Below are 55,374 nucleotides of genomic sequence, written 5' to 3'. Positions count from 1 at the left end.
TCCGGCGATCCGGCGTTCGATCAAGCCGCGCTCGACATGATCAAGCGCTCCGACCCGGTCCCGGCCCCGCCGCCGCTGATCGCCGACGAAGGCCTGACCTTCAGCCTGCCGGTGATCTTCCGGACCAAGGGGAAGGGGTAGGGAGGCTGTCGACGGGCTGAGCCCTCTCGGCCAATCCGCGCCTGCCTGACAGCGTGACGCTTCGAGCCTGTTGTGACTTCCACATCATCCCTGCGCGGTCATTCCGGGGCGCGAGCGAAAGCTCGCGAACCCGGAATCCGACGCGGGCAATGACCAGCGACCGTTATCAACAACGACCGTCATCGCCCGCGCAGGCGGGCGAACCAGTATTGCAGAGCCTTGGTGGTTATGATCGACGCCCTGGGATACTGGATCCCCGCCTGCGCGGGGATGACGTGGGGAGAAGTTTTCGCCCACGAAGCAGGGCTTTCGCGCGGCACGCAGAACATCGCTGGATTCCGGGTTCGCGCTGCGCGCGCCCCGGAATGACGGCGTGGGGCGGGGGCGCGCCCATGGGGCCCATCAATACGTCGCGCGGCCGCCCGAAATGTCGAACACCGCGCCGGTCGAGAACGCGCAGTCCTCCGATGCCAGCCACGCCACCAGCGCGGCGACTTCTTCGACCAGCACGAAGCGGCCCTTCGGAATCTTCGACAGCATGAAGTCGATGTGCTGCTGCGTCATCTGGTCGAAGATCGCGGTGCGGGCGGCGGCCGGCGTCACCGCGTTGACGGCGATGTCGTAGGACGCCAGCTCCTTGCCGAGCGATTTGGTCAGCGCGATCACGCCGGCCTTGGAGGCCGAGTAGTGCGCGGCGTTGGGGTTGCCTTCCTTGCCGGCGATCGAGGCGATGTTGACGATGCGGCCGTATTTGTGCGCGATCATCAAGGGCACCACCGACTTGCAGCACAGGAACGGCCCGTCGAGATTGAGCCTCAGCACCCGCTGCCACTCGGCGTAGTCGGTCTCCCACACCGTCTTGTTGACGCCGGCGATCCCGGCATTATTGACCAGGATGTCGATCTTGCCGAATGCGGCGAGCGTTGCATCACGGGCGCGATCGACCGCGGCCAGATCGGTGACGTCGACCGCCACCGCGATCGTCACATCGTCGCCGATCTCCTTGGCGGTGCGCTCAGCCAGCGCGACGTCGTGGTCCCACAGCGCCACCTTGGCGCCGGACGCGACGAACCGCTCGGCGATTGCCCGCCCGATGCCCTGCGCCCCGCCGGTGACTACGGCACAGCGATGGTTGAGGTCGATGCTGTTCATGGCAGTATCATCCTTGCTACTCGATCCGGCTCCTCATGGTGAGGAGGCGCGAAGCGCCGTCTCGAACCATGAGGTGGCACGGCCTTGCCTCCCTTGGCTCATCCTTCGAGACGGCTGCTGCGCAGCCTCCTCAGGATCAGGCCGCGTAGTCGGCGTGGCGTATTCACAACGTCCAACCGCCATCGATGATGTGGGCGACGCCGGTGGTGAAGGCGCTCTCATCCGAGGCGAGGTACACCGCCAGCGCGGCGATCTCTTCGGCGTTGCCGAGGCGGCCCATCGGTTGGCGCGACACGAACATCTCGCGGCCCTGCGGCCCGAGCGCGGCGGCGCGGCCGAGCATCGACGGGGTTTCGATCGTGCCCGGGCAGATCGCGTTGCAGCGGATGCCGCGGGTGATGAAATCCGCCGCGACCGCGCGGGTCAGCGCAGCGACGGCCGCCTTGGTGGCACCATAGACGTAGCGGTTCGGCGCCGCCTTGAACACGCCGGCAGCCGACGAGATGTTGACGATCGAGCCGCGGCCGGCCTCCAGCATCGCCGGGAGGAAGCTGCGGATGGTGCGGTGCATCGACTTGACGTTGAGGTCGAACGAGAACTCCCAATCCGTATCCGAGCATTCGAGCACCGTGCCGTGATGCACGAAGCCGGCAGCGTTGAGCAGGATGTCCACGGTGCCGACCTCCCGGGCGATCGCCTCGACCGCGGCGGTGTCGCGGACGTCGAGCTTGGCGGTGCGCGCAATACCGTGCTCGGTGAGCGGCGCCAGCCCGGCGTCATCGATATCGGTCGCGAACACCTCGGCGCCTTCGCGTGCAAACGCGATCGCCGATGCTCGCCCGATCCCCGCCGCCGCCGCGGTGACGAACGCGCGTTTGCCTTTCAGGCGGTCGGTCATGTTTTCCCCTCGTTAGTTCGCGTAGCTCTCTTGGCTGTCATTCCGGGATGCGCCCGCAGGGCGCAGACCCGGAATCCAGCAGTTCAGAGCACATCGAGATTCCGGGTTCGCGCGCTTTGCGCGCGCCCCGGAATGACGTTGCCAAATGATTTGTCGCGCGTCGCCGCCATCAGTGATTGTGCCGCGCCACGCCGACCGTGCCGGCGATGTTCTGGTAGCGGGTGGCGAACTCCATGCAGGCGCCGGTGGCCTGCTGGCCGACCGTCGAGCGATACAGCTCCTGCCACGGCGTCTGGTGCTTCGGGTAGGCGAAGCCGCCGTGGGCGGCGAGGTCGGCGCGGCGCTGGGCCAGCTCCTCGTCCGAGATCAGGATGTCGGCGCTGCCCTTGTTGAGGTCGATGCGAACCTTGTCGCCGGTCTTCAGCAGCGCCAGCCCGCCATTCGCTGCGGCTTCCGGCGTCGCGTTGAGGATCGACGGCGAGCCCGAGGTGCCGGACTGGCGGCCGTCGCCGATGCACGGCAGCGAGTGGATGCCGCGTTTGATCAGCGCCGCCGGCGGCTGCATGTTGACCACTTCGGCGCCGCCCGGATAGCCGATCGGGCCGGTGCCGCGCACGAACAGGATGCAGTGCTCGTCGATATCGAGTGCCGGATCGTCGATGCGGTGATGATAGTCCTCCGGCCCTTCGAACACGATGGCGCGACCTTCGAACGCGTTCGGATCCTTCGGATTGGACAGATAGCGCTCGCGGAATTCGAGGCTGATCACGCTGGTCTTCATGATCGCGGAGTCGAACAGATTGCCGCGCAGCACCAGGAAGCCGGCGTCGTGCACCAGCGGCGTGTCGTAGCGATGGATCACGTCGCCGTCCGGGGCAGGGGCACTGGCGCAGTTCTCGCCCATGGTCCTGCCGTTCACCGTCAGCGCGTCCTGGTGGATCTTGCCGTGCCGCATCAATTCGCCGACCACCGTCGGCACGCCGCCGGCGCGGTGATACTCTTCGCCGAGATAGAGACCGGCGGGTTGCAGATTGACCAGCAGCGGAATGGCGTGGCCGACGCTCTGCCAGTCGTCGATCGACAATTCGACACCGACGTGGCGGGCGAGCGCGTTGAGATGGATCGGCGCGTTGGTCGAGCCGCCGATCGCCGAATTGACCACGATGGCGTTCTCGAACGCCTTGCGCGTCAAGATATCGGACGGCTTCAGATCCTCCCACACCATCTCGACCGCGCGCACGCCGGTCTCGTAGGCGATCTGGCCGCGCTCGCGATACGGCGCCGGGATCGCGGCGCAGCCGGGCAGCGACATGCCGAGCGCTTCGGCCAGCGAGTTCATCGTCGATGCGGTGCCCATGGTGTTGCAGTGCCCGACCGACGGCGCCGAGGAGGCCACGATCTCCATGAACTGTTCGTAGTCGATCTCGCCGGCGGCAAGCCGCTCGCGCGACTTCCACACCACCGTGCCGGAGCCGGTGCGTTCGCCATTGTGCCAGCCGTTGAGCATCGGCCCGCCCGACAGCACGATCGCCGGAATGTTCACCGTCGCCGCCGCCATCAGGCACGCGGGGGTCGTCTTGTCGCAGCCGGTGGTCAGCACTACGCCATCGAGCGGATAGCCGAACAGAACTTCGACCAGGCCGAGATAAGCGAGGTTGCGATCGAGCGCGGCGGTCGGCCGCTTGCCGGTCTCCTGGATCGGATGCACCGGGAATTCCATCGCGAGGCCGCCGGCGGCGCGGATGCCTTCGCGCACGCGGTGTGCCAGATCGAGATGGTGCCGGTTGCACGGCGACAGGTCGTTGCCGGTCTGGGCGATGCCGATGATCGGCTTGCCGGATTGCAGTTCCGCGCGGGTCAGTCCGTAGTTCAAATAGCGCTCGAGATACAGCGCGGTCATTCCCGGATTATGCGGATCGTTGAACCATTCGCTGGACCGGAGTTTGCGCCGGGCACCGCCGGCATCGTGCTTCGTCATCGTCTCTCCCGCACCGCACACATCCTTGCAGCGGATGTTTTGAGCGCCTTTGCTGAGTATGGAACGGCGCGCATGCTGGCATGTCGCACCGCGCTACGCAATCGGCGTAGTGTGATCACGCCGGACTAATTTGCGAGCGCGACAGCGGCGAAATATTCTGCTAAGAGTTGCGTCAACATAAGTCTCACGCCGGCGGCAACGACCGCAGCAAATGGCGGGACATCGGGAGGTGCTGGATGGCGTCGGTGCAGATTCACGACGTGCGTAAGTCTTTCGGCGGCTTCGAAGTGTTGCACGGCGTGACTGTTCCCATCGAGGATGGTGAGTTCGTCGTTCTGGTCGGCCCGTCCGGCTGCGGCAAATCCACTTTGCTGCGGATGCTCGCAGGGCTGGAGAAAATAACCGCTGGAACGATCTCGATCGGCGAGCGCGTCGTCAACGACGTGCAGCCGAAAGAGCGGGACATCGCCATGGTGTTCCAGAACTACGCACTTTACCCGCACATGACGGTGGCCCAGAACATGGGCTTTTCGCTGAAGCTGCGCGGCGCCGACCAAGAGACCATCGACAGCAAGGTGCGGCGCGCCGCCGACATCCTCGATCTCGGCAAGCTGCTCGACCGCTATCCGCGCCAGCTCTCCGGCGGTCAGCGCCAGCGCGTGGCGATGGGGCGGGCGATCGTGCGCGATCCGCAGGTGTTTTTGTTCGACGAGCCGCTGTCCAACCTCGACGCCAAGCTGCGGGTGGCGATGCGCACCGAGATCAAGGAGCTGCACCAGCGGCTGAAGACCACCACGGTCTACGTCACCCACGACCAGATCGAGGCGATGACGATGGCCGACAAGATCGTGGTGATGCAGGACGGCATCGTCGAGCAGATCGGCGCACCGCTCGATCTGTACGACCGGCCCGACAACAAGTTCGTCGCCGGCTTCATCGGCTCACCGGCGATGAATTTTCTCGACGGCACGCTGAAGGTGAACGGCGGCCAGCCTTATGTCGAGACCGCCAGCGGCGCAAAACTACCCGTCGCAGCGGCGCCGGCGAACGGCAATGGCCGCCCGGTGTCCTACGGCATCCGCCCCGAGCATCTCGACTTTGCCGACAGCGGCATTGCGGCCGAGGTCGCGGTGGTCGAACCGACCGGCTCCGAAACCCAGATCGTGGCCCGGGTCGGCGATCAGGAAGTGATCGCGGTGTTTCGCGAGCGGCATCCGGTCGGGCCCGGCGATCTGATCCATCTGCAGCCGCGCGCCGACGTCGCGCATCTGTTCGACAAGGAGAGTGGCCGGCGAATCTAGATCTTCCCACCACGGGGCCAGAATTGGTCGATCAACGAACCAATGCGCAAAGCGGAACATGCAAAGCGGAACATAGGGAGTGAACGACAGATGACTGACTTTACCCTCGATCGCCGCACGCTGCTGAAAGGCAGCGCGATGACTCTGGCCGCCGCGGCGACGATGTCCGCCGACCAACTGCTCGGCTACGCCAAGGCGTGGGCCGAGACCTCGCCGTGGAAGCCGGAAGCCGGCGCCAAGATCAATCTGCTGCGCTGGAAGCGGTTCGTCGAAGCCGAAGACACAGCCTTCATGAAGATCGTCGACGCGTTCCAGAAGGCCAACAACGTCACTATCAACGTCTCCAACGAGTCTTACGACGACATCCAGCCGAAGGCCTCGGTCGCCGCCAACACCGGGCAGGGGCTCGACATGGTGTGGGGGCTGTATTCGCTGCCGTTCCTGTTCCCCAACAAATGCACCGACGTCAGCGACGTCGCCGATTATCTCGCCAAGAAGTGCGGCGGCTGGAGCGAGTCCGGCAAAGCCTACGGCATGTACAACGGCAAGTGGATCGGCATTCCGGTGGCGGCGACCGGCGGCCTGGTCAACTACCGGATCAGCGCTGCCGAGAAGGCCGGCCACAAGGAGTTTCCGAAGGATCTCGCCGGCTTCTCCGACCTGATCAAGGGCATGAGCAAGAACGGCACGCCCGCCGGCATGGCGCTCGGCCACGCTTCGGGCGACGCCAACGGCTGGCTGCACTGGGCGCTGTGGGCACATGGCGGCGCGCTGATCGACAAGGACAGCAAGGTCGTCGTCAACTCGCCAGAGACCGCGAAAGCGCTCGACTACGTCAAGGGGCTGTACGAGAACTTCATCCCCGGCACCGCGTCGTGGAACGATGCGTCCAACAACAAGGCGTTCCTCGCCGGGCAGCTCTATCTCACCGTCAACGGCATCTCGATCTACGTGGCGGCGAAGAAGGACGCCAAGGAGATGGCGGCGGACATCAACCACGCGCATCTGCCCGCCGGCCTCAACGGCAAGACCCGCGAGCTGCATCTCGGCTTCCCGATCCTGATCTACAACTTCACCAAGTTCCCGCAGACCTGCAAGGCGTTCACCGCCTTCATGATGGAGCCGGCGCAGTTCAACCCGTGGGTCGAGGCGGCGCAGGGCTATCTGTCGCCGTTCCTGCTCGACTACGAGAAGAACCCGATGTGGACCGCGGACCCGAAGAACACCCCGTATCGCGACGTCGCCCGCACCGCCTCGACGCCGGCCGGCGACGCCCAGATGGGCGAGAACGCCGCCGCGGCGATCGCCGACTTCGTCGTGGTCGACATGTTCGCCAACTACTGCACCGGCCGCGAAGACGTGAAGACCGCGATGAGCAGCGCCGAACGCGCGGCGAAGCGGATCTTCCGGGCGTGACAGCGGCCTCGTGGGGGCGTGCTGCATCGGCCGGCCCCTGTCCCTCATGGTGAGGAGCCCGGCGCAGCCGGGCGTCTCGAACCATGAGGCCGATGCGCGCGCGGCCATCCTTCGAGACGCACGGTTCCGTCCTGCGGACGGCGCCGTGCTCCTCAGGATGAGGGCGGTGCAAGTCGCGGCGCCGTGGATCTCAAAGGTCGTCATGGCCGGGCTTGTCCCGGCCATCCACGGCAATGGACGGGGCGCCTGATACCTGGATGCTCGGGACGAGCCCGGGCATGACGGTGAGGAACGACGGGTCGGTCGGAATGAAGCAGAAGACGTCAACAGAAAGCAGCGGCCGATGAGCACGATCCAGACAGCCGCGCCGGGGCGGTCCGACGGCGGGCCCTCGGCCTGGTCGCAGCTCAAGACCAACCGCAACTTCATCGCGCTGTGGTTCATGCTGCCGGCCGCGGCGTTCCTGCTGCTGTTCCTGGCCTATCCGCTGTTTCTCGGGGTGTGGATGAGCTTCACCGACGCGCGGATCGGCCGCGACGGGGTGTTCATCGGCATCGAGAATTATGAGTGGCTGTGGGACGACAGCATCTTCTGGCTGTCGGTGTTCAACACCATTCTGTACACCGTGGTCGCCAGCGCGATCAAATTCGCGGTCGGCCTGTATCTGGCGCTGCTGCTCAACCGCCACATGCCGTTCAAGGCGATCATCCGCGCTGCGGTGCTGGTGCCGTTCATCGTGCCGACGGTGCTGTCGGCGATCGCGTTCTGGTGGATCTACGACTCGCAGTTCTCGATCATCTCCTGGTCGCTGATCAAGCTCGGGGTGATCGATCAGAACATCAACTTCCTCGGCGACAGCAATTGGGCCCGCGCATCGGTGATCTTCGCCAATATCTGGCGCGGCGTGCCGTTCGTGGCGATCACGCTGCTGGCCGGCCTGCAGACGGTGTCGCCGTCGCTGTACGAGGCCGCGACGCTGGACGGCGCCACCGCGTGGCAGCGCTTCCGCTACATCACCTATCCGCTGCTGACCCCGATCATCGCGGTGGTGATGACGTTTTCGGTGCTGTTCACCTTCACCGATTTCCAACTGATCTGGGCGCTGACCCGCGGCGGGCCGGTCAATGCCACGCATCTGATGGCGACGTTGAGCTATCAGCGCGGCATTCTGTCGGGCCGGCTCGGCGAGGGCGCGGCGATCGCCACCGCGATGATCCCGTTCCTGCTCGCCGCGATCGCGATCTCGTGGTTCGGCATGCAGCGGCGCAAATGGCAGCAGGGGAGCGACAATGACTGAGACCACCGCCACCGATCCCCGGCTCGCCGTCAAAGCTGCCGCCACCGTGGCGCAGAGCGACGACAGCGAGGGCATGAGCTATCTGGAGTCGCTGCCGCGCCGGCTGGTGACGCTGTATCTGCCGCTGCTCATCATCCTGGTGGTGCTGCTGTTCCCGTTCTACTGGATGGCGCTGACGTCGATCAAACCCGACGAGCAATTGATCGATATGGACACCTACAACCCGTTCTGGGTGGTGCATCCGACCTTCAAGCACATCGAGAAGCTGCTGTTCGAGACGCAGTATCCGCGTTGGCTGTGGAACACGATGTATGTCGCCGCCGCCTCGACCGTGCTGTCGATCGCCGCCAGCGTGCTCGCCGCCTACGCGATCGTGCGGCTGCGCTTCCGCGGTGCCGATACGGTCGGCGGCGCGATCTTCCTCGCCTATCTGGTGCCGCCGTCGATCCTGTTCATTCCGCTCGCCTCGGTGATCCAGGCCTACGGCCTGTTCGACTCGCCGCTGTCGCTGATCCTGGTGTATCCGACCCTGCTGATTCCGTTCTCGACCTGGCTGCTGATGGGCTATTTCAAGACCATCCCGTTCGAGCTCGAGGAATGCGCGCTGATCGACGGCGCCTCGCGCTGGCAGATCCTGGTCAAGATCATCATTCCGCTGGCGGTGCCGGGGCTGATCTCGGCGTTCATCTTCTGCTTCACGCTGTGCTGGAACGAATTCATTTACGCGCTGACCTTCCTGCAATCGACGCCGAACAAGACCGTGCCGGTGGCGATCGTCAACGAGTTCGTCGACGGCGACATCTACAAATGGGGCTCGCTGATGGCCGGCGCCCTGGTCGGCTCGCTGCCGCTCGTCATCCTGTACGCGTTCTTCGTCGAGCATTACGTGTCGGCGATGACCGGGGCGGTGAAGGAGTAGCATCGCTTTCCCACCGCCGGCACCACCTCATCCTGAGGAGCGCGCTCTTGCGCGCGTCTCGAAGGATGGGCCACACTCGCCTCATGGACTTTGAGATTCATCATCAGGCCCGTCATTCCGGGGCGCGAGCGGAGCTCGCGAACCCGGAATCTGCAGCGAGTACCGAGATTCCGGGTCCGCGCCTGCGGCGCGTCCCGGAATGACAATTGAGAGGGGACGTTCCTTGCACATTCTGATCCTCGGCGCCGCCGGCATGGTCGGCCGCAAGCTCACGGACCGGTTGTTGGCGGACGGGCGGCTCGGCAGCCGCGACATCACCCGGATGACGCTGCAGGACGTGGTGGCGCCGGCGCGGCCGCCGCATGCCTCGGTCGCGATCCAGGTGGTGACCTCCGACCTCGCCGAGCCCGGTCAGGCGGCGGCGCTGGTGGCGCATCGGCCGGAGGTGATCTTCCATCTGGCGGCCATCGTCTCGGGCGAAGCCGAGGCGGATTTCGACAAGGGCTACCGGATCAATCTCGACGGCACCAAGCATCTGATCGACGCGATCCGCGCCGAGGGCGGCGACTATCATCCGCGGCTGGTGTTCACCTCGTCGATCGCGGTGTTCGGCGCGCCGTTCCCGGAGAAGATCGGCGACGAATTCCTGTCGGCGCCGCTGACCAGCTACGGCACCCAGAAGGCGATCTGCGAACTCCTGATCGCCGACTACACCCGCAAGGGCTTTTTCGACGGCGTCGGCATCCGCCTGCCAACGATCTGCGTCCGCCCCGGCAAGCCGAACAAGGCGGCGTCCGGCTTCTTCTCCAACATCATCCGCGAGCCGCTGAACGGCGAGGAAGCGGTGCTGCCGGTGTCCGACGAGGTGATGCACTGGCACGCCTCGCCGCGCTCCGCAGTCGGCTTCCTGATCCACGCCGCCACGATGGACACTGCTGCGATCGGGCCGCGCCGCAGCCTGTCGATGCCGGGGCTGCCCGCCACGGTCGGCGAGCAGATCGCCGCATTGGAGCGCGTCGCCGGCAAGGCCGTGGTGGCACGGATCAAGCGTGAGCCCGATCCGACCATCATCGGCATCGTCGCCGGCTGGCCGCGCAACTTCTCGACCGACCGCGCGCTGAAGCTCGGCTTCACCACGGCGGAGAAGACCTTCGACGACATCATCCGAATCCACATCGAGGACGAACTGGGCGGCAAGTTCGTGAAGTAACCGCCTTGCCCCGTACCGTCATTGCGAGGAGCAGCCGGATCGGGACTTCGCTCCGTCCGGGTACAGGCTCCGCGAGAAGCGATCCAGCTCCGTGCACGGTCTCTGGATTGCTTCGCTGCGCTCGCAATGACGCGGATGGGCCGGCGTCCGCCCTTCGTGCCACGCCCGGCCACCATTCCGTGAGCGGGGATGTCTTTATCTGATGGTCATCCTATAATAAATCCAGGTTCGAGTTTCATCGACCTTCGAGGAGAAAACGCCATGACTGCCAGCATCGTTGGATGGGCCCATATGCCGTTCGGCAAGTTCGACGCCGAAACCGTCGAAAGCATGATCGTCCGCGTCGCCAATGAGGCGATCGCCGACGCCGGGATTGCGCCGGGCGACGTCGACGAGATCGTGCTCGGGCATTTCAATGCCGGCTTCTCGCCGCAGGACTTCACCGCCTCGCTGGTGCTGCAGGCCGATCCGGCGCTGCGGTTCAAGCCGGCGACCCGGGTGGAGAACGCCTGCGCGACCGGTTCTGCCGCCGTGCATCAGGGCATCCGCGCGATCGAATCCGGCGCCGCCAAGGTGGTGCTGGTGGTCGGGGTCGAGCAGATGACCCGCACCCCGGGGCCGGAGATCGGCAAGAACCTGCTGCGCGCGTCGTACTTGCCGGAAGACGGCGAGACCCCGGCCGGGTTCGCCGGCGTGTTCGGCATCATCGCCCAGAAGTACTTCCAGAAATACGGCGACCAGTCCGACGCGCTGGCGATGATCGCCGCCAAGAACCACCACAACGGCGTCGCCAATCCCTATGCGCAGATGCGCAAGGATTTCGGCTTCGAGTTCTGCCGTGCCGAAGGCGAGAAGAACCCGTTCGTCGCCGGTCCCCTGAAGCGCACCGACTGCTCGCTGGTGTCCGACGGCGCCGCGGCGCTGGTGTTGACGTCTGCCGAGAACGCCAAAGCGATGGGCAAGGCGGTCAACATCCGCGCCCGCGCCCATGCGCAGGATTTCCTGCCGATGTCCAAGCGCGACATCCTGCAGTTCGAGGGCTGCACCGTGGCCTGGCAGCGCGCGTTGGAGCAGGCGGGCGTCACGCTGAACGATCTGTCGTTCGTCGAGACCCACGATTGCTTCACCATCGCCGAGCTGATCGAATACGAAGCGATGGGCCTGACGCCGAAGGGGCAGGGCGCCCGCGCCATCAAGGAGGGTTGGACCCAGAAGGACGGCAAGCTGCCGATCAATCCGTCCGGCGGTCTCAAGGCCAAGGGCCATCCGATCGGCGCGACCGGCGTGTCGATGCACGTGCTGAGCGCGATGCAGTTGCTTGGCCAGGCGCCGGAAGGCATGCAGATCAAGGACGCCAAGCTCGCCGGCATCTTCAATATGGGCGGCGCGGCGGTCGCCAATTACGTGTCGGTGCTCGAACCGGCCAAGTAACCAACAGCCGGGGGGCGGGGGATGAATCTGGCGGAATGGCTTGCTGCGAGTGCCCGGCTGCGGCCGGGCGCTCCGGCGCTGCTGACGGGCACTACGGTCGATGCCGACTACGCGACGTTCGCGTCGCGTGCGGCATCGTTCGGCGCGGCGCTGGCGCGCGATTACGGCATCGCGCCCGGCGATCGCGTCGCGTTGTTCGCGCATAATTGCACGCGCTATCTCGAAGCGCTGTACGGCATCTGGTGGGCGGGCGCGGTGGCGATCCCGATCAACGCCAAGCTGCACGGCAAGGAGGTCGCCTGGATCTGCAGCAACGCGGAAGCGAGGCTGGCGCTGATCTGCGACGACACCGCCGACACTTTCAACGAAGCCTCCTGCGATCTGCCGCCCGGCATGGCGGTGCTGGCGATCGACAGCGACGGTTACGACCGCGCCCGCAGCGGCGAGGGGGCCAAGGCGCCGGTCGCGCGCGACGATCACGATCTCGCCTGGCTGTTCTACACTTCCGGCACCACCGGCCGTCCCAAGGGCGTGATGCTCAGCCACGGCAATCTCGTGGCGATGTCACTGAGCTATCTGGCCGATGTCGACGCGGTGACGCCCGATGATGCGGCGCTGTATGCCGCGCCGATCTCGCACGGCGCCGGGCTCTACAACATGATCCATGTCCGGTTCGGGGCGCGGCATGTCGTGCCGGAGTCCGGCGGGTTCGATCCGGACGAGGTGCTCGGCCTCGGCAAGCAGCTCGGCAACGTCGCGATGTTCGCCGCGCCGACCATGATCAAGCGGCTGGTCGAGGCCGCCAAGCGCCGCGGCGAGACCGGCGAGGGGCTGCGCACCATCGTCTATGGCGGCGGCCCGATGTATCTCGCCGACATCCGCGAGGCGCTCAGCGTGATGGGCCAGCGCTTCGTGCAGATCTACGGCCAGGGTGAATCGCCGATGACGATCACCTCGCTGAAGCGTGCGCTGCATGCCGACATCGATCATCCGCGCTATCTGCAGCGGCTCGCCTCGGTCGGCACCGCGCAGAGCGTGGTGTCGGTGCGGATCACCGGCGCGAGCGGCGAAGTGCTGCCGCCAGGCGAGACCGGCGAGATCGAGGTCAAGGGCTCAACCGTGATGCTCGGCTATTGGAACAATCCGCAGGCCAATGCCGAGACGCTGAAGCACGGCTGGCTGCGCACCGGCGATGTCGGGCGTTTGGATGATGACGGCTTCCTGACGCTGTCAGACCGCTCCAAGGACGTGATCATCTCCGGCGGCACCAACATCTATCCGCGCGAGGTCGAGGAGGCGCTGCTGACGCATCCGGCTGTGCGTGAGGTGTCGGCGATCGGGGTGGCCGATCCGGAATGGGGCGAGAACGTCGTCGCCTGCGTCGTGCTGGCGGAGGGCGCGGAGCCGAGCGACTCTGCGCTCGACCAACATTGCCTCGCCGCCATCGCCCGCTTCAAACGCCCCAAGCGCTACGTCTATCTCGACGCGCTGCCGAAGAACAATTACGGCAAGGTGCTGAAGACGGAATTGCGGAAGATGGTGAAGTAATTCGGCAACAACTTCCGATTCTCCCCGTCATGGCCGGGCTCGTCCCGGCCATCCACGCCTTCGGCGCCGTCGGGATTCTAGAGCGGTTCATCGTTTGATTGAAACGATCCGACCTTTCCGAAGGCACTGAGTCCTCATCCAGAGGAGCCCGGCGAAGCCGGGCGTCTCGAAGGATGGGGCAACGCATTCCCTGCGTCACATGGTTCGAGACGGCGCTACGCGCCTCCTCACCATGAGGTTGTGCGTGTGGCACGCGGTGCGGATCAGCTCTGATTCTACAAAAAGCCGAACTGCTCTAAAAGGCGTGGATGCCCGGCACAAGGCCGGGCATGACAAGTTGATAGTTCCAGAGCTGGATTGCTTCGTCGGCTTCGCCTCCCCGCGATGACGGAGTTAGCGTATCACCCCCACCATCGCGGCGCGCTCGTCGCCGTCGACCCACAGCGCGAAGTCTTCGCCCTCGGCCGAATGCGTCTGTCGCAGCGTCACCGCGCGGTTGTAGTAGACCGGCCCCTTGAGCCAGAGGTCGAGCTGGTTCGGAGCGGAGGTTTTCGTCAGGTGGCCGAGGCATTCGGCGGCGATGCGTTGCGGGTGGGCCGAGGCGGCGGCGAAGCCGGTGCGGCGCGCATAGACGTCGAGCAGGTGCAGCGGATTGTAGTCGCCGGTCAGCCGCGCCCAGCGCAGCCGATCGCCGCCCTCGGCGATCCAATGCGCCACCGGCTCCAACTCCGGGTCGATCGCCGGGGAGGTCATCGGGGCGCCGTCGTCGGCGCCGTGGCTCGCCGGCCCGTCGAAACGGCCGCGATAGTAGAACGTGGTGATACTCTCCCAGACGCAGTCGTCGCCCTGCAGCAGGTGAGCGTGGATGTCGAGCTCGATGCCCCTGTCGTGTACCCGCCACCCCGTTGCGCGCACGATCAGGTTGGACGGAAACGCGATGCGGATCTCGCCGCGGCGGATCAGGCGGTTGCGCAATTGCAGCGCGCGCCAGATCGGCAGCGGCCAGTCCCGGCACATCAGTAGCGCCATCGTCAGTCGGAAGCCGGTGACGTGCGGTGCCAGCAGCATCAGCCGGTCGGCCGTGGCTGCGTCGTCACGGCCCGCAGCGCGCTGCAAGGTCGCCAGAGCGGCCGGGCTGATCTGATAGCCGCGCCAGATGAAGCTGAAGTCCGGGAAGCCGTCTGTCGGATTCCAGCCGCGCGAGGGCGCGAAGGCGTTTAGCATCAGCGCCGGGCCGAATGGCGGCGCGGTGTAGGTCTCATGATGGGTGGTCATTGCCTCTCGTCTCGGCCCAGGGACGCGCGAAGTCAACGGCGCGTGGGGTGGTGCGGTCAATGAGGGCGGTCAAAACCTTCCGCGCCGTGGAGTTTGTCCCGCATGGCGCCATGCCGGACGTCGGCTTGATCTCGGCGAGGTGGTCCCGTTACATCGCCAGGACGGTGCGATCATAAGCGCCGCGAACCAGGGATGCGAAGCGCCGCGATGGGGCCACTGGCGGGCACGACAATCGTCGACATGACGTCGGTGCTGATGGGGCCTTACGCCACCCAGATGCTCGGCGACTACGGCGCCGACGTCATCAAGATCGAATCCCCCGACGGCGACGTCACCCGGCAGATCGGCCCGGCGCGGCATCCCGGCATGGGGCCGGTGTTTCTCAACGCCAACCGCAACAAGCGCAGCATCTGCCTCGACCTCAAGCACGACGCCGGCCGCGCCGCCGCGCTGCGGCTGATCGCGCGCGCCGACGTGCTGGTCTATAACGTTCGCCCGCAGGCGATGGCGCGGCTGCGGCTCGGCTATGACGACGTCGCGCCGCTCAATCCGCGGCTGATCTATGCCGGTCTGTTCGGCTTCGGCCAGGACGGGCCGTATGCGGCCAAGCCGGCCTATGACGATCTGATCCAGGGCGCCACCGCGCTGCCCGCGCTGAATGCGCGGGTCGGTGACGGCACGCCGCGCTACGTGCCGAATGCGCTGGTCGACCGCATCGTCGGGCTCACCGCTGTCGGCGCGATCTGCGCCTCGCTGGTGCATCGGGATCGCACCGGAAACGGCCAGCGGCTCGACATTCCGATGTTCGAGACGATGGCGAGCTTCGTGATGGGCGATCACATGGGCGGACTGACCTACGAGCCGCCGCTCGATCGCGGCGGCTACGCGCGGCATCTGTCGCCGGACCGCCGGCCATATCAGACTGCCGACGGCTACATCTGCGCGATGGTCTATAACGACAAGCAGTGGATCAGCTTTCTCACCGCGGTCGGCCGCGACGATCTGCTCGCCGACGACCGCTACACCAGCTTCGCGCGGCGGGCGGTGAACATCGACGTGGTCTATGCCGAGCTGGCGCGGATCTTCCTGACCAGGACCACAGACGAGTGGGTGGCACTTCTTGACGAAGCCGATGTGCCGGCAATGCGGATGCACGACCTCGAAAGCACCCTGCATGATCCGCATCTGGTTGCGACCGATTTCTTCCCCGTGGTGGAGCATCCCAGCGAGGGCCCGATCCGCGACATGAAGGTGTCGGCGACCTGGTCGGACACCAAGGTCGAACGCCAGCGCTTCGCGCCCCGGCTCGGCGAGCACGGCGCCGAGGTGCTGCGCGAGGCGGGCTATGGCGACGGTGAGATCGCGGCGCTGGCGGCGTGCGGGGCGCTGAAGCTGCCGGAAGCGGAGCTGAGAAAATGAAGCAAGCAGGAGAAGTGCTCAATCGCGTTGCTGGGTTGCCGGCACAGTGCCTGTTCTCCCTCTCCCGCTTGCGGGAGAGGGCTGGGGTGAGGGCACTTGCCACAGGCTCAGTGCCCGCGGCCCCCCACCCCCGACCCCTCCCCGCAAGGGGGAAGGGAGCGCGCGGTGCTGATCGCCTTGATTACAATCGGTCTCTCCTCCGTCATTCCGGGATGCGCTGCGTCAGCAGCGCAGACCCGGAATCCCGAGATCGTTGCGCACAGAGATTCCGGGTTCGTGAGCTGCGCTCGCGCCCCGGAATGACGTTGAGATGCGCTACCGAGCGACGAAAACAGGCGCTTACGTCATGAGCTACATCAACGGCGTCGGCCTCACGCGGTTCGGCAAGATCGACGGTTCGACCACGCTCAGCTTGATGCGCGAAGCCGCGGAGGCGGCGATTGCGGATGCGGGGCTGAAGCGCGGCGATATCGACGGGCTGCTGTGCGGCTATTCGACCACGATGCCGCATATCATGTTGGCGACGGTGTTCGCCGAGCATTTCGGCATCCGGCCGAGCTACTGCCACGCGGTGCAGGTCGGCGGCGCCACCGGCATGGCGATGGCGATGCTGGCGCATCAGCTCGTCGAGAGCGGGGCGGCGAACAACATCCTGGTGGTCGGCGGCGAGAATCGCTTGAGCGGGCAGAGCCGGGACGCCTCGGTGCAGGCGCTGGCACAGGTCGGTCACCCGATCTACGAGGTGCCGCTCGGGCCGACCATCCCGGCCTATTACGGCCTGGTGGCATCGCGCTATATGCACGACCACGGCGTCACCGAGGAAGACCTCGCCGAGTTCGCGGTGCTGATGCGCAGCCACGCAATCACTCATCCGGGCGCGCAGTTTCGCGAGCCGATCAGCGTCGCCGAGGTGATGGCGTCGAAACCGATCGCCTCACCGCTGAAGCTGCTCGATTGCTGCCCGGTGTCGGACGGCGGCGCCGCGCTGGTGATCAGCGCTGAGCCGACCACCGAACATCGCATCAAGGTGCGCGGCTGCGGTCAGGCGCACACCCATCAGCATGTCACGGCGATGCCGGCCGACGGGCCGTCCGGCGCCGAGCTGTCGATCGCGCGCGCCAAGGCTGCGAGCGGCGTCGCGGTGTCCGACATGCGCTACGCCGCAGTGTACGACAGCTTCACCATCACGCTGCTAATGCTGCTCGAAGACCTCGGGCTCGCAGGTCGAGGTGAAGCGGCAGCGCGGGCGCGGGATGGCTACTTCTCGCGAAATGGCGCGATGCCGCTGAACACCCATGGCGGTCTGCTGTCTTATGGCCATTGCGGCGTCGGTGGTGCGATGGCGCATCTGGTCGAGACCCATCTGCAGATGACCGGGCGGGCCGGCGACCGTCAGGTGCGCGATGCGTCGCTGGCGCTGCTGCATGGCGATGGCGGCGTGTTGTCGTCACATGTCAGCATGATCCTGGAGCGGGTGCGATGAGCGAGATGGCGATGCCCGACTGGACTTGCGACGAGCCGAGGATTGCGTATCAGCGCTGCGGCGGTTGCGGCGCCGTGCAGTATTTCCGTCGGGATTTTTGCGCGGGCTGTGGCGGCGAGGAGCTGACGACGATGGTCGCGAGCGGCGAGGGCGTGGTCTGCGCCGCGACCCTGGTTCATCGCGCCGCCACCGCCGACGCGCGGGCGCATGTGCCGTTCAAGATCGTGCTGGTCGATTGCGCCGAAGGGTTTCGGATGATGGCCCACGGCGCGGCCGATCTTGCGATCGGCGACCGCGTCCGCGCCGGCTTTACGCAGTTCACCGGGCAATTGGTGCCGTTCTTCGAGAAGTCTGATCGCTGAGCCGGAACGGCAAGCGGGCACCTCAATGCCCGCCGCCGTTGGTCGCGAAGCTCAGCCGCACCACACCCGCACGACGCGGTCGGTGGTGGGATCGAGCTCGATATTGCCGCGGTCGGTCCGGTAGCCTGTCTCGAGCACGTCGCCGGTATGATAGACGCGGAGCACCTTGCCGGTGAGGTCGCAGTCCGCCGACGTCGCCGTGACGATCAGCCACGGAATCGGATCATCGTCGCCGCGAAACAGCGAGATCGCCTGTGCGAGATCCTCGGCTGCATTGAAGCTCGCTTCCTTGGTGTTGCCGCGCGCGTGGATCCGGACGCCGCGGAGCGCCTTTGCCGGTCCCCAATAATCCTCGGGGTCGCGCGGAATGGTGGCTTCGGCGACGATCGTGGTGATCATCGGCAGCACGATGCCGGTCGGGGCATCGGCGACGAAGTCGAAGTCCTGGATGCCGTCGTCTGGCGGCCGGATATAGAACCACGGCGACAGCCGCGGATGCTTCCATCCCGAAGTCGGCACGGTCCCGTGAGTGACAATGTGAATCTGCGGAGGCTTGGTCTTGACCAGGCTGAGATCAACCGAAGTGACTTCCAATACACGCTGCATTGCAAAGCTCCTTGGTTTGAAACGCCAGGATGCTCAATCAGTGCGTGTAGCAAGTCCAGTGAAATTTGAACGACGGCGGGCAGAGGCCCGCCGCCGCAATCGTCCTCACAGCACCAGCCGTGCCGCCTGCCGGGGCGGGTCGCCGCGGCGCACCAGCAGCAGCGCGATCGCCAGCGTCGGGACCAGCAGGCACAGCCCGAGCGAGGTGATCTGCACCTGCGACAGCGGATTGATGCCGCCGCCCGGGGTCGCCAGCACGAAGCCACCGATCACCAGCGCCACGCGCAGCGGCCATTCCAGCGCGCCGGCGCGGCGCAGATCGCCGACGCCGACCTGATAACCCTGGATGCCGCCGCAGATGCACACCGTGCCGAGCGCCGCGAGCCCGAGCAGGCCGAGCGCGGCGAGATACGGACTCGGTCCCTGCAGCACCAGCGCCGGGTTCATCACGAAGAAGAATGGGATGAAATAGATGATGCTGCCCACCCACATCGATTCCCATCCCGTCTTCATCGCCGGCGATCCGGCGATGCCGGCTGCGGCGAACGAGGCGATCGCGACCGGTGGCGTGATCGACGACAGCATGCCCCAATAGAAAATGAACATGTGCACCGCCATCCGGTTCAGCCCGAGCTTCTCCAGCGCCGGCGCCACCAGGATGGCGAGGAAGATGTAGCAGGCGGTGGTGGTGAGGCCGAGGCCGAGGATCAGGCTGGTGATCGCGCACATCGCCAGCAGCAGGAAGGCGTTGTCGCCGGCGAGCCGCAACAGGTCGGCCGCGAGGCTGGAGATCACGCCGGTCATCGAGAACGCGCCGATCAGCAGGCCGCAGCCGGCCAGGATGCCGATCAGCTCGACGAAGGTGCGGCCGTTGACCTCGAGGAAGCGGACGATGCTGCCCGAGGTCCAGCGGGTGTCTTTCGAGAAGATCTGGTTGAGCACCAGCAACAGTGCGGTGGCGTAGAACGGGGCGTGGCTCTCGCGCTTGAAATGCAGCAGCATCACCACCAGGAGCGCGATCACGAAGGCGTAGTACCAGCCTTCCTTCAGCGTCTGCCACAGGCTCGGCAGCTCCGAGCGCGGGATGCCCTCGAGCCCGTGCCGCGCCGCATAGGCGTCGACCTGCATGAACAGGCCGATGTAATACAATGCCGCCGGCACGATCGCGGCGAGCGCGACCTCCGCATAGGAGACGTTGAGGAACTGCGCGATCACGAAGGCGGTGGCGCCCATCACCGGCGGCGCCAGCACCGCGCCGGTGGAGGCGCAGGCTTCGATCGCCGCGGCGTAGGAGGCGCGGAAGCCGCTCTTCTTCATCACCGGGATGGTCATGGTTCCGGCGGTCAGCACGTTCGAGATGATCGAGCCCGACATCATGCCGAGCAGCGCCGAGGCGAAGATGCAGACCTTGGCGGCGCCGCCGCGGAACGTGCCGCAGATCGCGAACGCCAGATTGATGAAGAATTTTCCGGCGCCGGTCAGCATCAGCGCGGTGCCGAACACCAGGAAGCCGATCACGGTGTCGGCGAACGCCTGGATCGGAATCCCGAGCAGGCTCTCGCCGGACAGCACGTGATAGGCGGTGGCCTGTTCCAACGTCGACTGCGATCCGCCGAGCGGGCCGAGCCAGCGCGCGCCGGCGAACAGCGGATACACCGTGAACGGGAAGATGCACAGCAGCAGGCTCCAGCCGCCGGTGCGGCGCATCGCCTCCATCAGCAGCGCCCACATCACCAGGCCGGCGATGAAGACGTGGGTCGGTGCGCCGCCGAATTCCCATCCGGCTTCGGCCGCCTTGCGGATGGCGCTCATCAGCACCAGCGCCGCGCCGATCGTCAGCAGAAACAGCGCGACGTCGTACAGCGGGACACGGTCCAGTCGCGCGGTAGGTGACGCCGGGAAGATCAGGAAGGTGAACGGCAGCACCAGCGCGATCAGGAGATAGAAGTACTCCGTATTGAGCTGGGTGTAGCCGACGAAGAAACGCAGCGAGAACTGCTGGTTGATGCACAGCAGGATGGTGGCCGCGGCGGCGGCCACCAGAGCCCAGCGCCAGAAGCCGCGCAGGCTGCGCACCCGCGTGACTTCGGCTTCCTGCATGTTGTCGACCGAGTGCGGATCGTCGAGCACGATCCGTTTGGTCGGGCGGGCGGCGGATTCGGCAGCGCGCATGGCGATGTCCCCGGCGCGGCGATGCGTTTACTGCTCGAAGCCGTTCGGCAGGCCCGCCCGCTTCAGCGCCGCTGCACGCGCGATCATCCAGCCGTCGCGGAATTCCTGCTCACCGGACGGCGCCGCGGCTGCGTATTGCTTCCACGCTGCGGCCAGCACCTCCTGGCGCTTGATCAGTCCGTCATTGTGAGTCTGATCCTCGGCGGTCCACTGGCCGGCTTCCTTCAGCGCCTTCACCGCGCCGGGATGAAACGGCACCACCCATTTCATCGTCTGGGTCTTGACCGCCAGCCCGGTCGCGCCGGGAGCGCTGTCCTTGTAGGCGTCGTAGTCGACGATCATCGCCTTGGTGATCGAGTACACCTGATCGGCCGACTGCGTCGCGTACACGGTGGCGATCGGATACGGGTAGTTCGAAAGCTCGATCGGCTTGCCGGGTTCGTGCGCCGCGCCGCAGGTCGACATCGCCGGGTTGAAGAACGGCGTGACCTTCTTGACCCGCTCCCACGCCGCCTTGTCGGCATGCGGCATCGGCGGCCAGATCAGACCGCGCGGGGAGTTCTCGGCTTCCCTGGCCGGGCCGGTGATGGTGGTGCCGAACGCGGCATCGACGTCGTTGTTGACCAGGCCCTTCCACATCGCGCCGTAGCTGGCGAATTCGACGATCTTGACGTCGTCCTTGGTCAGGCCGCCATAGGCCATGATGCCGAGCGCGTTCTGGTTCAGGGCCGGCGAGCCGACCACGAAGCCGACACGCTTGCCGCGCAGATCCTTGATCTCCTTGACGCCGGTGTCCTTGGCGACGCCGAGCGAGGAGCCGTTGCAGTCGATCACGCTGAGCGAGATCTGCAGCGGCTGCGGGCCCCATTCCTTGGCGCCGAATTCGAACACGCCTTCCTGCGCGAAGTAAGTGCCCGATCCCATCCAGGCGAGCTGGGCGCGGCCGGCGCGGAGCGGGGCCAGACGGGCGACGTCGTTACCGGCGGGCAGCACGCGCACGTCGGTGCCGTGCTTGTCCTTCATCATCTTGCCGACCGCGACCGCGATGTTGAAGCCCGCGGTTCCGGTGTCGTAGGCGGTGAACGCCATCGTGGTTGGTAGTTTGATGTCGCCTGCACGCGCATGAGTTGTGATGAGCAGCGCGCAACCCGCGGCGAGCGCCGCGAGCGGACCGAAACGTCCCGTCATGTCTCTCTCCCCGAACGCATCCGCTTTGCGGATTGCTTTGTTATCGGGAGAGCATGTCATCGCCGCGAGGTGATGGCAACGCGATGCTGAGATTGTCTGCGCGCGACGCCGCCGCTGCCTGGTGCGACATTACGTCCCGACCTCGCGCGTCACGTGTAAGCCGTCGCAAGACACGCGAGGCGGGCTTCAGCTCTCGATCACGGCGACGAGCTGACCCTCGGCGATCACGTCGTCGAGCGCCACGTGCAGCGACTTCAGCGTTCCGTCGGCGGGCGAGGCGACCGGGATTTCCATTTTCATCGCTTCGACAAAGGCGATGTCGTCGCCTTCGCCGACGCCGTCGCCGATCGACAGCGGCAAGGCGCAGACGCGGCCGGCGACTTCGGTGACGATCTTGATCTCGGCCATCGGTGTTCCTCCGTTGTGTCGTCGTTGTCGGCGTCCGGTTCCGCTGCTGCGGCCGGGGGCAAAAATCTTGCGCCGAGTGGTCACGCGTGGGGCGTTGCGTGGAGCCCGCCGATATTGTCGAGGCAAATTGCCTGATGTAGCTTTGTCTTCAAGCGGAATTATATTCCGCGGAGCGAAACAAGAACCAAGAAACGTAAGATGCTCCGGGTAGGAAGGTGGGCGCTCTCGGAGCATCGAGCATCATAACCACGCAGGACAAAAAGACATGGGACGACGCTCGGAACGACTGTGCAGGCAAGGGGACGGCGCCGGTGAAGGCGATGTGATTCAGGTGGTGTCGCGCGCGTTCGACGTGCTGCGCTGCTTCGAGGGACACGACGTCCGGCTCGGCAATCTCGAAATTTCCAATCGCTGCGGCTTGCCGCGCTCGACGGTGTCGCGCCTCACCCACACGCTGACCCGGATGGGGCAGCTCGTCTATCTGCCGCGCGACCAGAAGTACCGGATCGGTCCAAGCGCGGTCGCGATGAGCACCTCGATGACCCGCGGCCTGCAACTGCGCAATCTGATTCGATCGCGCCTGCAGGAGGTCGCCGACCAGATCCCCGGCACCGTCGGCTTCCTGATTCCGGACCGCTTCCATCTGGTCTATCTCGAATTCGCCCGCTCGGCGCAGGCACTCGGTCTGCATTCGACCACCGGTAGCCGAATCGCGATCAGCCGTTCCGCCGCCGGCCATGCCTACGCCGCTTCGCTCGACGACAACGTCGCGGCCGCGCTGCTGGCGGAGATCCAGCGTGATACGCCGGCCGATGCGGCGCTGCTGAGCGAACGGCTCGAAGCCGATCGCGCGATGCTGCGCGAGCGCGGCTACGTGGTGTGCTGCGGTCTGTTCAGCCCGCATATCAACGGCATTGCGGTGCCGATCTGGTCGCCGCAGTATCAGACCTATGTGATGGTCACGATCGGCGTGCTGGCCGCGATGTACGACGAGCAGCGGTTGCACGACGAGATCGCGCCGGCGCTGCTCAAGCTCGCCGGATCGATCGAGCCGCTGGTGCAGAACGCGGATGGCGGCCTGGTGGCGGTGCGCCCGTCGGGAAACAACAACAAGAAGACGATCAGGCCGGAGGGAATGCATGAGTTGGAAGCCGGAGCTCGACGAGCTGGCCCGGCGCGAGAACTTCGCGCGGCAGATGGGCGGCATCGACAAGGTCAAGCGCCAGCATGACCAGGGCCGGCTCACCGTCCGTGAGCGCATCGATCGGCTGAGCGATGCCGGCAGCTTTCACGAGGTCGGCGCTGTCGCCGGTCTCGGCGAATACGACGCCAGCGGCGAACTCACTCATCTGACCCCGGCCAACTGCGTGTTCGGCCGGGCGAAGATCGACGGCCGCACCGTGGTGGTGGTCGGCGACGACTTCACCGTGCGCGGCGGCTCGGCCGATGCGTCGATCCACGCCAAGCCGCAGATGGCGGAGGAGATGGCGCACGACTATCGGCTGCCGATTATCCGCGTGATCGAAGGATCGGGCGGCGGCGGCTCGGTGAGAACGATCGAGAGCAAGGGCGCCGCCAATCTGCCCGGCGGCGTCGATGGCACCCGCTGGTACTGGTACACGACGGCGAACCTCGCGCAGGTGCCGGTGGTCGGTCTAGGGCTCGGCTCGGTCGCTGGCCTCGGTGCGGCGCGGCTCGCCGCGAGCCACTATTCGATCATGACCCGCAATTCGGCGATGTTCGTCGCCGGACCGCCGGTGGTGGCGCGGCTCGGCCAGGATCTCACCAAGCAGGAGCTCGGCGGCGCCGATATCCAGACCCGCGCTGGCGCGATCGATCACGCGGTCGACACCGAGGAAGAAGCCTTCGCCTGCGCGCGTCGTTTTCTGTCTTACTTGCCGTCGTCGGTGCACGAATTGCCGCCGACGATTGCCTGCGACGACGATCCAGATCGCACCGATGAGAAGTTGCTGAAGGCGGTGCCGCGCAATCGCCGGCAGGTCTACAAGATGCGGCCGATCATCGAATCTGTGGTCGATCAGGGCTCGTTCTTCGAGATCGGCTCGGCGTTCGGCCGCTCGATCATCACCGGCCTTGCCCGGCTCGAGGGACGGGCGGTGGCGCTGCTCGCCGGCGATCCGTATCACTATGGCGGATCGTGGACCTCCGACACCTGCCAGAAGGTGATTCGTTTCGTCGACCTCGCCGAGACCTTCCATCTACCGGTGGTGTATCTGATGGATTGCCCCGGCTTCATGATCGGACTCGAAGCGGAGAAGTCGGCGACGATCCGCCACGGCGTTCGCGCGATGACCGCGGTCAATCAGTCGACCGTGCCGTGGTGCACGATCATCGTCCGCAACGCTTTCGGCGTTGCCGGCGTGGTGCACCAGCCGGCCAACCGGTTCTCGATGCGCTACGCCTGGCCGTCGGCGTATTGGGGCTCGCTGCCGCTCGAAGGCGGCATCGAAGCGGCGTATCGCGCCGACCTCGATGCGGCGGAGGATCGCGACGCCAAGATGCGCGAGATCGAGGAGCGGCTGAACAAGCTGCGCTCGCCGTTCCGTTCGGCCGAGAAGTTCTGGGTCGAGGAGATCATCGATCCGCGCAAGACCCGCTCGCTGCTCTGCGAGTTCGCTCGCCTCGCCGAACCGCTGCGCAAGCCCGGCGTCGCGACCGGCATGCGGATGCGGCCGTAGGCTTTCCAACCTCTCCCCGCAGCGCGGGGAGAGCGAGCAGGCAACGCTCCTGTTCACGCCGCCGCCGGCTTGGCCGCCTTGCTGATCGTCAGCGCGGCCGCGGCGGCGATCACGCACAGGGCGCCGGCGATGAAGAACGCCGGCAGGTAGCTCGCCAGCAGGTCGCGCGACAGGCCGGCGCCGAAGGCGGCGGTGGCGGCGCCGAGCTGGTGGCCGGCGAAGATCCAGCCGAACACCAGATTGGCGCGCTCCGGGCCGAATTTATGCGCCGTCAGCCGCACCGTCGGCGGCACGGTCGCGACCCAATCGAGTCCGTAGAAGATCGCGAACAGCGACAGGCCGTAGAACGAGAAGTCGGTGAACGGCAGCGCCAGCAGGCTGAGGCCGCGCAGGCCGTAGTACCAGAACAGCAGCCAGCGATTGTCGTAGCGGTCCGCCAGCCAGCCCGACAGGATGGTGCCGATGAAATCGAACACGCCCATCGCCGCGAGCAGGCCCGCGGCCTGCACCTGCGGGATGTTGAAGTCGGCGCACAGCGGGATCAGGTGGACCTGCACCAGGCCGTTGGTCGACGCGCCGCAGATGAAGAAGGTGCCGAACAGCACCCAGAACACCCGCGTCTTGGCCGCATCGCGCAAGGCCCCGAGTGCGGCTCCGGCGATCGATCCCGGCGCAGCCTGTGCCGACAGCGGAGCCGGCTCGGTGCTGGTGTCGCCATAGGGCCGCAGCCCGACGTCGCTCGGCCGGTTGCGCATCGCGATCAGCACCGCGATCGCGGCGACGCCGAGCAGCGCGCAGACGTAAGCCATCGCGATCCGCCAACCGTAGCGTTCGGTGAGCGAGGCGAGGATCGGCAGGAACACGAGCTGGCCGGTGGCGACGCTCGCGGTCATCAGGCCGATCACCAGCCCGCGGCGGGAGACGAACCAGCGCGTCGCCACCGTGGCGCCGAGCACCAGCGCGGTGAGACCGGTGCCGACGCCCACCACCACACCCCACAGCAGCATCAACTGCCACAGCGAATTCATCGCCAGCGACGCGATCAGCCCAGTGGCGACCACGACAAGCGCGGTCAGCGTCACCTGGCGCAGGCCGAACCGGTTCATCAGCGCCGCGGCGAACGGCGCCATCAGCCCGAACAGCACGAAGCGGATCGACAGCGCGGACGAGATATCCGCGGTGCTCCAGCCGAATTCCTGCTGCAACGGAACGATGAACACGCCGGGCGCCCCGACCGCGCCGGCATTGACCAGCGCGGTGAGGAAGGTGACGCCGACCATCACCCAGCCGTAGTGAATGTTGCGGCGGGCCAGCGCGGCGGCGAGGGCGTCGGAGATCATGCGGCGATCCTGTCGGCGAACGCGCCGGCTACGGCCGGCTCATTGGAAATGATGCTCATCATATAAACTGTTGCCAGCAACGCAACTCGGGGATTCCCAAGATCGCGTGAACGGCTCAGCGTTTGCGGTTGATGAAATCCGCCATCAGCGACTGCGGCTCGCCGGTCAGATACGCTCCGCCGAACACCTTGACCGAATGCGCAACCGCTTGCGGCAGCGGCATGTCTTCCCACGCCGCCATCAGCGCCTTCTGTGCCCGCATTGCCTGCGGCGCGCCGGCGAGCAGTGCGCCGACCAGATGCTCGACCGCGGCGTCGAGTTCGCCCGGCGGTGCGATCTTGTCGATCAGGCCCCAGGCCAGGGCGGTGTCGGCGTCGATGTTCTCGGCGGCCATCACCAGATAGCGCGCCCGTGCCCAGCCGATCAGCCGCGGCAGCAGGGCGGCGTGGATCACCGACGGAATTCCGACGCGCACCTCGGGCATGCCGAATTTGGCATCGTGCGTCGCGACGCGGAAATCACAGGCGGCGGCGAATTCCAGGCCGCCGCCCAGGCACCAGCCGGGAATCCGCGCGATCACCGGATAGGGCACGGCGCGCACCGCCTCGCACAGCTCCGCAAGCCCGGTGATGAAGCGCTCGGCGGAACTCTGATCCAGAGTCGCCATCTCGTTGATATCGGCGCCACCGATCATGCTGCGTTCGCTCTGCCCGGCGACGATCAGCACGCGCAGGCTGTCATCCGCCGCGAGTTGCCGCAATCCGTCCCGGACATCGGTGATTGCTGCGGTGTTCAGGATGTTGAGCTTGCCGGCATTGCAGATGGTGAGGCGCGCGACGCCGCGGGAATCGCGGTCGACGCCGCAATGGGTGTTGAGCATCTGCATGGTGGATCTCGTCAGCGAGGGGTAGGACAGGCGGCATCATGCCCGGCGATGCTGGGGGGCTGTCAAGCTGCATCCAGCGAGCGCGCTTGCCGCGACCTCTGGTTTATAATATGATTAGCATAATATAAAATCAGGAGTCCGCTGATGACGATGCTCGATGCCGCTGCGTCGCCCGATCTCACAGGCTTGTTTGCTGCCGCGCAGCGCCGCAGCCGCACCGTCGATTGGCAGGAGCCGGGGCCGGTCGCCCGCGCCGCGATGGCGATGTCCGGGCTGGAGGCGATGCAGGCGATCCGCGACGGCCGGTTGCCGCCGCCGCCGCTGGCGCGGCTGATCGGCTTCAAGATGGCCGAAGTGCATCCCGGCCGCATCGTGATGCAGCTCGATCCGGACCAAAGCCTGGAGAACACCGCGGGCCTGCTGCACGGCGCGATCGCCGCCGCGCTGCTCGACACCGCGATGGGCTGCGCAATCTCGACGCGCCAGCCGGCCGGGCAGGGCTCGGTGACGATGGACCTGAAGCTCAGCTATCTGCGGCCGCTGTCGGTGCGCTCCGGCACGATCGTGGCCGAGGGGCGGGTGGTGAAGCTCGGCCGGCAATCGAGCTACACCGAGGGCTTCGTCTATGACGGCGCCGGCAAGCTGGCGGTGCACGCCACTGCAACTTTTGCAATGCTCGGCGGCGCGCCTGCTGCGGCGCCGCATCCGCACGATTCCTGAGGCGATGCGAAACTTGAGGCAAACGCCCGCGTTCGGTGTCATAATATGATCCTGAACATGGCATGGATCGCCGATGCGCTATTCGAAGGAACATAAGCAGGAGACCCACGACCGCATCGTCCGGCGGGCGTCGGTGAAGCTGCGCGAAAAGGGCGCCCACGGCATCGGCGTCGCCGATCTGATGAAAGACGCGGGCCTCACCCACGGCGGGTTCTACGCGCATTTCGCCTCGCGCGAGGCGCTGGTGATCGAGGCGTTCAGCTACGCGATGGACCGCTCGACCGAACGCTGGCGCAAGCTGGCGGAGGAGCTGCCGCCGGAGCGGCGGCTTGCCGCGCTGGTGGACGGCTATCTCAGCGCGACCCACCGCGATGATCCCGGCCGCGGCTGCGCAGTGCCGGCGCTGGGCGCCGAGATCGCGCGTGAGAGCCCGAAGACCCGCAAGGCGTTCGCCGCCAAGCTCGACGACATGATCGCGATGATTGCGGCGCAATATGTCGATGCTCCGCCGAAGGCGGCACGCAAGCAGGCGATGGCGACGCTGGCGACGATGATGGGAACGCTGGTGCTGGCGCGGATCGCCGGCAGCGGCGAATTGTCAGACGAGATCCTTGCCGCCGGCCGCGAAGCGGCGCTCGCCGAGGCCGGCGCCACTGTGCCGAAGAAGCCGACGCGGGTGATCACGGCCAAGCCGAGAAAAACCGCCGCCAAGGCCGCGGCAAGGTCGGCCGCGCAAGACTGAAACCGGCTTGCAGCTCCTTGCGCCGCCGCGACGGTGGCCGCATGCCGCGGCGAGGCCGCTTCGGCATTTCGGCACAGGTGTCGCGCGTCCGGGGCCTTCCCAAACCTGAAAAAATTCTGTTCAAGGGAACGAGAACACAGCCTTTCAGGAGGAAGTCCATGCGCACGGTCGGGCATTTCATCGGCGGCAAAGAGGTCGAGGGCAAGTCGGGGCGTTTCGCCGACGTGTTCGAGCCGATGACCGGCGAGGTGAAGGCCAAAGTCGCCCTCGCCACCAAAGCCGAACTCCGCGCAGCGGTCGAAAACGCCAAGGCGGCGCAGCCGGAATGGGGCGCCACCAACCCGCAGCGCCGCGCCCGCGTGCTGATGAAGTTCCTCGAATTGGTGCAGCGCGATTACGACAAGCTCGCCGAGCTGCTCGCGCGCGAACACGGCAAGACCATTCCCGACGCCAAGGGCGACATCCAGCGCGGCCTCGAAGTCGCCGAATTCGCCTGCGGCATTCCGCATCTGATGAAGGGCGAATACACCGAGGGCGCCGGCCCGGGCATCGACATCTATTCGATGCGCCAGCCGCTCGGCGTCGTCGCCGGCATCACCCCGTTCAACTTCCCGGCGATGATCCCGATGTGGAAGTTCGCTCCGGCGATCGCCTGCGGCAACGCTTTCATCCTGAAGCCGTCCGAGCGCGACCCCGGCGTGCCGATGGCGCTGGCGGCGCTGATGCTCGAGGCCGGTCTGCCGCCGGGCATCCTCAACGTCGTCAACGGCGACAAGGAAGCGGTCGACGCCATCCTCGACGATCCGGACATCAAGGCGGTGGGCTTCGTCGGCTCGTCGCCGATCGCGCAGTACATCTACGAGCGTGCGGCGCAGACCGGCAAGCGGGCGCAGTGCTTCGGCGGTGCCAAGAACCACGCCATCATCATGCCGGATGCCGACATCGACCAGACCGTCGACGCGCTGATCGGCGCCGGCTACGGCTCTGCGGGCGAGCGCTGCATGGCGATCTCGGTCGCGGTGCCGGTCGGCAAGGCCACCGCGGACGCGCTGATGAGCAAGCTGATCCCGCGCGTCGAAGCGCTGAAGATCGGTCCGTCGACCGATCCGACCGCCGACTACGGCCCGCTGGTCACCAAGGAAGCGCTGGAGCGCGTCAAGAACTACGTCGAGATCGGCGTCAAGGAGGGCGCGACGCTCGCGGTCGACGGCCGCGGCTTCAAGATGCAGGGCTACGAGAACGGCTTCTACATGGGCGGCTGTCTGTTCGACAACGTCACCAAGGACATGCGGATCTACAAGGAAGAGATCTTCGGCCCCGTCCTGAGCGTCGTCCGCGCCCATGATTACGCCGAAGCGCTGGCGCTGCCGTCCGACCACGACTACGGCAACGGCGTCGCGATCTTCACCCGCGACGGCGACGCCGCCCGCGACTTCGCCGCGAAGGTCAATGTCGGCATGGTCGGCATCAACGTGCCGATCCCGGTGCCGATCGCCTACTACACGTTCGGCGGCTGGAAGAAGTCAGGCTTCGGCGACCTCAACCAGCACGGCCCGGATTCGATCCGGTTCTACACCAAGACCAAGACCGTCACCTCGCGCTGGCCGTCGGGCGTCAAGGAAGGTGCGGAGTTTTCGATCCCGCTGATGAAGTAAGCTAGGTTTCGGAGAGGATTGTCGTGCCGTCAGCATGATGGAGGGAACGATGGCTGAAGTAGTCATTCCTGATGTCGCCGAGGAGACGATTGCCATCTACCGGGAGCGGGCGCGGCTTCACGGTCGCTCGCTCGAGGAAGAGTTGCGCGACCTCCTCGAGCGCCACCGCCCGTTCTCGCGAGCAGAGCGGGCGGCGCTGTCACGACGCTTCCTGTCCGAGTATCCGGACGTTCAGCCGGCGCTGACCGCCGAGGAACGACGCGAAGGGCTGATGTGAATTGGCCTATCTCGTCGACGCCAGCGTGGCGGTGAAGTGGCTCGTCACCGAGGAGGACAGCGAGCGCGCCCATGTGCTGCTCGATTCCGATGCCGACTTGCTGGCGCCGCGATTTATCTTCGACGAGGTGGCTAACGTTCTCTGGAAGAAATGCAGGCTCGGGTTGCTGCAGCCGGACGACGCGATCAGCCGAATGCATCAGCTTCCCGGATTTTTCGATCATATCGTTGCCGATGCCGATGTGGGCAAAGTCCTCGCGCTTGCGATCAAACTCGACCATCCTGTTTACGATTGCATCTATCTGCAAGCGGCGCTCGATCTGGGCTTCCCGCTGGTCACGGCCGACACCCGATTGACCAGGAAGACTCGACAGATTCCGACGCTGACCATTCATGACCTCGCCAAGATGGACATGCCTTGACAGCCATTGACCAGTTTTCCCTCAACGAAGACCAGCGCGCCATTCGTGACATGGCGCGCGATTTCGCGGCCGAGAAGATCGCGCCGCATGCGCTGAAATGGGATGAAGACAAGCACCTGCCGCTCGACGTGATCCGCGAAGCGGCGGCGCTCGGCATCGGCGGCATCTACATTCGCGACGACGTCGGCGGCAGTGCGATGACCCGGTTCGACGCCGCGTTAATCTTCGAAGCGCTGGCGACCGGCTGTCCGTCGGTCTCGGCCTTCATCTCCATCCACAACATGGCGGCGTGGATGATCGACAGCTACGGCTCCGACGCCCAGCGTCAGTGCTGGCTGCCGAAGCTGTGCACCATGGAGCAGGTCGCCAGCTACTGCCTGACCGAACCCGGCTCCGGCTCGGATGCCGCGGCGCTGCGCACCCGCGCGGTGCGTGACGGCGATCACTACATCCTCAACGGCCAGAAGCAGTTCATCTCCGGCGCCGGCGCCAACGATCTGTACGTCGTGATGGTTCGCACCGGCGGCGATGGCCCCGGCGGCATTTCGACGCTGGTGGTCGAGAAGGACACGCCCGGCCTGTCGTTCGGCGCCAACGAGCGCAAGATGGGCTGGAATGCGCAGCCGACCCGCACCGTGATTTTCGAGAACGCGCGGGTGCCGGTCGCCAACCGGCTCGGCGACGAAGGTATCGGCTTCAAGATCGCGATGGCCGGGCTCGACGGCGGCCGGCTCAACATCGGCGCCTGTTCGCTCGGCGGCGCCCAGGCCGCGCTCGACAAGACGCTCGCTTACATGAAAGAGCGCAAGGCGTTCGGCAAACGGCTCGACGAATTTCAGGCGCTGCAATTCCGGCTTGCCGACATGGCGACCGAATTGGAAGCCGCACGCACGCTGCTGTGGCGCGCCGCCGCCGCGCTCGACCGCAAGGATGCGGACGCCACCAAGCTGTGTGCGATGGCCAAGCGCTTCGCCACCGACGCCGGCTTTGCGGTCGCCAACGAGGCGCTGCAGCTACATGGCGGCTACGGCTATCTCGCCGAATACGGCATCGAGAAACTGGTGCGTGACCTGCGCGTCCACCAGATCCTCGAAGGCACCAACGAAATCATGCGGCTGATCGTGTCGCGCAAGCTGCTCGAGGCCAATCGATGAATGGTGCCGTGACCGAACCCGATCTGATCGTCCGGCGCGAAGGCGCCGCCGGTGTGATCCGGCTCAATCGCCCGAAGGCGATCAACGCGCTGACGCTGGAGATGGCGCGCGAACTCGACAACGCGCTCGACGACTTCGCCGCCGATCCGAACGTCGCGCTGATCCTGGTCGAGGGCGCCGGCGAGCGCGGGCTGTGCGCCGGCGGCGACATCGTCGGGCTCTACAACAGCGCGCGCGAGGGCGGCGATCTCGGCAAGGTGTTCTGGCGCGAGGAATACATCACCAACGCCAAGATCGCGCAGTATCCGAAGCCCTATGTAGCGTTCATGGACGGCTTGGTGATGGGCGGCGGCGTCGGCATCGCCGGCCACGGCAGCCACCGCATCGTCACCGACAAGACCAAGATCGCGATGCCGGAGGTCGGCATCGGCTTCTTCCCCGATGTCGGCGGCACCTGGCTGCTGACGCGCTCGCCGGGCGAGATCGGAACGTATTTCGGGCTGACCGGCGATATCATGAACGGTGCCGACGCGATCCACGCGCAGTTCGCCGACGCCTATGTGCCGACCGCCAACTGGGCGGCGCTGCGCCAGGCACTCACCGAGGCGCCGAGCGGCGCATCGGCCTCGCAGGTCAGCGGCATCATCGGGCGCTTTGCGGAGCAGCCGGCCAAGGGCCCGGCCGAGCTGCATCAGGCCGCCATCGACCGCTGGTTCGGGCACGAGACGATCGAACAGATCGTCGCCGCGCTGGAGGGCGATGCGTCGGAGTTCGCGCAGGCCGCGCTGAAGACGCTGCGGATCAAATCGCCGACCAGCCTGAAGGTGACGCTGAAGCTGCTGCGCGCCGCGCGGCACAGGGCGTCGCTGGAAGAATGTCTGGTGCACGAATATCGCGCCGCGCTGCAGGTGTTCGTCAGCGACGATTTCGTCGAGGGCGTCCGCGCCGCGGTGATCGACAAGGACCGCCAGCCGAAATGGCGGCCTGCGACGATCGCAGAGGTGACGCCGGAGATAGTGGCGCGTTACTTTGAAGATCGCGGCGACGACGAACTGAAATTTCCGGGCTGAAGCACCGGGGACAGGCAAGGGGAGGAAGGGGACATGACGGATATCGCATTCATCGGTCTCGGCAATATGGGCGGGCCGATGGCCGGCAATCTCGCCAAGGCCGGCCACAAGGTCGCCGGCTTCGATCTGGTGGCGGCCTCGTGCGAGGCGGCGAAGGCCGAGGGCGTCAGCATCGCGCCGACCGCGATCGATGCGGTGAAGGGCGCGAGTGTCATCGTCACCATGCTGCCGGCCGGCAAGCACGTGCTGGCGGTGTGGAACGAGATCCTGCCGCACGCCGCCAAGGGCGCGCTGATCATCGATTGCTCGACCATCGACGTCGAGAGCGCCGTGCAGGCGCATGCGCTCGCCGCCAAGCACGACATCGCCTCTGTCGATGCGCCGGTCTCCGGCGGCACCGGTGGTGCCAAGGGCGCGACGCTGACCTTCATGGCCGGAGGCAGCGAAGCCGCGTTCGCCGCGGCCAAGCCGGTGCTCGAAAAGATGGGCAAGAAGATCGTGCATTGCGGCGGCGCCGGCGCGGGCCAGGCGGCGAAGATCTGCAACAACATGATCCTCGGCATCTCGATGATCGGCGTGTCGGAAGCGTTCACGCTGGCCGAGAAGCTCGGGCTGTCGCATCAGGCGCTGTTCGATGTCGCCTCGACCTCGTCGGGGCAGTGCTGGTCGCTCACCAGCTATTGTCCGGTGCCCGGCCCGGTGCCGGCGTCGCCCGCCAACAACAGCTACAGGCCGGGCTTCGCTGCGGCGCTGATGTTGAAGGACCTGAAGCTGTCGCAGGAAGCCGCCAAGGCCGCCGGCGCCTCGACCCCGCTCGGCCAGCACGCCGCCGAGATCTACGCCGCGTTCGAACAGGCCGGCCACGGCGGCACGGATTTTTCCGGAATCATCAACTACCTGCGCGAGCAGGGGCGGAAGTAATCAATACGATGTTTGGCACGACCGCTCCCCGATCCAGCCGTCACGCGTGGGCTCGACCCGCGCATCCATCGTTTTCGCAAGGATGATGGATGGCCGGATCAAGTCCGGCCATGACGGATGAGGAAGTGGTTGCGGTCGCGCCTCGTAAGCGAGGTGCTTCATGACCACGTTCCAGCAAGCCCGTTCGTTCCTGCTCGACCACCGCGCCGACTACGCAGCCGCGGTCGCCGGCTTCCGCTGGCCCGATCCGGTGCCGTTCAACTGGGCGCTCGAATGGTTCGACGCCGAGCTGGCAAGCAATCCGGACAGTCGCAACCGTCCCGCGCTTTGGATCGTCGACGGCACCACCGGCCGGGAGGAGAAGCCGAGCTTCGCGCATCTGTCGAAACGCTCCAATCAGGTCGCGAACTATCTGCGGGCCAAGGGCCTGAAACGCGGCGATCATTTGCTGCTGCTGCTCGGCAATGTCGTGCCGTTGTGGGAGGTGATGCTGGCCGCGATCAAGCTCGGCCTCGTCACCATCCCGGCGACCACGCTGCTGACGCCGGAGGAATTGCGCGACCGGCTCGACCGCGGCCGCGCCAAGGCGGTGGTCGCCGCGCCCGACCAGGTCGCCAAATTCGCCGGCTTCGGCGGCGACGATCTGCTGCGCGTCGTGGTCGGCGACGCCCAGGACGGCTGGCTCAATTACGACGGGACCGCGCTGCAGCCTGACGTCTTCACCCCGGACGGGCCGACCCAGGCCGACGATCCGATGCTGCTGTATTTCACCTCCGGTACCACAGCGAAGCCGAAGCTGGTGCGGCACAGCCAGCGCTCCTATCCGGTCGGCGCGCTGTCGACGATGTTCTGGCTTGGGCTGCAGCCCGGCGACGTGCATCTCAACATCTCCTCACCGGGCTGGGCCAAGCACGCCTGGAGCTGCTTGTTCGCGCCGTGGAACGCCGGCGCGACCGTCTTCGTCGTCAACCAGCCGCGGTTTGACGCCAAGAGCCTGCTGGCGACGATCGGCCGCTGCGGCGTCACCACGCTGTGCGCGCCGCCGACGGTGTGGCGGATGTTCATCCAGGAGAAGCTGGCGGACTATCAGGTCGCCTTGCGCGAAGTCTGCGGCGCCGGCGAGCCGCTCAACCCGGAAGTGATCGATCAGGTCAAGGCGGCCTGGGGCCTCACCATCCGCGACGGTTACGGCCAGACCGAGACCACCGCGATGGTCGGCAATTCGCCCGGCCAGAAGGTGAAGATCGGATCGATGGGCCGGCCGCTGCCGGGCTATGTGGTTAAGATCACCGATGCCGACGGCAATCCGGCCAAGGAAGGCGAGATCACGCTGGCGCTCGGCGACGCCCGGCCCGCCGGCCTGATGCAGGGCTATCAGGGCGAGGGCGGCAAGCTCGCGGGCGCCGACGGCGAGGTGTATCGCTCCGGCGACGTCGCGTTTGCGGATGAGGACGGCTATCTCACCTTCGTCGGCCGCACCGACGACGTGTTCAAGTCTTCGGACTACCGGATCTCGCCGTTCGAACTGGAAAGCGTATTGCTCGAGCACGATCTGGTCGCGGAGGCCGCGGTGGTGCCGAGCCCGGATCCGATCAAGCTCGCGATCCCGAAAGCCTATGTGCTGCTCACCGCCGATGCCGAACGCTCGCGCGACACCGCGCTGTCGATCTTCAAGCACATGCAGGGCCGGCTGGCGCCGTTCAAGCGCATCCGCAAGCTGGAGATCGTCAGCGAGCTGCCGAAGACCATCTCCGGCAAGATCCGCCGCGTCCAGCTCCGCCGCATCGAGCACGACGACGATCAGGCCGATAGTCTGCGCGGGCTCGAATTCTCCGAAGAGGATTTTCCGGAGCTGAAAGCCGCGCCGGCGAAGGAGGGGTGAGGGCGCGTCGCGCCAAACCTCTCCCCGTCATTCCGGGGCGCGCGCAGCGCGAACCCGGAATCTCTCTTCGCAACAAGCTCGGGATTCCGGGTTCGCGAGCTGGCGCTCGCGCCCCGGAATGACGTGTCTGTGGCTCAAGCGCGCGAGCCTCGGTGCCGTCCGCAGGCGCTTACTTGTACTCGCGCTCGTCCCACCACGGGAAGTAGGGCGGCATGTCGGTGGTGATCTTGTTCTTGAACTGCGCCGGGCGCTTTTCCAGGAACGAGGAGACGCCTTCCTTGACGTCGTCGGAGCGTCCGCGCTCGTAGATGCCGCGGCTGTCGATCTTGTGGGCTTCCATCGGATCGTCGGCGCCCATCATCCGCCACATCATCTGCCGGATCAGCGCCACCGACACCGGCGCGGTCTTGGCGGCGATTTCCTTGGCGAGCGTGCGCGCGGTGTCGAGGAGCTGATCGGCCGGCACCACGCGGCTGACCAGCTTGCCGTCGAGCGCTTCCTGCGCCGGGAACACGCGGCCCGTGTAGCACCACTCCAGGGCCTGGGCGATGCCGACGATGCGCGGCAGGAACCAGCTCGACGCCGCTTCCGGCACGATGCCGCGCTGCGAGAACACGAAGCCGAACCGCGCGGCCTCGGACGCGATGCGGATGTCCATGGCGAGCTGCATGGTGACGCCGATGCCGACCGCCGGGCCGTTCACCGCCGCGATCACCGGCTTCAGGCACTTGAAGATCCGCAGCGTCACCTGGCCGCCGCCGTCGCGCACCTGCGGATCGGAGTAGTCCGCCGAGCCGTCGGCATTGCGGCGCACTGGGCCGCGGCGGGCGTCGCGATCGAAAGTGTCGGCGCCGGAGGACAGATCGGCACCGGCGCAGAACGCGCGGCCTTCGCCGGTGACGATGATGGCGCGCACGTTGTCGTCGGCATCGGCCTTGTCGAACGCCTCGATCAGCTCGGCCTGCATCGCCGGATTGAAGGCGTTGAGCTTCTCGGGGCGGTTCAGCGTGATGGTGAGGATCTGATCGGCGACCTCGTATTTGATGGTCTCGAAACTCATGGGTGTTTCCTTCGCCCGTTGTTGTTCTTGTTGATGCCTTTCGGCGCGTCATTCCGGGATGCGCGCTCGCGCGCAGGCCCGGAATCCATAGCCCCTGTCGGTGCGCATGGATTCCGGGCTCGCGAGCTGGCGCTCGCGCCCCGGAATGACAATGGTTAGGAGGTGTGTGCGGCCTTGGTCAAGCGCGCGGCACGACCGGCCACGGCTTCTGTTCGCCGCGCAGGCCTTCGAACGCCTTCGCCATGCGCAGCACGCCGAGATCATCGAAGCGTTTGCCGACGATCTGCACGCCGATCGGGAAGCCCTTGGCGCTGTAGCCGGCGTTGATCGAGGCGGCGGGATTCTCCGCCATATTCCAGGGCACGGTATAGAGGATGTGATCGAACGGCCGGTCCGGATCATTCCACGGCGACGCGACGTCGGCGGCGAAGCTCACCACCGGCGCCACCGGCGAGATCAGATAGTCGATGCCGGCAAACAGCTTCGCGCCGAGCGCGCGCATCGCCATGGTCTGGTTGAAGCCGCGGACCACCTCGACACCGCTCAGCCGCGCGCCGGGCTCGGCCCAGCGCACGATGTAGGGCAGCACGCGTGCGCGCTGCTCGTCGGAGAATTGCGCCAGATCGCTCCACATCCGCGCCCGCCAGAACGCGTCGAGCCCGTCCATCATCTCGCGCGTGAAGCCGAGCCCGACCGGCTCGACGATCGCGCCCTGCGCCTCGAAGGTGCGCGCCGCCTGCGTGACGACGTCGCGCACCTCGTCCTCCAGCGCCATGCCGAAGCCGAGATCGGTGAGCAGGCCGATTTTCTTGCCGCGCATATCGACGTCGAGCTCACTCCAGTCGAAATCGTGCGGCGGCAGGCTCATGCCGTCGCGGCCGTCGGGCTGCGACAGCACGCTCATCATCAACGCGGCGTCGTCGACGGTGCGGGTCATCGGCCCGGCGCAGCGGCCCACATAGGGCGGATCGATCGGCACGCGGCCGAGGCTCGGCTTCAGCGCGAAGATGCCGCACCACGCCGCCGGCAGCCGCACCGAGCCGCCGATATCGGTGCCGAGATGCAGCGGCCCGTAGCCGGCCGCGCCCGCAGCGCCGGCGCCGGCCGAGGAGCCGCCGGTGTTCTGCGACACGTCCCACGGATTGCGGGTGACGCCGTGGAAGCTGGAGAGGCCCGACGACAGCATGCCGAAATCCGGCATCGTCGTCTTGCTCCACAGAATGCCGCCGGCTTCGCGCAGCCGCGCGGCGGGCGGCGCATCGGCCGTGGCCGGCGTCAGCGGCGTGATCGGCACGCCGAGCGGCACCGGCACGCCTGCGGTGGCGACGTTCTCCTTGATCGTCACCGGCACGCCGTCGAGCAGGCCGAGCGGCTCGCCCTTGGCCCAGCGCTCCGTCGAGGCCTGCGCCGCCTTGCGCGCGGTGTCGGGATCGAACGCATACAGCGCATTGATATGCGGCTCCCAGCGCGTCGCCTGGGCGATCACCGCTTCCATCACCTCGCTCGGCGAGAACTGCTTGCCGTAATAGCCGGCGAGCAGTTCGGTGGCGGAGAGGTCGTGCAGCGCGGTGGCGGTGGTGGCGAGGCCGTCAGACATGCGCAGCTCCGTCGTTGCCGCCGAGCGGCAGCCGGGTTTCGATCAGCCGGGCGAACATGCTGGCGCCGACCGGCAGGATCTTGTCGTCGAGCACGAAGCCGGGATTGTGCAGCGGCACGTTGCCGTCGTGGCCGATCCAGAAATACGCGCCGGGCACCGCCTGCAGCATATCGGCGAAATCCTCGCTGCCCATCTTCGGCGTTTCGCGGGTCTTCACATTGGCTTCGCCGACGATGCTGCTCGCCACTTCGGCGACGCGCTCGCTGTGCTCGGGGGCGTTCACCAGCACGCTGAAGATGTCGCGGATGTCGACCTTGATGTCGACCTCGAACGCCGCCGCGATGCCGGCCGCGACCGCGCGCATCCGGGTGCGGATCAGGTTGCGGATCTCGTCGGAGAACGCGCGCACCGTGCCGGCGAGCCGAGCTTCGCCGGGGATCACGTTGTAGGCCGAGCCGGAGTGGATCTGGGTGATCGACAGCACCGCAGATTGCAGCGGATCGACGTTGCGGCTGACGATGGTCTGCAGCGCCTGGCCGAGCGTCATCGCGATCACCACCGGGTCCTTGGAGCGTTCCGGCATTGCGCCGTGGGCGCCGTAGCCCGAGATGGTGATGTCGAAGAAATCGGCGCCGGCCATCGCCGGGCCGGGCCGGATCGCGATCTCGCCATGGCCGAGGTCCGGCGCGTTGTGCAGGCCGTAGACTTCGTCGCACGGAAATTTCTCGAACAATCCGTCCTTCAGCATCGCGCGGGCGCCGCCGAGGCCTTCCTCGGCGGGCTGGAAGATGAAGTGCACGGTGCCGTCGAAATTGCGGGTCTCGGCGAGATAACGTGCGGTGCCGAGCAGCATGGTGGTGTGGGCGTCGTGGCCGCAGCCGTGGAAGCGGCCGGGGATGGTCGAACGCCACGGCAGGTTGGTGGCTTCGTCCATCGGCAGCGCGTCCATGTCGGCGCGCAGACCGATGCGGCGGCCGCCGTCGCCTTTGCCCTTCAGCACGCCGACGACGCCGGTGCCGCCGATGCCGCGATGCACCTCGATGCCCCATTGCCCGAGCTTGTCGGCGACGATGCCCGAGGTCCGCACCTCTTCGAAGCCGATCTCGGGATGGGCGTGGAGGTCGCGGCGGATCGCGGTCAGTTCGTCGGCGAAGGCGTCGATACGGTCGATGGTCGGCATGCGCGGGTCACCTCGGCTGTGGTGGGCTCTATGGGACGTCTCGGGCGGCCTGCATGCAAGGAACGGGCAAGAGCGGGGCAGGGCAGAGGGAGAGCGGAATCGGCATCGGCGTGAGACAGACCGCCGTGCCCGACGCCGCAGGCGCCGTGCGTATTCCAGCCGACAATGCGGGGCGATGTCAAAGCGCGCGGACGGCGAAGTCACCGCTTCGCTGCAACCCCGCTTTGCGTTGCGTCGCAGGGTCGATTATGAATGCGGCGCACTGGCGCGGAACTTGGCAAGGTCACGGCCGCCGAGCCGGACAGCCACCGCCGCAGCCGCCAGTTTTCGGCGGCCTCGCGGTCCGGGATGCGGGCGTGGCGAAATTGGTAGACGCAAGGGACTTAAAATCCCTCGGCTCGAAAGAGCTGTGCCGGTTCGACCCCGGCCGCCCGCACCAGCACTCAAGTCCGATAATGAACATCGATAACAAGGCTGGATTCGCTGGGGAGGCGATTAGTCCAGCTTCAGGTGATAGCGAGTATAGCGCAGTTCACCCGTTCGGGTCAGGGCGTCCTTTGCAACAAGGTCTTGTAGATCACGCGTGGCGGTGGAGCGGGTCGCCTTGGTGATGGTGATATAGTTCTCTGCGCTCAGGCCGCCTTTGAAGCCTTCGATCCCTTCCTCGAACATGCGCGCGATAGCCTTCTCTTGCCTTTCATTCAATTGACCACGCAGGCGCCCGTAGAATCGGGTCTTGGCAAGGGAGAACTCGACCCGCTTATTGGTGTTGTCCTGAGCTTCAAGGACCGTCTTCCCGAAATAGACCAGCCAGTCGGTGACTTCGGTCGACTTGTTATTGTGCTCCAAGGCGTCGTAGTAGGCTTTCCGTTTATGTTGGATGGTGTAGGCAAGAGCGATGAGCGTGGGCTGGTTGAGGTTTTGTGCCAGTGATTTCTCAGCCAAGGCACGCGCGATCCGCCCGTTGCCATCTTCAAATGGGTGAATGCTGACAAAGTAGAGGTGAGCAAGCCCGGCGCGTGTGAGCGCGGGCAGCGCTTGGGGGCCACCGGGAGCGGTTTCGTTGAACCAGTTGATGAAAGCCGTCATCTCCTCCGTCACGCGCTCTGACGGTGGAGCTTCGAAGTGGACTCTGCGGTGTGCGATTGGTCCTGACACGACCTGCATGGGATCGGCGTGAGTCCTGTAGGCCCCCACCACCCGGATGGACATCGTCTGCGCCATGAGCATCTGGTGCCACCCGAACAGAGCCTCGTGGGTGAGTGGCTCGGCAAACCTGCGATAGAGGTCGACCATCATCTCGGCGATGCCGCGTTCGGCCGCTGGCACGTCCGGTTGATCCTTCGCGAGGCCGAATTGATAGCGAAGCGAGGACTGCACGCTATCGCGGTTCAGGATCTCGCCTTCGATTTCTGAGGTCTTGAGGGCTTCCTCACTGATCAACTCGATGCGGAGGCTGGTCTGTTCATCCTGGCTGACGTGCTTGAAGGCTCCGATGAACTCTCCGGAGCGCAAGAGAAAATCGCTTTCAAATTTATCTAACCCTTTGGCTTCGTAAGAAAAAACGGGCCAGTTCGGGTCCTCCCAATTCCAAGACATGAGCTATAGAACTCCTTTCTATAGCCCAATATTGGAAGAAAAATGAGTTATAGCAAGGCATTCTATGCCTCATCGGGCGTGAACGCGTCGTGCGGGTTCGACGCCGCCGTCGGCACCAGCAGTTCGGCGGTCAGGTCGCGGCCGCCGGTCCCACATACAGGCGCGGAAACCATCGGTCGATGACGGCCAGCGGGAAGCCGAGCCGCACCGCGGAGCGTGAGGTCGGCGAGATCAGGAAGCCTTTTTCAATGAGGGTATTGAGCACCGTTCGTGCTTGGCGTTCCTGATAACCGGTCAGTTCGGGAGCCTTGCCGCGCGCGAACTCGCCGCAGAGCAGGGCTTCACGAAGAAGTGGCCAACTGCCTTTGAGAAGGCGGCCAGCGCGGGTTTCTTCTTCGCACCAGATCTCGATGCGACGTTGGAGTTCGCCGGGTTCGAACAGGGAGTTCATAAAGACGATCTGGTCGACGCAACTGGTGAGAAAGAACGTGCAGAAGTCCACCAGGCCCGATTGGGTAAGGTTGCCGCGACCGTCGAGATCGCCCCGCCGTGGTTCATCGGCGGCTTGCAGGGCGGCCTTGTACTTATCGACCGCCCGGGCGAGTCCTCGTGAGACCGACCAGAGGCTCGAGCCGATGCCGAGCTCTTTCAGGAAGGCGTGGGAGAACAGGCGCGCGACGCGGCCGTTGCCATCGGCGAAGGGGTGAATCCACAGCAGTCTGTGGTGGGACGCCGCCACACCGACGATGCGTTGGATGGTCGATAGCTTGGTGTCGCCATAGGCGCTTGCGAAGCGGATCAGCAAGGGCCCGAGGTCCTCTGACATCGGGGCGATGTGACGCCCGACCTGGACGGCCACCTTCCGCAGTTCGCCCGGGATCACCCGCTCTTGTTTGCCGGTGCGTGGATCAGAGACAATCAGGAGGTCCTCAGGTAGTTGCTGGCAGAACTCCTTATGTACCCACTCGATGAAGGTCGTTGACGTTGACGGCTGGGGAGCTTCGCCGAGGTCGATCTTCCGCTGGACGTCGATGTGGGCGCGGGCTTCGAGCTGGAGGTTTCGCTTTTCCGGTTCGGCGCTGTAGTCCCCGGCCAGGGCCCGGTCGATATCGACGGGGTGGGTGTGGTGCCCCTCGATGAGATTGCTGTAGTAGCAGTTCATCGACCGGACGAGGTCGCCGACGTTCGTCTGGATGATCGGATGGAGGCGGCCCGCCAGGGCGTTGCTCTTGGCGACGAGGTCGGTCGCAAGATCCGTAAGCGCCTTGTTTTCTTCCGGGAACAACGGTTCCATGGCGGTGGGGGAGCTCAATTTTTGCCGCTTTCTTTGCCGGTTTAAATCTATAAATATCAATAGTTTATAGATAAATAGGCCATTGATATTGCCGGTTATTATGCCGGGTGGGGCGGCTATTGGCAACGGCACCGGTTGCCAGGTCCGCACGAGCGCTGCGTTTTGCAATCAAAAAATACTAAATAAACCAGCTAGTTAACATATGGCCATTAGGACTTAAGATCCCTCGGCTCGAAAGAGCTGTGCCGGTTCGACCCCGGCCGCCTGCACCAAGCCACCATGCCGCCTGCGGTCCCCGGCGATTTGTGATACGATTGTCTCCATGGCTTCGAAAAAGACATCGCTGAAAACGAACGAGACGCGCGGCTTCGTGATCGGCAGCGACCGATTCAGGAAGATCAGCTCCGTCGAAGGCATCGAGTATTCGCCCGATATGAAGGGCTGCAAGGCTGCGGCCAAGAGCGAGGCCCGTAGTCCCGAAGCACGTCGCAACGCGATCATCAAGGCGTACAGCAAAGCGTAGTCTTCGATGTATGACGCCGTGGCCGATGACTACTGCTATCCCGGCACGACGGTCCTGAAGAATAAGCTGGATCTGCGCGATGCAGCCGAACTATCGCAATTCGAAGCAGAGATCAGCGACGCGCGGGCCGATGAAGAAGTCCCCGATGGCAATCTGGATTTCGAGCACTTCAAGGCGATTCACCATCACCTGTTTCAGGATGTGTACGAGTGGGCCGGCCAGATACGAAATGTCCGCATCGCCAAAAACAGAAGTATGTTCTGCTACCCGGAGAACATCGAGACCGAAGCAGAGAAGCTCTTTGCTGAGCTGAAACGAAGCGATTGGCTACGAGGACTCGATGCAGCGGAGTTCGCTGCCAAGTCGGCGCACTTCCTTGCCGAACTCAACGCCATTCACGCCTTCCGCGAGGGCAATGGCCGTACGCAGCTGTCGTTCTTCCTTTTGGTCGCTGAGCGGGCCGGTCGTCCAATCGGACTCGAGAAATTGCAGCCGGCTGCGTTTCTGGATGCCATGATCGCAAGCTTCAATGGAGACGAGATGCCTCTTGCGGCTGCGATCGAGGCGTTGATCGATAATTCCTAGCTGTTGGCTCAGCCCTGGCTGCGCAAGAGAGCTTAGCTCTGATCTCGGTCACCACTGCGATCATGCTGACCGCACGTGGCCAACGATTTCATCCGCTTCACCATATGCACCACCCGTGCTCCGTTGGCCCGCGTCTCCAGCCGTTCCTGTGCGTAGCCGAGCGATGCGTAGAGCCGGATGTTCTCTTCGAAGCGTTCGTTGGTGTAGAGCCGCAGGGTGTTGCGGTCCGCCTCACGCGCGATCTGTTCGGCGAGCGCCATCAGGCGGCGGCCGTGGCCGCGTTTCTGGGCGTCCGGCGAGACCGCGACGTTGACGATCAACAGATCGTCGTCGCGCAGCTCGGTCTCGATCAGCGCCGCCAACACGCCGTTGGCTTCGAGCAGGTCGAAGCGATGCTCCTGGATCGCCGCCGCGTAGTCGGCGAGCATCGGCAGCGGCTCGTAGCCGATCAGCGCCAGCCATTTGGCGTAGGCACGCATCGTCAGGTCGGTGATCGCCGCGACGTCGGCGGGCGTGCCGCGCCGGATCAATACAGGCATGCGATGCCTTTCGTCTCCTGGCGTGGTCAGCCCGCCTTCGCCGCGTCCTCCGCCTTGCCGAATACCCGATCCAGCACCGGCAGGATCGAGGTGTCGTCTTCGGCGTTCATGTCTTTCTCGGCGGCGAAGTGCCAGTCGCTGTCGCGCGGCACCGGCGTCGAGGCGTCGCCGCGCTGGATCTTGGTCTGCAGGTCGGACAGCGAGCGCGACCAGTAGTGATTGAGGCGGAGCAGGTCGAGCACCGGGCGGTCGCCCTGGAACGGCCGGCCCATGGTGTCGATGGTGTCGCCCTGCCAGTATTTGTAGAGATGCACGTTGCGGATGGCGCGGATCCAGCGCGGGTTGGCGATGGTCTTGGCCGAGATCTTCGACAGCGGCGAGCGCTTGGTGAAGGCGCGGCTGATCGGCACCGGCGGCCGCTGCTCGTGGCCGGCCGAGCCGAAATACGGCGAGAACACGCCGACCGCGGGCGCGCCGTCGAACCGGCCGAGCACGTCGGTGACTTTGTCCGCGACCGGCGAGAACAGGAACTCGTCGATGTCGATGAACGCCATCCACTTCGCATCCAGCATGTGCTGCTTGATGCAGTGGCGATACGCCGGCAGCTGCCCGACCTCGACCGGCCAGTCGGTCAGCGTCACCAGCCCGCGCGCGATCCACGGCGCCAGCACGTCGCGGAAGTGATCGGTGCTGAAATTGTTGTAGAGGTAGAAATGGCCGACGCCGACGGCCTCGTGGAAGCGCAGCCACTCGTCGAGGAACGGCGCCTCTTCGCGGAAGATCGCCACCACCGCCAGCGTCGGCACGTCGCGCTGCGCGACGATACGGTCGCGCGCCCGCGCCCGCCACACCCAGGGGGCACGCAGCATTTGCTTCAATCCCGACACCGCTCGCTCCTCGGAAAGCCTGTTCGATTGCGGCGCGACACTGTTCCAAACCCGCCGGTTTGGCAAGGCGAGCGCGGCGCGAGTGGGCGGTTACTTCACCAGCGTCACAGGTAGTTTGGTCAGGTGGACGACCTTGTTGGCCACCGAGCCGAGCACCAGATTGCCGATCGCGCTGCGGCCGCGGGTGCCCATCACGATGGCGCTGCAGCCCAGCTCCTCGGCGCGTTTGACGATGCGCTGCGCGGTGTCGCCGGTCAGCACTTCGGCGGTGAACGGGATGTTCGCCGCGTTCAGCTTGGTGATCGCCGGTTGCAGGATGTCGTCGCTGTGCGCGCGCTGCAGCTCCTCCATCTTCTCCTTGGAGACGTACACGGCGATCTCGCCATACAGCGCCGGTTCGGGATGAGCGTAGACCAGCACCAGCTCGATCGGGACGTTGTCGTGGGCGAGGGCGATCACCCAGTCCAGCGCGCGGCCGGCATTGGCGGAGCCGTCATAGGGGAGGAGGATCTTCGGCATCGGTCGCGTCCTGTTGGCGTTGTCGAGCGAAGTCGGAGCCGGTTCGCGTGGAGACAACGCGCCGAGTTGGACAACGGGCAGTGGGGCCTTACTGGCCGGCCACACTGCGGTCATCACAGCCTGATTTGACCGAAACCTCAACCTGGTTCACACAGCCCGTCACCATGACATCGCAACGCTCGTCCGCATCCACCGCAGCCCGCGCCGCTGCCGCCGCTACGTTTGCCGCCCTCGGCCTGTCCGGCTGCGCCGGGATCGGCGACAGTGCGCTGTCGCAGGCTTTCGTCGATCCGGCCCGCTACGCCCTGTACGACTGCAAGCAGCTCGAGGTCGAGCGCAAGGGGCTCGATGCCCAGCTCGCCCGGCTCGACGGCCTGATGCGCAAGGCGCAGACCGGGGTTGCCGGGCCGGTCGTCTCCGAAATGGCCTACCGCAACGATTACATCAACCTGAAGGCGCTATCGCGGCTCGCCGAGCAGACCTGGCGGGAGAACCGCTGCACCGAGACGGCCGAGCAGCCCGCGCCAGCGCCGGCAGAGCCCAAGCGGGCGGGGCGCGGGACGCGCTGAAGCGGCGCGCGCTCGCGCTGGTTGGCCGAGGCTGTCGGCGCTGCCGCCCTCAGCGGCGCCAGTCGTACACCCAGCTCTGCCGTGCCAGCAGCCGCTCCGGGCCGAGCGCCCGCATCGCGACGTCGCGAGCCATCGCGGCGACGCCGGGCAGGTGGTAGATCATGCCGTTCTGCCGCGCGAGCTGCTGCACCCGCTTGACCCGGGGCCGGCGCAGCGCCGCATAGCGCTGCAGCGTCGCGGCGACCTCGGCAGCGGTGCCGCCGTGGCCCTCGCCATGGCTGGCGGCGAGGCAATCCGCCAGCACAGCGGCGTCCTCGATCGCCATTCCGGCGCCCTGGGCAGCGAACGGCAGCATGCCGTGGGAGGCGTCGCCCAACAGGGCGATCGGGCCCTGGGTCCACACCCCGCCGTCCGGCATCGCGAACAGCGCCCAGCGCGTCCAGCTTGTCACCGCCCCGATCAGCCCCTGGGCGGCACCCGCCCAATGGGCGAAACGCGCAACGATCTCAGTTGGTTCGCCGCGCGCGCTCCAGCCGTGCTGGTTCCACGACCCGCTGACCACCGCCACCAGATTGATCCGGCGCCCACCGGAGATGGGATACACCACCAGATGCGCGTCCGCCCCCAGCCATAGCTGCACCCCGCGCAGCTTCTGGCCCCCGGGCATCGCCTCGGCCGGCAGCGTACCGCGCCAGGCAATCAGGCTGGAAAACAGCGGTGGAGTCTTTGGGAAAGCAAGGCCGCGCACCGCCGACCAGATGCCGTCAGCGCCGATCAGCGCCAGCCCGGACTCCTGACCGCCGCCGGCCGACACGGTGATGCCGTTGGCATGAGGCGCGACATCCTCGACGGCGCAGCCGAGCCGGAGGTCGATCGAGGGGTGTGCAGCGACCTTGGCGGCCAGCGCCGCTTGCAGATCGGCGCGATGCACCACCCAATACGGCGCGCCGGCGCGGGCGGCGACATCGCCGATCGGCATCCGCGCGATGGCACGGCCGGAGCGCGCATTGATCGCGGTGACGGCGTCGGGCGCCACCGCGCAGGCTTCGAGCCGGGATTGCAGGCCGAGATCGACCAGGATGCGGGAGGCGTTGGGGGAGAGCTGCAGGCCGGCGCCGACTTCATCGAGCCGCTCGGTCCGCTCCAGCACCACAACCCTGAATCCCTTGGCGGCGAGCGCCAAAGCCGCCGTCAGGCCGCCGATTCCGGCGCCGGCGACGATCATGGTTCGGGAGACCGCCACGTCGCGGTCAGCGTCCGATCAGGCGACCTTGTCCTTCAGCACGCATTCCGGCGGCCGCGCCTCACCCGGTTTCAAGTCCGGTGCGTAGCGATACAGCGTCGAGCAATACGGGCAGATGATCTCGTTGTCGTTGCCGAGGTCGAGAAACACATGGGGGTGATCGAACGGAGGAGCGGCGCCGACGCACATGAATTCCCGCGAACCGATTTCGATCGTCGCAACGCCGGCATCGTTCTGGAAGTGGGGAACCACGTGGTCGGACATTCAGCTCACCTTTGCTGACAGCGGATGGGCAACTAACACGGTGCAGCGCACCATACCGGCGCCGCTGCCTGATTCCTAGAGCGGCCGAATAGAGATTGCCCAGTGAAATTCGACACAATCCCGTGGTGTGGGAGAAGCCCTTCTTTCGTCTGATCGGTTGTGTCGAAGTGATGACGCACCACATCTTCTTCGGGAAAACACGAGGTTCCGATGCGGCTGCAACTCGGCGTGGCGAAGCTCTGCCTTGCAATCAGCGCTGTGGCGCTGGTGGCGGCTTGGCCGCACGCCCGCCATGGCGCTGCAATGCTGGCCGCGGGGGACGATCCGGTCCGACTATCCGAGCTGCAGATCGCGGAAGCGTTGCGGCAGGATCGCGGCATGATCGCGCGCCAGATCGAAGCCGCGCTCGCGGCCGGCGACGCCGATCTCGCACGCAGTCTGGTTGAGCTGGCCGACGCGCATCATGTTGCGCTGGCGGAGCCGCTCACCCGGCGGGTGGCGGACGCCGTCGCGGCGGAGCGTGCGCCGGCGCAAGTCGCGAGCCGGTTCGCCACCGGTCTCGTCACCGGTCAGGCCGATGATCTCGCGGGGCTGTCCGGCACGATGGCCGGCGATCTGTTCGTGTTCGGTGATATCCGTGACGTGATCCGCGAGGGCAAACATCTGGCGAGCGGAGAGGCGGCCGATCATCTGGTGCTCGGGCTCGCGGCGGCCGGCATCGCGGTGACGGCCGCGACTTATGTCAGCATCGGCGCCGCCGCTCCGGCGCGCGCCGGACTGACGCTGGTCAAGGATGCGCGCAAGGTCGGCCGCATCAGCGAGGGGCTGGCGACATGGGCCGGGCGGTCGGCGCGCGACATCGTCGATACGCCGGCGCTGCGACGTGCGGTGGCCGATGCCTCGCTGCTCCGCCCTGCAAAGACGCTCGATGCCGTGAAGGCGGCGGTCCGCACCGACAAGGCCGGCGGCCTGCTGCGGCTCGCCAAGAACGTCGGCAGGATCGGCGACAAGGCCGGCACCCGCGGGGCCTTCGATGCGCTGAAAGTCGCCGAGAGTCCGAAGGACGTCGCGCGCGCCGCCAAGCTCGCCGAGGCCAAGGGCGGTCAGACCCGCGCGATCATCAAGCTGTTCGGCCGCGGCGCCCTGCTGCTCACGGCAGGAACGTGGAATTTCGCATCGTGGATTTTCAGCGCGCTGCTGATGCTGATCGGCGTCGTCACTTCGCTGAAGGCCGGCACCGAGCGTCTGACGCAGCGCTGGCTCGACCGCCGCAAACGCAAGGCTGCCAAACGCGTGCTCGCCGCCGACACACAGCCGCAGCCGTCCGTCCGCGCGGCCTCTGCTGCGGTCGAGGCATAGTGCGAGCGCCGCCACAATGATAACGTTCTCTCCTGTTCGATACGACGGCGCCTATCGCGGCCGTGCTCGCTTGCCGAAGCGACGGATCGTGTGGTCCGGCTGCGCTCGCCGTCCGGGCTGACGACATAACCCGCCACGCTCATTCCCATCATCAACGACGGATACCTGATGCCGAGCTTCGATCACGCCGGACTCACCATCGCTTACCTCGACGACGGCGAGGGGGAGCCGATTTTGCTCATTCACGGCTTCGCGTCGAACAAGAACGTCAATTGGGTGTATCCGTCTTGGCTGTCGGAGCTGAAGCGCGCCGGCCGGCGGGTGATCGCGATCGACAATCGCGGCCACGGCGAGTCCACCAAGCTGTACGACCCGGCGGACTACACGCTCGCGGCGATGGCCGGCGATGCGCTGGCGCTGCTGGATCATCTGGAGCTGCCGCGTGCCGACGTGATGGGCTATTCGATGGGCGGGCGGATCACCGCGACGTTGGCGCGCGAGCATCCGGACCGGGTGCGCTCGGCGATTCTCGGCGGCCTCGGTCTCGGACTGATCGAAGGCGGCGGTCCGGGCGAGAACGTGGCTGCCGCGCTCGAAGCGCAATCTCTCGACGATGTCGTCGACCCGATGGGCCGCACCTTCCGCGCCTTCGCCGATCAGACGCGCTCCGACCGACGTGCGCTCGCCGCCTGCATGCGCGGCTCGCGGCGGCTGATGACACGCGAGCAGGCGGCGCAGATCGCCGTGCCGGTGCTGATCGCGGTCGGCACCACCGACGACGTCGCCGGTTCGGCGCACGCGCTCGGGGCGATCATTCCGGGCGCCGAGGTGCTCGACATCCCGCGCCGCGATCACATGCGTGCGGTCGGCGACCGGGTGTACAAGGAAGGGGTGGTGGACTTTCTCGCGCGGCGGCCGTGATGCGCCGCCGATGTCGGCCGCCGCGACGGACGTCGGGCTCTTGATTCCATCCCGGCAGCAGCCCACGTTGAAATGTCCGTGGTTGCCTGTGGCTTCGGCTGGGCTGCCGAATGTCGGGGGACGTCAATGGGTTAACATTTTGGGAGCGGGCGTCGGACGGCGCCCGCCATGCGCCGCGACAGCGCGACGCCTGCCGTGCTATAGTTTGACAACGACCCGATCGAGAGAGCCCGCATGGTGATGCATCAGATCAATCCGCAAAGTGCGACGGTCACGGCGCTCGATCCGATATGGGAACGGGTCCGCGCCGAAGCCGAGGACATCGTCCGGCGCGAGCCGGAACTGGCGTCGTTTATTTTCGCCACTGTGCTGCATCACGACCGGCTGGAAGACGCGGTCGTGCATCGCGTCGCCGAGCGGCTGGATCATTCGGCGCTGTCGGGAGATCTGATCCGCCAGACTTTCGAAGATGCGCTGCGCGACCAGCCGGACCTCGGCAATGCGTTTCGCGCCGATATGGTCGCGGTGTTCGATCGCGATCCGGCGACTTCGCGCTTCATCGATCCGCTGCTTTACTACAAGGGTTTCCACGCGATCCAGACCCATCGTCTGGCGCATTGGCTGAACGCCAAGGGCCGCAAGGATTTCGCGCTGTATCTGCAGAGCCGAGCCTCCGCGGTGTTCCAGACTGATATCAATCCGGCCGCCAAGATCGGCCGCGGCATTTTCCTCGATCACGCCACCGGGCTGGTGGTTGGCGAGACAGCGGTGATCGAGGACGACGTCTCGATCCTGCACGGCGTCACGCTCGGCGGCACCGGCAAGGAGCACGAGGATCGTCATCCGAAAATCCGCCGCGGGGTGATGATCGGCGCCGGCGCCAAGATCCTCGGCAACATCGAGGTCGGTTATTGCGCCCGCGTCGCCGCCGGTTCGGTGGTGTTGAAGCCGGTGCCGCATAATATGACCGTTGCCGGCGTGCCGGCAAAGGTGGTGGGCGAGGCCGGCTGCGCCGAGCCCTCGCGCACCATGGACCAGATGCTCAACGCGATCGGAATTTGATCGGCGCAATGCGCTTGCGCGGATCTCGATCGACCGGCCGAACGGCCGCCTCGATTGCAGTTCGCAACTCGCGACGAGGGGTTGCGGCAGCGGTCGCGAGAAAGTACTGACGGCGACCCCGGCCGCGCGATGAGCGTGCTGTCCGCCCCGCGTCGGCCGCTAATCAGTTGAATTGGAGATCACCGTGGACGTTCAGGAAGTCAGAAAACTCGATGCCTATCTCAAGCGGGTGTTCGGCAATCCGAAGATCCGCGTGGTGCCGCGCCCGAAGAAGGAAGATTCGGCCGAGGTTTACATCGGTGAGGAGTTCATCGGCGTTCTGTTCGTCGACGACGAGGACGACGATCGCTCGTTCCAGTTCCAGATGGCGATTCTGGAAGACGATCTCGCCGACGTCGACTGACCGGATCTGTCGCCTCAGCCGCGCACATGCATCTGCGCGGCGAGCTGCGCGATCGCATGCGCGACCTCCCGCCACTGCGTCAGCCATTGTCGCGGAAACCGGAAGGTGAGGTCCGCGCCATCGACCCGGATTTCGCTGAGACACATTCCCGGCGTCTGACGGTCGCGGGTGCAGCGCGCGGACAGCTCGGGCTGGTCGGCTGTGAACAGATCCTCGTTCGCATAGGGCGAGCCCTCGACGAACGAGCGCAGTGTCAGCCCGTCCGCGGTTTGCGGCGCGACCGGAGCGAGATAGCGCGGGTAGATCGTGCGCAGCCGAGTGTCGGGCGCGAGGGCGTCATGATGCGCCGCGATCGAGACGAAGATGCGATCGATCGGCTGAAATTCGGCGATCTGCTCCGCCGTCTTGTGCGCGACGTGCTCGGGCGGCGCCAGCGACGGATACAGGAAGGCCAGATCGACCCGCTCCTGCGGTCCGGAGCGCCGCTGATACTTCACCCTGAACGCCTTGGTGGGGACGTTGAACAGGGTGTCGCCGATGGTCACCGGTGTCCTGTCGGGATCGCCGACGGGCTGCACATGCCAGGTCGGCCACAGCAGATAGGCGACAGCCGCGACCGATGCCGCGCCGATGGCGCCGCCGATCATCAGCGGAACACGGGAGCTGGTCCGCGGAGCGCGGCTGTGGCGCTGGCGGCCGGCAAGCGACGATACCAAAGTCATGACGACGCGAGATGTCCGGGCCCATACGAATCGTTTCGGACTATGCCACGTGCCGAATCGCAGCCGAACGGGATTGTGCGTCGCACGCCGGCAATTTCTTCGCCCGCGCGTTAACCCTTTCTTAAGGCTGTCGTGGCGGCCTGCGCGGGATTTTGCGACATCTGGGCCTCACCCATCGAGCCGGAGGCCGCCGATGTCGCCCGATGCCTTCAACAACCTGTTCTCGCTTCTGATCGGGTTCGCCGTCGCCGGGGCCGCGACCTGCGCCTATCAGGCGCTGACGCAGCGGTCGGCAGGTTTCGCGATGTTGCAGCAAGGCGTGGCGACGCAGAGCTTCGCCGCCGTGCCGTTCCTGATGTTCGCCGCTCCATTCATCATCATGCGCAACACCTTGCTCGGGCCGCGCACCACCATCACCGCGCGACGGCGCGCCGAATTCGTGATGCTGGCGACCGTGATCGCGGGCACCTGGAGTCTGATGTCCGGAACCGTGGTGTTGATGGCGCTGCACGCGGTCGGGCTGATCGCCTGAAAACGATTGCGTCGTCCCGCTCGCATTTGCGATGACGAGAGCGGGGACAGGAGACAGCGATGGCAATCTACGAACTCGACGGGCAGGCGCCGGTTCTTCCGGCTGACGGAAAGTACTTCGTGGCCGATAACGCCGCTGTAGTCGGCAAGGTCCGTCTCGGGGGATCGGTGTCGGTGTGGTTCGGCGCAGTGTTGCGCGGCGACAACGAGTGGATCGAGATCGGCGAAGGGTCGAACATCCAGGATGGCACCACCTGCCATACCGATCCGGGTTTTCCGCTCACCGTCGGCAAGGGTTGTACCATCGGCCATAACGTCATCCTGCACGGCTGCACGATCGAAGACAGCGTGCTGATCGGGATGGGCGCGATCGTCATGAACGGCGCCAAGCTGGCACGCGGCTGCGTCGTCGGCGCAGGGGCCGTGGTCACCGAAGGCAAGTCGTTTCCCGAAAATTCGCTGATCCTCGGCGCACCCGCCAAGATTGCGCGGACGCTCACGCCGGAGCAGGTGCAGGCCATGCTGGCCGGCGCCGGGTTCTACGTCGCCAACGGACAGCGTTACGCCAAGGGCTTGAAGAAGATCGGCTGAGGTCCATCGGCCGCGGCGGTCGCGGCGCTCAAGTCCCCTCCGATTCGCTCGCCTCCATCGCCGTCGCGATGCGCTCGTGGCCGGCCGCCCACAGCGCGTGTTCTTCGCTGCCGTCGTGATACGGATTAGCTTCGGCGGGAATGTTGTCGCGCGCTGCGCGTTCGCCCCGTGTGAACGGATCCGGGTCGCGTGACATCGGCTGCTCCTCCATGCTTGCGATGCGAGCCGGCCGCTGCGCTCTTGCGCAGAGCGTCCTTCAAGTCGATCGGCACGCCGTGCTTCTTCAGCAGATCGGCGAAGGCTTCGTCGGCGAGCTCCTGCAGGCTAGCCATCCGATCGCGGCCGAGCCGCTTCAGCTTGTCGAAAGTCTCGTCTTCGAAGCCGATCAGCTTGCGCATCGCGGGGTCTCCGCGACGTCAAGTTCCGAGGTGGAGAAACGTTCCGGGGGCGCAGCGGCGGAGCTGCGGGGAATTGCCGATCGCCCGCCAAAACGGCGATCTCGTTTCAGCCCTTCAAAGCGCGGAGGAGTTTCGACGCGCAGAGCAGCGCTCAAAAAAGGAAAACCTCCGGCGGGGCATCGCCGGAGGTTCCTTGGAGGTTTACAAGTTACTCGGACTTAGAAGGTGCGCTGGACGCGAACCGCGCCCACCACGGTGTCCTGATCCTTGAATTGGTAAACCGCGGTCGGCTTGGTGCCGCCCGGGCTCGTCACACCGGTCACGCCGGTGTAGTTCTGATCGAGATGCACCCACATCACTTCGCCCGAGAACGTCAGGTTCTTGACCGGGGTCCACGAAGTGCGGGTACCGATCTGAGCGATGCTGAAGTTCGGGTTGCCGGTGAAGGTGCCGCCGACGCGATTGAACAGCGCGGCGGTGTAGAGCGCGCCACCGGTGCTGCCGTAATCAACCGAAGAATAGGCGCCGAAGATCGAGGTCGCCCAGTTCTTGTTCCAGTTGTGGTTGAACGCGCCACGGATACCCCAGGCCTTGGTGGTCTCGATGCCGCCGCCGTTGACGTACACGCCGTCGACGGCCGTGCCGAGGGCCAGGCTCTGATAGGCGACGCCGTCGGCGTTGTTGCCGAACATCGAGAAGTAGTTCGGGCTGGTGCCGCCGATCACGTAGCGGATCGCGCCGTCGGCGTAGGTGGCGTCGAGGTTGATCGAGTCACCCGGACCGGTCGGCAGGTTCTTGAGCGACAGGCCGGCGAGAACCGCGTAGCCCCACTTGTCGCCAGGATGGCCGGACCACTCGTTGCTCGGGTTGTAGTAACCGCCGCGGATCTGGTGCGCCGCAGCCGACACCTGGAACAGACCCCAGGCCTGATCGACGCGGACCTTGCCGACGATGTCCGGAATGCTGGTGCCGGCCGAGTAGCTGGTGCCGGTGTAGCTGCCGAGGCCGCTCAGCCAGGAGGTCGAGGTGCCGTTGCCGGGCGTGACGTTCAGCAGCGAGATGTTGCCACCGGAGTTGCCCTGCGCCCAGCGGTAGCCCGACTGGTCTTCGAGGCTGATCGAGGCCGAGACGCCATTGCCGAATTCGGCAGTGTAGCTGACCTGGTTGATGCCGGTCGAAGTGTCGTCGCCGCCGAGCAGGTTCGAGGTGATGTTGCCCGGACCGCCGTGCCACGGGGTCGAGAACGCCGAAACCGCCTTACCGAAGGTGAAGCCGGCGAACTGCACGAACGCGAAGAACACGCCGAGGCTGCCGTTGGCGACGGTGTCGCTGCCGGTGGTCCAGGTGAACACCGAGTCGAAGTAGGTGCGGACCACGCCGTATTCGGTCGCCGTGCGGGTGTCGATGTTCACGTCGGCGCGCGAACGGTAGATGGTGTTGTTGGACAGCCGGTTGCCCTGACCGGCGTTGCTGTTCCACGACGGGGTTTCGGTCATGCCGCCGGCGTTGAACGCGTACTCGGCGCGGATGTAGCCGCCGAGCTTGATGCAGGTGTCG

Annotated in this window: 54 protein-coding genes and 1 tRNA gene (2 of these 55 only partly in view); 32 read left to right on the top strand and 23 right to left on the bottom strand. The window is 66.0% G+C overall.

Translation table 11 applies throughout. From position 1 onward, the window contains the following. Nucleotides 1-141, top strand: the 3' portion of a protein-coding gene (locus FLL57_RS12785) for an energy transducer TonB (protein WP_142883081.1). It extends 654 nt beyond the left edge of the window; the window shows 141 of its 795 coding nt (coding positions 655-795); its start codon lies beyond the left edge, outside the window; the stop codon is at nt 139-141. Between the two features lie 402 nt (nt 142-543). On the opposite strand, the gene FLL57_RS12780 is transcribed toward FLL57_RS12785, so the two are convergent. The 3 genes from FLL57_RS12780 to FLL57_RS12770 all read right to left on the bottom strand — a co-directional run bounded on the left by FLL57_RS12780 (nt 544) and on the right by FLL57_RS12770 (nt 4,169). After that, complete coding sequence (locus FLL57_RS12780; RefSeq protein WP_142883080.1) at nt 544-1,293, bottom strand: SDR family oxidoreductase; 750 nt, start codon at nt 1,291-1,293, stop codon at nt 544-546. A 163-nt stretch (nt 1,294-1,456) separates the two neighbouring features. Further along, complete coding sequence (locus FLL57_RS12775) at nt 1,457-2,191, bottom strand: SDR family oxidoreductase (RefSeq protein ID WP_142883079.1); 735 nt, start codon at nt 2,189-2,191, stop codon at nt 1,457-1,459. 169 nt (nt 2,192-2,360) lie between these two features. Further along, nucleotides 2,361-4,169 (bottom strand): IlvD/Edd family dehydratase, encoded by a 1,809-nt coding sequence (locus tag FLL57_RS12770; protein WP_142883078.1) that lies wholly within the window; start codon nt 4,167-4,169, stop codon nt 2,361-2,363. 236 nt (nt 4,170-4,405) lie between these two features. Here FLL57_RS12770 and FLL57_RS12765 point away from each other — a divergent pair, with 236 nt between their 5' ends. From FLL57_RS12765 to FLL57_RS12735, 7 genes are all read left to right on the top strand, one after another. Further along, nucleotides 4,406-5,470 carry an ABC transporter ATP-binding protein gene (locus FLL57_RS12765; protein ID WP_142883077.1) on the top strand — a complete coding sequence of 355 codons (1,065 nt, stop codon included), beginning with the start codon at nt 4,406-4,408 and terminating at the stop codon, nt 5,468-5,470. Between the two features lie 90 nt (nt 5,471-5,560). Next, entirely contained in the window at nt 5,561-6,886 is a 1,326-nt protein-coding gene (locus FLL57_RS12760) for an ABC transporter substrate-binding protein (RefSeq protein ID WP_142883076.1), read from the top strand. Nucleotides 6,887-7,229: 343 nt separating this feature from the next. Further along, entirely contained in the window at nt 7,230-8,183 is a 954-nt protein-coding gene (locus FLL57_RS12755) for a carbohydrate ABC transporter permease (protein ID WP_142883075.1), read from the top strand. Continuing rightward, the gene (locus FLL57_RS12750) at nt 8,176-9,102 is read left to right on the top strand and encodes a carbohydrate ABC transporter permease (protein ID WP_142883074.1); all 927 of its coding nucleotides are present in this window, start codon (nt 8,176-8,178) and stop codon (nt 9,100-9,102) included. Before FLL57_RS12755 ends, FLL57_RS12750 begins: the two co-directional genes overlap by 8 nt. Nucleotides 9,103-9,325: 223 nt before the next feature. Continuing rightward, the gene (gene denD, locus FLL57_RS12745; protein ID WP_142883073.1) at nt 9,326-10,312 is read left to right on the top strand and encodes a D-erythronate dehydrogenase; all 987 of its coding nucleotides are present in this window, start codon (nt 9,326-9,328) and stop codon (nt 10,310-10,312) included. Nucleotides 10,313-10,573: 261 nt separating this feature from the next. Then, on the top strand, nt 10,574-11,743 hold the full coding sequence (locus FLL57_RS12740; RefSeq protein WP_142883072.1) for an acetyl-CoA acetyltransferase: 1,170 nt from the start codon (nt 10,574-10,576) through the stop codon (nt 11,741-11,743). Nucleotides 11,744-11,764: 21 nt separating this feature from the next. Beyond that, the gene (locus tag FLL57_RS12735) at nt 11,765-13,291 is read left to right on the top strand and encodes a class I adenylate-forming enzyme family protein (protein ID WP_142883071.1); all 1,527 of its coding nucleotides are present in this window, start codon (nt 11,765-11,767) and stop codon (nt 13,289-13,291) included. A gap of 393 nt (nt 13,292-13,684) precedes the next feature. Here FLL57_RS12735 and FLL57_RS12725 read toward each other — a convergent pair whose 3' ends face one another. Further along, on the bottom strand, nt 13,685-14,566 hold the full coding sequence (locus tag FLL57_RS12725; protein WP_013501667.1) for an acyl dehydratase: 882 nt from the start codon (nt 14,564-14,566) through the stop codon (nt 13,685-13,687). Nucleotides 14,567-14,773: 207 nt separating this feature from the next. Between FLL57_RS12725 and FLL57_RS12720 the strand changes: the two genes are divergently transcribed. The 3 genes from FLL57_RS12720 (at nt 14,774) to FLL57_RS12705 (ending at nt 17,830) form a co-directional block, all read left to right on the top strand. Further along, on the top strand, nt 14,774-15,985 hold the full coding sequence (locus FLL57_RS12720) for a CaiB/BaiF CoA transferase family protein (RefSeq protein WP_142883070.1): 1,212 nt from the start codon (nt 14,774-14,776) through the stop codon (nt 15,983-15,985). Between the two features lie 346 nt (nt 15,986-16,331). Next, entirely contained in the window at nt 16,332-17,468 is a 1,137-nt protein-coding gene (locus FLL57_RS12710; RefSeq protein WP_142883069.1) for a thiolase family protein, read from the top strand. Further along, nucleotides 17,465-17,830 carry a Zn-ribbon domain-containing OB-fold protein gene (locus FLL57_RS12705; RefSeq protein WP_142883068.1) on the top strand — a complete coding sequence of 122 codons (366 nt, stop codon included), beginning with the start codon at nt 17,465-17,467 and terminating at the stop codon, nt 17,828-17,830. The genes FLL57_RS12710 and FLL57_RS12705 overlap by 4 nt, the downstream gene beginning before the upstream one ends. Before the next feature lie 51 nt (nt 17,831-17,881). Here FLL57_RS12705 and FLL57_RS12700 read toward each other — a convergent pair whose 3' ends face one another. The 4 genes from FLL57_RS12700 to FLL57_RS12685 all read right to left on the bottom strand — a co-directional run bounded on the left by FLL57_RS12700 (nt 17,882) and on the right by FLL57_RS12685 (nt 22,204). Then, complete coding sequence (locus FLL57_RS12700; protein WP_142883067.1) at nt 17,882-18,436, bottom strand: hypothetical protein; 555 nt, start codon at nt 18,434-18,436, stop codon at nt 17,882-17,884. A gap of 105 nt (nt 18,437-18,541) precedes the next feature. Further along, entirely contained in the window at nt 18,542-20,608 is a 2,067-nt protein-coding gene (locus tag FLL57_RS12695) for a TRAP transporter permease (RefSeq protein WP_142883066.1), read from the bottom strand. Between the two features lie 27 nt (nt 20,609-20,635). Further along, nucleotides 20,636-21,796 carry a TAXI family TRAP transporter solute-binding subunit gene (locus FLL57_RS12690; protein WP_142883065.1) on the bottom strand — a complete coding sequence of 387 codons (1,161 nt, stop codon included), beginning with the start codon at nt 21,794-21,796 and terminating at the stop codon, nt 20,636-20,638. 186 nt (nt 21,797-21,982) lie between these two features. Continuing rightward, nucleotides 21,983-22,204, bottom strand: a complete 222-nt coding sequence (locus tag FLL57_RS12685; protein ID WP_047309843.1) for an acetyl-CoA carboxylase biotin carboxyl carrier protein subunit — start codon at nt 22,202-22,204, stop codon at nt 21,983-21,985. A gap of 265 nt (nt 22,205-22,469) precedes the next feature. On the opposite strand from FLL57_RS12685, the gene FLL57_RS12680 reads away from it, so the two are divergent. Further along, nucleotides 22,470-23,435 (top strand): IclR family transcriptional regulator, encoded by a 966-nt coding sequence (locus FLL57_RS12680; protein ID WP_142883064.1) that lies wholly within the window; start codon nt 22,470-22,472, stop codon nt 23,433-23,435. Then, complete coding sequence (locus FLL57_RS12675) at nt 23,344-24,903, top strand: acyl-CoA carboxylase subunit beta (protein ID WP_142883063.1); 1,560 nt, start codon at nt 23,344-23,346, stop codon at nt 24,901-24,903. The genes FLL57_RS12680 and FLL57_RS12675 overlap by 92 nt, the downstream gene beginning before the upstream one ends. A gap of 53 nt (nt 24,904-24,956) precedes the next feature. Here the strand turns inward: FLL57_RS12675 and FLL57_RS12670 are convergent, their stop codons facing one another. Together FLL57_RS12670 and FLL57_RS12665 are read right to left on the bottom strand one after the other, a co-directional pair. Next, a complete protein-coding gene (locus tag FLL57_RS12670) occupies nt 24,957-26,243 on the bottom strand; it encodes an MFS transporter (protein ID WP_142883062.1) in 1,287 nt (428 codons plus the stop codon). Between the two features lie 115 nt (nt 26,244-26,358). Further along, on the bottom strand, nt 26,359-27,129 hold the full coding sequence (locus tag FLL57_RS12665; protein ID WP_142883061.1) for an enoyl-CoA hydratase: 771 nt from the start codon (nt 27,127-27,129) through the stop codon (nt 26,359-26,361). Between the two features lie 144 nt (nt 27,130-27,273). Between FLL57_RS12665 and FLL57_RS12660 the strand changes: the two genes are divergently transcribed. From FLL57_RS12660 to FLL57_RS12620, 9 genes are all read left to right on the top strand, one after another. After that, nucleotides 27,274-27,849, top strand: coding sequence for a PaaI family thioesterase (locus FLL57_RS12660; protein WP_013501679.1), 576 nt, complete (start codon nt 27,274-27,276; stop codon nt 27,847-27,849). A 73-nt stretch (nt 27,850-27,922) separates the two neighbouring features. Then, on the top strand, nt 27,923-28,591 hold the full coding sequence (locus FLL57_RS12655; RefSeq protein ID WP_142883060.1) for a TetR/AcrR family transcriptional regulator: 669 nt from the start codon (nt 27,923-27,925) through the stop codon (nt 28,589-28,591). Nucleotides 28,592-28,749: 158 nt separating this feature from the next. Next, entirely contained in the window at nt 28,750-30,246 is a 1,497-nt protein-coding gene (locus tag FLL57_RS12650) for a CoA-acylating methylmalonate-semialdehyde dehydrogenase (RefSeq protein ID WP_142883059.1), read from the top strand. A gap of 49 nt (nt 30,247-30,295) precedes the next feature. Beyond that, the gene (locus tag FLL57_RS12645; protein WP_142883058.1) at nt 30,296-30,523 is read left to right on the top strand and encodes a FitA-like ribbon-helix-helix domain-containing protein; all 228 of its coding nucleotides are present in this window, start codon (nt 30,296-30,298) and stop codon (nt 30,521-30,523) included. A gap of 1 nt (nt 30,524) precedes the next feature. Further along, on the top strand, nt 30,525-30,944 hold the full coding sequence (locus tag FLL57_RS12640; RefSeq protein WP_142883057.1) for a type II toxin-antitoxin system VapC family toxin: 420 nt from the start codon (nt 30,525-30,527) through the stop codon (nt 30,942-30,944). Further along, nucleotides 30,941-32,098 (top strand): isobutyryl-CoA dehydrogenase, encoded by a 1,158-nt coding sequence (locus FLL57_RS12635; RefSeq protein WP_142883056.1) that lies wholly within the window; start codon nt 30,941-30,943, stop codon nt 32,096-32,098. The genes FLL57_RS12640 and FLL57_RS12635 overlap by 4 nt, the downstream gene beginning before the upstream one ends. Further along, a complete protein-coding gene (locus FLL57_RS12630) occupies nt 32,095-33,168 on the top strand; it encodes an enoyl-CoA hydratase/isomerase family protein (RefSeq protein ID WP_142883055.1) in 1,074 nt (357 codons plus the stop codon). The genes FLL57_RS12635 and FLL57_RS12630 overlap by 4 nt, the downstream gene beginning before the upstream one ends. Before the next feature lie 33 nt (nt 33,169-33,201). Continuing rightward, a complete protein-coding gene (mmsB, locus tag FLL57_RS12625) occupies nt 33,202-34,089 on the top strand; it encodes a 3-hydroxyisobutyrate dehydrogenase (protein WP_142883054.1) in 888 nt (295 codons plus the stop codon). Between the two features lie 160 nt (nt 34,090-34,249). After that, entirely contained in the window at nt 34,250-35,971 is a 1,722-nt protein-coding gene (locus FLL57_RS12620) for an AMP-binding protein (protein WP_142883053.1), read from the top strand. Nucleotides 35,972-36,140: 169 nt separating this feature from the next. Here the strand turns inward: FLL57_RS12620 and FLL57_RS12615 are convergent, their stop codons facing one another. The 3 genes from FLL57_RS12615 to FLL57_RS12605 form a co-directional block, all read right to left on the bottom strand. Further along, entirely contained in the window at nt 36,141-37,031 is an 891-nt protein-coding gene (locus tag FLL57_RS12615) for a crotonase/enoyl-CoA hydratase family protein (protein ID WP_142883052.1), read from the bottom strand. A 178-nt stretch (nt 37,032-37,209) separates the two neighbouring features. Next, the gene (locus FLL57_RS12610; RefSeq protein ID WP_142883051.1) at nt 37,210-38,628 is read right to left on the bottom strand and encodes an amidase; all 1,419 of its coding nucleotides are present in this window, start codon (nt 38,626-38,628) and stop codon (nt 37,210-37,212) included. Further along, nucleotides 38,621-39,808: a M20 aminoacylase family protein gene (locus FLL57_RS12605; RefSeq protein ID WP_142883050.1), complete on the bottom strand. Its 1,188-nt coding sequence runs from the start codon at nt 39,806-39,808 to the stop codon at nt 38,621-38,623. The genes FLL57_RS12610 and FLL57_RS12605 overlap by 8 nt, the downstream gene beginning before the upstream one ends. Before the next feature lie 350 nt (nt 39,809-40,158). On the opposite strand from FLL57_RS12605, the gene FLL57_RS12600 reads away from it, so the two are divergent. Further along, a tRNA-Leu gene (locus FLL57_RS12600) sits at nt 40,159-40,247 on the top strand. A gap of 56 nt (nt 40,248-40,303) precedes the next feature. Here the strand turns inward: FLL57_RS12600 and FLL57_RS12595 are convergent. Further along, nucleotides 40,304-41,407, bottom strand: a complete 1,104-nt coding sequence (locus FLL57_RS12595; protein WP_142883049.1) for a Fic family protein — start codon at nt 41,405-41,407, stop codon at nt 40,304-40,306. A 130-nt stretch (nt 41,408-41,537) separates the two neighbouring features. Continuing rightward, nucleotides 41,538-42,701 carry a Fic family protein gene (locus tag FLL57_RS12590; protein ID WP_142883048.1) on the bottom strand — a complete coding sequence of 388 codons (1,164 nt, stop codon included), beginning with the start codon at nt 42,699-42,701 and terminating at the stop codon, nt 41,538-41,540. Between the two features lie 322 nt (nt 42,702-43,023). On the opposite strand from FLL57_RS12590, the gene FLL57_RS12585 reads away from it, so the two are divergent. Both FLL57_RS12585 and FLL57_RS12580 read left to right on the top strand, forming a co-directional pair. Next, entirely contained in the window at nt 43,024-43,224 is a 201-nt protein-coding gene (locus tag FLL57_RS12585; RefSeq protein ID WP_047307408.1) for a hypothetical protein, read from the top strand. Nucleotides 43,225-43,230: 6 nt separating this feature from the next. Further along, entirely contained in the window at nt 43,231-43,809 is a 579-nt protein-coding gene (locus FLL57_RS12580; protein ID WP_047307409.1) for a Fic/DOC family protein, read from the top strand. A 32-nt stretch (nt 43,810-43,841) separates the two neighbouring features. On the opposite strand, the gene FLL57_RS12575 is transcribed toward FLL57_RS12580, so the two are convergent. The 3 genes from FLL57_RS12575 to FLL57_RS12565 form a co-directional block, all read right to left on the bottom strand. After that, nucleotides 43,842-44,348, bottom strand: a complete 507-nt coding sequence (locus FLL57_RS12575; protein WP_047307410.1) for a GNAT family N-acetyltransferase — start codon at nt 44,346-44,348, stop codon at nt 43,842-43,844. Between the two features lie 26 nt (nt 44,349-44,374). Next, nucleotides 44,375-45,217: a glycosyltransferase family 92 protein gene (locus FLL57_RS12570; protein WP_235677136.1), complete on the bottom strand. Its 843-nt coding sequence runs from the start codon at nt 45,215-45,217 to the stop codon at nt 44,375-44,377. Nucleotides 45,218-45,325: 108 nt separating this feature from the next. Further along, nucleotides 45,326-45,754: a universal stress protein gene (locus FLL57_RS12565; RefSeq protein ID WP_013501697.1), complete on the bottom strand. Its 429-nt coding sequence runs from the start codon at nt 45,752-45,754 to the stop codon at nt 45,326-45,328. 164 nt (nt 45,755-45,918) lie between these two features. On the opposite strand from FLL57_RS12565, the gene FLL57_RS12560 reads away from it, so the two are divergent. Then, nucleotides 45,919-46,323 (top strand): twin-arginine translocation pathway signal, encoded by a 405-nt coding sequence (locus tag FLL57_RS12560; RefSeq protein WP_142883046.1) that lies wholly within the window; start codon nt 45,919-45,921, stop codon nt 46,321-46,323. Nucleotides 46,324-46,372: 49 nt separating this feature from the next. Here the strand turns inward: FLL57_RS12560 and FLL57_RS12555 are convergent, their stop codons facing one another. Both FLL57_RS12555 and FLL57_RS12550 read right to left on the bottom strand, forming a co-directional pair. Then, on the bottom strand, nt 46,373-47,566 hold the full coding sequence (locus FLL57_RS12555) for an FAD-dependent monooxygenase (RefSeq protein WP_142883045.1): 1,194 nt from the start codon (nt 47,564-47,566) through the stop codon (nt 46,373-46,375). Nucleotides 47,567-47,584: 18 nt separating this feature from the next. After that, nucleotides 47,585-47,830: a zinc-finger domain-containing protein gene (locus tag FLL57_RS12550; protein ID WP_013501700.1), complete on the bottom strand. Its 246-nt coding sequence runs from the start codon at nt 47,828-47,830 to the stop codon at nt 47,585-47,587. Nucleotides 47,831-48,040: 210 nt separating this feature from the next. Here FLL57_RS12550 and FLL57_RS12545 point away from each other — a divergent pair, with 210 nt between their 5' ends. The 4 genes from FLL57_RS12545 to FLL57_RS12530 all read left to right on the top strand — a co-directional run bounded on the left by FLL57_RS12545 (nt 48,041) and on the right by FLL57_RS12530 (nt 51,575). After that, on the top strand, nt 48,041-49,189 hold the full coding sequence (locus tag FLL57_RS12545) for a hypothetical protein (protein WP_142883044.1): 1,149 nt from the start codon (nt 48,041-48,043) through the stop codon (nt 49,187-49,189). Nucleotides 49,190-49,357: 168 nt separating this feature from the next. Then, nucleotides 49,358-50,110, top strand: coding sequence for an alpha/beta fold hydrolase (locus FLL57_RS12540; RefSeq protein WP_142883043.1), 753 nt, complete (start codon nt 49,358-49,360; stop codon nt 50,108-50,110). Nucleotides 50,111-50,344: 234 nt separating this feature from the next. Next, nucleotides 50,345-51,172 carry a serine O-acetyltransferase gene (gene cysE / locus FLL57_RS12535; protein WP_013501703.1) on the top strand — a complete coding sequence of 276 codons (828 nt, stop codon included), beginning with the start codon at nt 50,345-50,347 and terminating at the stop codon, nt 51,170-51,172. Nucleotides 51,173-51,356: 184 nt separating this feature from the next. Beyond that, nucleotides 51,357-51,575 carry a DUF3126 family protein gene (locus tag FLL57_RS12530; RefSeq protein WP_013501704.1) on the top strand — a complete coding sequence of 73 codons (219 nt, stop codon included), beginning with the start codon at nt 51,357-51,359 and terminating at the stop codon, nt 51,573-51,575. A gap of 14 nt (nt 51,576-51,589) precedes the next feature. Here the strand turns inward: FLL57_RS12530 and FLL57_RS12525 are convergent, their stop codons facing one another. After that, complete coding sequence (locus tag FLL57_RS12525) at nt 51,590-52,297, bottom strand: hypothetical protein (protein WP_142883042.1); 708 nt, start codon at nt 52,295-52,297, stop codon at nt 51,590-51,592. 193 nt (nt 52,298-52,490) lie between these two features. Between FLL57_RS12525 and FLL57_RS12520 the strand changes: the two genes are divergently transcribed. Next, nucleotides 52,491-52,829, top strand: coding sequence for a DUF6949 family protein (locus FLL57_RS12520; RefSeq protein WP_142883041.1), 339 nt, complete (start codon nt 52,491-52,493; stop codon nt 52,827-52,829). A gap of 59 nt (nt 52,830-52,888) precedes the next feature. Next, a complete protein-coding gene (locus FLL57_RS12515) occupies nt 52,889-53,419 on the top strand; it encodes a gamma carbonic anhydrase family protein (RefSeq protein ID WP_013501707.1) in 531 nt (176 codons plus the stop codon). A gap of 125 nt (nt 53,420-53,544) precedes the next feature. Here the strand turns inward: FLL57_RS12515 and FLL57_RS12510 are convergent, their stop codons facing one another. Together FLL57_RS12510 and FLL57_RS12505 are read right to left on the bottom strand one after the other, a co-directional pair. Continuing rightward, on the bottom strand, nt 53,545-53,817 hold the full coding sequence (locus FLL57_RS12510) for a hypothetical protein (RefSeq protein WP_142883040.1): 273 nt from the start codon (nt 53,815-53,817) through the stop codon (nt 53,545-53,547). A 218-nt stretch (nt 53,818-54,035) separates the two neighbouring features. Beyond that, on the bottom strand, nt 54,036-55,374 hold the 3' portion of the coding sequence (locus FLL57_RS12505) for a porin (RefSeq protein WP_142883039.1). Its footprint extends 155 nt past the window's final position; 1,339 of the gene's 1,494 nt are visible here — the last part of the coding sequence; the start codon falls outside the window, past its right edge — the gene reads right to left on this strand; the stop codon is at nt 54,036-54,038.

Origin of the sequence: Rhodopseudomonas palustris, from assembly GCF_007005445.1 — a bacterium.
Lineage (GTDB): Bacteria > Pseudomonadota > Alphaproteobacteria > Rhizobiales > Xanthobacteraceae > Rhodopseudomonas > Rhodopseudomonas palustris_G.
This window is presented reverse-complemented; position numbering and strand designations above follow the sequence as displayed.

Bases quoted from the DNA above. Each gene is read 5' to 3' on its own strand.
- FLL57_RS12695 (WP_142883066.1), bottom strand. From the start codon at position 20,608: ATGCGCGCTGCCGAATCCGCCGCCCGCCCGACCAAACGGATCGTGCTC.
- FLL57_RS12590 (WP_142883048.1), bottom strand. From the start codon at position 42,701: ATGGAACCGTTGTTCCCGGAAGAAAACAAGGCGCTTACGGATCTTGCG.
- FLL57_RS12510 (WP_142883040.1), bottom strand. From the start codon at position 53,817: ATGCGCAAGCTGATCGGCTTCGAAGACGAGACTTTCGACAAGCTGAAG.
- FLL57_RS12565 (WP_013501697.1), bottom strand. From the start codon at position 45,754: ATGCCGAAGATCCTCCTCCCCTATGACGGCTCCGCCAATGCCGGCCGC.
- FLL57_RS12775 (WP_142883079.1), bottom strand. From the start codon at position 2,191: ATGACCGACCGCCTGAAAGGCAAACGCGCGTTCGTCACCGCGGCGGCG.
- FLL57_RS12690 (WP_142883065.1), bottom strand. From the start codon at position 21,796: ATGACGGGACGTTTCGGTCCGCTCGCGGCGCTCGCCGCGGGTTGCGCG.
- FLL57_RS12665 (WP_142883061.1), bottom strand. From the start codon at position 27,129: ATGCAGATGCTCAACACCCATTGCGGCGTCGACCGCGATTCCCGCGGC.
- FLL57_RS12630 (WP_142883055.1), top strand. From the start codon at position 32,095: ATGAATGGTGCCGTGACCGAACCCGATCTGATCGTCCGGCGCGAAGGC.
- FLL57_RS12515 (WP_013501707.1), top strand. From the start codon at position 52,889: ATGGCAATCTACGAACTCGACGGGCAGGCGCCGGTTCTTCCGGCTGAC.
- FLL57_RS12725 (WP_013501667.1), bottom strand. From the start codon at position 14,566: ATGACCACCCATCATGAGACCTACACCGCGCCGCCATTCGGCCCGGCG.
- FLL57_RS12770 (WP_142883078.1), bottom strand. From the start codon at position 4,169: ATGACGAAGCACGATGCCGGCGGTGCCCGGCGCAAACTCCGGTCCAGC.
- mmsB (WP_142883054.1), top strand. From the start codon at position 33,202: ATGACGGATATCGCATTCATCGGTCTCGGCAATATGGGCGGGCCGATG.
- FLL57_RS12620 (WP_142883053.1), top strand. From the start codon at position 34,250: ATGACCACGTTCCAGCAAGCCCGTTCGTTCCTGCTCGACCACCGCGCC.
- FLL57_RS12740 (WP_142883072.1), top strand. From the start codon at position 10,574: ATGACTGCCAGCATCGTTGGATGGGCCCATATGCCGTTCGGCAAGTTC.
- FLL57_RS12610 (WP_142883051.1), bottom strand. From the start codon at position 38,628: ATGTCTGACGGCCTCGCCACCACCGCCACCGCGCTGCACGACCTCTCC.
- FLL57_RS12550 (WP_013501700.1), bottom strand. From the start codon at position 47,830: ATGTCCGACCACGTGGTTCCCCACTTCCAGAACGATGCCGGCGTTGCG.
- FLL57_RS12780 (WP_142883080.1), bottom strand. From the start codon at position 1,293: ATGAACAGCATCGACCTCAACCATCGCTGTGCCGTAGTCACCGGCGGG.
- FLL57_RS12660 (WP_013501679.1), top strand. From the start codon at position 27,274: ATGACGATGCTCGATGCCGCTGCGTCGCCCGATCTCACAGGCTTGTTT.
- cysE (WP_013501703.1), top strand. From the start codon at position 50,345: ATGGTGATGCATCAGATCAATCCGCAAAGTGCGACGGTCACGGCGCTC.
- FLL57_RS12575 (WP_047307410.1), bottom strand. From the start codon at position 44,348: ATGCCTGTATTGATCCGGCGCGGCACGCCCGCCGACGTCGCGGCGATC.
- FLL57_RS12685 (WP_047309843.1), bottom strand. From the start codon at position 22,204: ATGGCCGAGATCAAGATCGTCACCGAAGTCGCCGGCCGCGTCTGCGCC.
- FLL57_RS12760 (WP_142883076.1), top strand. From the start codon at position 5,561: ATGACTGACTTTACCCTCGATCGCCGCACGCTGCTGAAAGGCAGCGCG.
- FLL57_RS12545 (WP_142883044.1), top strand. From the start codon at position 48,041: ATGCGGCTGCAACTCGGCGTGGCGAAGCTCTGCCTTGCAATCAGCGCT.
- FLL57_RS12700 (WP_142883067.1), bottom strand. From the start codon at position 18,436: ATGCAGCGTGTATTGGAAGTCACTTCGGTTGATCTCAGCCTGGTCAAG.
- FLL57_RS12580 (WP_047307409.1), top strand. From the start codon at position 43,231: ATGTATGACGCCGTGGCCGATGACTACTGCTATCCCGGCACGACGGTC.
- FLL57_RS12680 (WP_142883064.1), top strand. From the start codon at position 22,470: ATGGGACGACGCTCGGAACGACTGTGCAGGCAAGGGGACGGCGCCGGT.
- FLL57_RS12520 (WP_142883041.1), top strand. From the start codon at position 52,491: ATGTCGCCCGATGCCTTCAACAACCTGTTCTCGCTTCTGATCGGGTTC.
- FLL57_RS12560 (WP_142883046.1), top strand. From the start codon at position 45,919: ATGACATCGCAACGCTCGTCCGCATCCACCGCAGCCCGCGCCGCTGCC.
- FLL57_RS12670 (WP_142883062.1), bottom strand. From the start codon at position 26,243: ATGATCTCCGACGCCCTCGCCGCCGCGCTGGCCCGCCGCAACATTCAC.
- FLL57_RS12675 (WP_142883063.1), top strand. From the start codon at position 23,344: ATGAGTTGGAAGCCGGAGCTCGACGAGCTGGCCCGGCGCGAGAACTTC.
- FLL57_RS12735 (WP_142883071.1), top strand. From the start codon at position 11,765: ATGAATCTGGCGGAATGGCTTGCTGCGAGTGCCCGGCTGCGGCCGGGC.
- FLL57_RS12605 (WP_142883050.1), bottom strand. From the start codon at position 39,808: ATGCCGACCATCGACCGTATCGACGCCTTCGCCGACGAACTGACCGCG.
- FLL57_RS12750 (WP_142883074.1), top strand. From the start codon at position 8,176: ATGACTGAGACCACCGCCACCGATCCCCGGCTCGCCGTCAAAGCTGCC.
- FLL57_RS12655 (WP_142883060.1), top strand. From the start codon at position 27,923: ATGCGCTATTCGAAGGAACATAAGCAGGAGACCCACGACCGCATCGTC.
- FLL57_RS12585 (WP_047307408.1), top strand. From the start codon at position 43,024: ATGGCTTCGAAAAAGACATCGCTGAAAACGAACGAGACGCGCGGCTTC.
- FLL57_RS12525 (WP_142883042.1), bottom strand. From the start codon at position 52,297: ATGACTTTGGTATCGTCGCTTGCCGGCCGCCAGCGCCACAGCCGCGCT.
- FLL57_RS12705 (WP_142883068.1), top strand. From the start codon at position 17,465: ATGAGCGAGATGGCGATGCCCGACTGGACTTGCGACGAGCCGAGGATT.
- FLL57_RS12710 (WP_142883069.1), top strand. From the start codon at position 16,332: ATGAGCTACATCAACGGCGTCGGCCTCACGCGGTTCGGCAAGATCGAC.
- FLL57_RS12650 (WP_142883059.1), top strand. From the start codon at position 28,750: ATGCGCACGGTCGGGCATTTCATCGGCGGCAAAGAGGTCGAGGGCAAG.
- FLL57_RS12765 (WP_142883077.1), top strand. From the start codon at position 4,406: ATGGCGTCGGTGCAGATTCACGACGTGCGTAAGTCTTTCGGCGGCTTC.
- FLL57_RS12540 (WP_142883043.1), top strand. From the start codon at position 49,358: ATGCCGAGCTTCGATCACGCCGGACTCACCATCGCTTACCTCGACGAC.
- FLL57_RS12595 (WP_142883049.1), bottom strand. From the start codon at position 41,407: ATGTCTTGGAATTGGGAGGACCCGAACTGGCCCGTTTTTTCTTACGAA.
- FLL57_RS12615 (WP_142883052.1), bottom strand. From the start codon at position 37,031: ATGAGTTTCGAGACCATCAAATACGAGGTCGCCGATCAGATCCTCACC.
- FLL57_RS12570 (WP_235677136.1), bottom strand. From the start codon at position 45,217: ATGCTGCGTGCCCCCTGGGTGTGGCGGGCGCGGGCGCGCGACCGTATC.
- FLL57_RS12645 (WP_142883058.1), top strand. From the start codon at position 30,296: ATGGCTGAAGTAGTCATTCCTGATGTCGCCGAGGAGACGATTGCCATC.
- FLL57_RS12755 (WP_142883075.1), top strand. From the start codon at position 7,230: ATGAGCACGATCCAGACAGCCGCGCCGGGGCGGTCCGACGGCGGGCCC.
- FLL57_RS12720 (WP_142883070.1), top strand. From the start codon at position 14,774: ATGGGGCCACTGGCGGGCACGACAATCGTCGACATGACGTCGGTGCTG.